The organism is Micromonospora sp. NPDC053740 (assembly GCF_040677775.1).
Taxonomy (GTDB): Bacteria; Actinomycetota; Actinomycetes; order Mycobacteriales; family Micromonosporaceae; genus Micromonospora; species Micromonospora alfalfae.
Genome location: NZ_JBFASO010000006.1, coordinates 286,790 through 341,357 on the forward strand (window position 1 = coordinate 286,790; position 54,568 = coordinate 341,357).

58 protein-coding genes (2 of these 58 cut by a window edge) are annotated in these 54,568 nt (G+C 72.6%); 31 read left to right on the plus strand and 27 right to left on the minus strand.

Annotated features, from left to right (window positions below):
- Window positions 1-584: the beginning of a SpoIIE family protein phosphatase gene (locus AB0K35_RS18430; protein WP_363886447.1), read on the minus strand. Its footprint begins 1,555 nt before the window's first position; 584 of the gene's 2,139 nt are visible here — the first part of the coding sequence; its start codon is at window positions 582-584; its stop codon lies beyond the left edge, outside the window.
- A 198-nt stretch (window positions 585-782) separates the two neighbouring features.
- On the opposite strand from AB0K35_RS18430, the gene AB0K35_RS18435 reads away from it, so the two are divergent.
- Complete coding sequence (locus tag AB0K35_RS18435) at window positions 783-1,592, plus strand: hypothetical protein (RefSeq protein WP_051708712.1); 810 nt, start codon at window positions 783-785, stop codon at window positions 1,590-1,592.
- Window positions 1,593-1,661: 69 nt separating this feature from the next.
- Here the strand turns inward: AB0K35_RS18435 and AB0K35_RS18440 are convergent, their stop codons facing one another.
- Window positions 1,662-2,015: a DUF6401 family natural product biosynthesis protein gene (locus tag AB0K35_RS18440; RefSeq protein WP_363886450.1), complete on the minus strand. Its 354-nt coding sequence runs from the start codon at window positions 2,013-2,015 to the stop codon at window positions 1,662-1,664.
- 162 nt (window positions 2,016-2,177) lie between these two features.
- Between AB0K35_RS18440 and AB0K35_RS18445 the strand changes: the two genes are divergently transcribed.
- The gene (locus AB0K35_RS18445) at window positions 2,178-2,627 is read left to right on the plus strand and encodes a hypothetical protein (protein WP_238669920.1); all 450 of its coding nucleotides are present in this window, start codon (window positions 2,178-2,180) and stop codon (window positions 2,625-2,627) included.
- Here the strand turns inward: AB0K35_RS18445 and AB0K35_RS18450 are convergent.
- Window positions 2,624-2,833: a hypothetical protein gene (locus AB0K35_RS18450; RefSeq protein WP_238669921.1), complete on the minus strand. Its 210-nt coding sequence runs from the start codon at window positions 2,831-2,833 to the stop codon at window positions 2,624-2,626. The two genes, AB0K35_RS18445 and AB0K35_RS18450, sit on opposite strands and share 4 nt — an antisense overlap.
- Before the next feature lie 158 nt (window positions 2,834-2,991).
- On the opposite strand from AB0K35_RS18450, the gene AB0K35_RS18455 reads away from it, so the two are divergent.
- Complete coding sequence (locus tag AB0K35_RS18455; protein ID WP_363886453.1) at window positions 2,992-4,290, plus strand: MFS transporter; 1,299 nt, start codon at window positions 2,992-2,994, stop codon at window positions 4,288-4,290.
- Here AB0K35_RS18455 and AB0K35_RS18460 read toward each other — a convergent pair.
- From AB0K35_RS18460 to AB0K35_RS18475, 4 genes are all read right to left on the minus strand, one after another.
- Window positions 4,248-4,508: a hypothetical protein gene (locus tag AB0K35_RS18460; protein ID WP_363886456.1), complete on the minus strand. Its 261-nt coding sequence runs from the start codon at window positions 4,506-4,508 to the stop codon at window positions 4,248-4,250. The genes AB0K35_RS18455 and AB0K35_RS18460 overlap by 43 nt on opposite strands.
- A gap of 110 nt (window positions 4,509-4,618) precedes the next feature.
- Entirely contained in the window at window positions 4,619-5,080 is a 462-nt protein-coding gene (locus AB0K35_RS18465) for an SRPBCC family protein (protein WP_238669924.1), read from the minus strand.
- Window positions 5,081-5,132: 52 nt separating this feature from the next.
- The gene (locus AB0K35_RS18470) at window positions 5,133-5,549 is read right to left on the minus strand and encodes a DUF2795 domain-containing protein (RefSeq protein WP_088947320.1); all 417 of its coding nucleotides are present in this window, start codon (window positions 5,547-5,549) and stop codon (window positions 5,133-5,135) included.
- 100 nt (window positions 5,550-5,649) lie between these two features.
- Window positions 5,650-6,636: a YihY/virulence factor BrkB family protein gene (locus tag AB0K35_RS18475; RefSeq protein WP_238669925.1), complete on the minus strand. Its 987-nt coding sequence runs from the start codon at window positions 6,634-6,636 to the stop codon at window positions 5,650-5,652.
- Window positions 6,637-6,812: 176 nt separating this feature from the next.
- Between AB0K35_RS18475 and AB0K35_RS18480 the strand changes: the two genes are divergently transcribed.
- Window positions 6,813-7,214, plus strand: a complete 402-nt coding sequence (locus AB0K35_RS18480) for a ChaB family protein (RefSeq protein WP_363886459.1) — start codon at window positions 6,813-6,815, stop codon at window positions 7,212-7,214.
- A gap of 70 nt (window positions 7,215-7,284) precedes the next feature.
- Here the strand turns inward: AB0K35_RS18480 and AB0K35_RS18485 are convergent, their stop codons facing one another.
- Window positions 7,285-8,718, minus strand: a complete 1,434-nt coding sequence (locus AB0K35_RS18485) for an aldehyde dehydrogenase family protein (protein ID WP_363886462.1) — start codon at window positions 8,716-8,718, stop codon at window positions 7,285-7,287.
- Between the two features lie 72 nt (window positions 8,719-8,790).
- Between AB0K35_RS18485 and AB0K35_RS18490 the strand changes: the two genes are divergently transcribed.
- Window positions 8,791-10,413: an NAD(P)/FAD-dependent oxidoreductase gene (locus AB0K35_RS18490; protein WP_363886464.1), complete on the plus strand. Its 1,623-nt coding sequence runs from the start codon at window positions 8,791-8,793 to the stop codon at window positions 10,411-10,413.
- 100 nt (window positions 10,414-10,513) lie between these two features.
- On the opposite strand, the gene AB0K35_RS18495 is transcribed toward AB0K35_RS18490, so the two are convergent.
- The 3 genes from AB0K35_RS18495 to AB0K35_RS18505 all read right to left on the minus strand — a co-directional run bounded on the left by AB0K35_RS18495 (window position 10,514) and on the right by AB0K35_RS18505 (window position 12,866).
- The gene (locus AB0K35_RS18495; RefSeq protein WP_238669929.1) at window positions 10,514-11,281 is read right to left on the minus strand and encodes a polyprenol monophosphomannose synthase; all 768 of its coding nucleotides are present in this window, start codon (window positions 11,279-11,281) and stop codon (window positions 10,514-10,516) included.
- Between the two features lie 149 nt (window positions 11,282-11,430).
- Window positions 11,431-12,438 (minus strand): SDR family oxidoreductase, encoded by a 1,008-nt coding sequence (locus AB0K35_RS18500; RefSeq protein ID WP_238669930.1) that lies wholly within the window; start codon window positions 12,436-12,438, stop codon window positions 11,431-11,433.
- On the minus strand, window positions 12,435-12,866 hold the full coding sequence (locus tag AB0K35_RS18505; RefSeq protein WP_363886466.1) for an SRPBCC family protein: 432 nt from the start codon (window positions 12,864-12,866) through the stop codon (window positions 12,435-12,437). The genes AB0K35_RS18500 and AB0K35_RS18505 overlap by 4 nt, the downstream gene beginning before the upstream one ends.
- 278 nt (window positions 12,867-13,144) lie before the next feature.
- Between AB0K35_RS18505 and AB0K35_RS18510 the strand changes: the two genes are divergently transcribed.
- From AB0K35_RS18510 to AB0K35_RS18545, 8 genes are read left to right on the plus strand one after another with little or no spacing between them, the layout of a single operon-like run.
- Window positions 13,145-14,707 carry an HAD-IIIA family hydrolase gene (locus AB0K35_RS18510; protein WP_238669954.1) on the plus strand — a complete coding sequence of 521 codons (1,563 nt, stop codon included), beginning with the start codon at window positions 13,145-13,147 and terminating at the stop codon, window positions 14,705-14,707.
- Window positions 14,704-15,678, plus strand: a complete 975-nt coding sequence (locus AB0K35_RS18515; protein WP_238669932.1) for a glycosyltransferase — start codon at window positions 14,704-14,706, stop codon at window positions 15,676-15,678. The genes AB0K35_RS18510 and AB0K35_RS18515 overlap by 4 nt, the downstream gene beginning before the upstream one ends.
- Window positions 15,663-16,880: a glycosyltransferase gene (locus tag AB0K35_RS18520; RefSeq protein ID WP_357287357.1), complete on the plus strand. Its 1,218-nt coding sequence runs from the start codon at window positions 15,663-15,665 to the stop codon at window positions 16,878-16,880. Before AB0K35_RS18515 ends, AB0K35_RS18520 begins: the two co-directional genes overlap by 16 nt.
- Window positions 16,877-17,593, plus strand: coding sequence for an SIS domain-containing protein (locus AB0K35_RS18525; protein WP_238669955.1), 717 nt, complete (start codon window positions 16,877-16,879; stop codon window positions 17,591-17,593). Before AB0K35_RS18520 ends, AB0K35_RS18525 begins: the two co-directional genes overlap by 4 nt.
- 40 nt (window positions 17,594-17,633) lie before the next feature.
- A complete protein-coding gene (locus tag AB0K35_RS18530) occupies window positions 17,634-19,094 on the plus strand; it encodes a PfkB family carbohydrate kinase (protein WP_363886470.1) in 1,461 nt (486 codons plus the stop codon).
- A complete protein-coding gene (locus AB0K35_RS18535; RefSeq protein ID WP_363886473.1) occupies window positions 19,091-19,792 on the plus strand; it encodes an SDR family oxidoreductase in 702 nt (233 codons plus the stop codon). Before AB0K35_RS18530 ends, AB0K35_RS18535 begins: the two co-directional genes overlap by 4 nt.
- Window positions 19,789-20,742 (plus strand): glycosyltransferase family 9 protein, encoded by a 954-nt coding sequence (locus AB0K35_RS18540; RefSeq protein ID WP_363886476.1) that lies wholly within the window; start codon window positions 19,789-19,791, stop codon window positions 20,740-20,742. Before AB0K35_RS18535 ends, AB0K35_RS18540 begins: the two co-directional genes overlap by 4 nt.
- On the plus strand, window positions 20,726-21,709 hold the full coding sequence (locus AB0K35_RS18545) for a DNA topoisomerase IB (protein WP_238669937.1): 984 nt from the start codon (window positions 20,726-20,728) through the stop codon (window positions 21,707-21,709). Before AB0K35_RS18540 ends, AB0K35_RS18545 begins: the two co-directional genes overlap by 17 nt.
- Window positions 21,710-21,864: 155 nt before the next feature.
- On the opposite strand, the gene AB0K35_RS18550 is transcribed toward AB0K35_RS18545, so the two are convergent.
- Together AB0K35_RS18550 and AB0K35_RS18555 are read right to left on the minus strand one after the other, a co-directional pair.
- Entirely contained in the window at window positions 21,865-22,899 is a 1,035-nt protein-coding gene (locus tag AB0K35_RS18550; RefSeq protein WP_238669938.1) for a helix-turn-helix domain-containing protein, read from the minus strand.
- Between the two features lie 9 nt (window positions 22,900-22,908).
- Complete coding sequence (locus AB0K35_RS18555; RefSeq protein ID WP_238669939.1) at window positions 22,909-23,670, minus strand: TetR/AcrR family transcriptional regulator; 762 nt, start codon at window positions 23,668-23,670, stop codon at window positions 22,909-22,911.
- 82 nt (window positions 23,671-23,752) lie between these two features.
- On the opposite strand from AB0K35_RS18555, the gene AB0K35_RS18560 reads away from it, so the two are divergent.
- Window positions 23,753-25,342 carry an MFS transporter gene (locus AB0K35_RS18560; protein WP_363886480.1) on the plus strand — a complete coding sequence of 530 codons (1,590 nt, stop codon included), beginning with the start codon at window positions 23,753-23,755 and terminating at the stop codon, window positions 25,340-25,342.
- On the opposite strand, the gene AB0K35_RS18565 is transcribed toward AB0K35_RS18560, so the two are convergent.
- The 4 genes from AB0K35_RS18565 to AB0K35_RS18580 form a co-directional block, all read right to left on the minus strand.
- A complete protein-coding gene (locus tag AB0K35_RS18565; RefSeq protein WP_238669941.1) occupies window positions 25,332-25,835 on the minus strand; it encodes a hypothetical protein in 504 nt (167 codons plus the stop codon). The genes AB0K35_RS18560 and AB0K35_RS18565 overlap by 11 nt on opposite strands.
- 85 nt (window positions 25,836-25,920) lie before the next feature.
- Window positions 25,921-27,552: a RecQ family ATP-dependent DNA helicase gene (locus AB0K35_RS18570; protein WP_363886483.1), complete on the minus strand. Its 1,632-nt coding sequence runs from the start codon at window positions 27,550-27,552 to the stop codon at window positions 25,921-25,923.
- 106 nt (window positions 27,553-27,658) lie between these two features.
- Complete coding sequence (locus tag AB0K35_RS18575; RefSeq protein WP_238669943.1) at window positions 27,659-28,609, minus strand: TIGR03557 family F420-dependent LLM class oxidoreductase; 951 nt, start codon at window positions 28,607-28,609, stop codon at window positions 27,659-27,661.
- A gap of 87 nt (window positions 28,610-28,696) precedes the next feature.
- Window positions 28,697-28,822 (minus strand): hypothetical protein, encoded by a 126-nt coding sequence (locus tag AB0K35_RS18580; RefSeq protein WP_255750123.1) that lies wholly within the window; start codon window positions 28,820-28,822, stop codon window positions 28,697-28,699.
- Window positions 28,823-29,039: 217 nt separating this feature from the next.
- Here AB0K35_RS18580 and AB0K35_RS18585 point away from each other — a divergent pair, with 217 nt between their 5' ends.
- Complete coding sequence (locus AB0K35_RS18585; RefSeq protein WP_238669944.1) at window positions 29,040-30,533, plus strand: glycoside hydrolase family 3 protein; 1,494 nt, start codon at window positions 29,040-29,042, stop codon at window positions 30,531-30,533.
- Here AB0K35_RS18585 and AB0K35_RS18590 read toward each other — a convergent pair.
- Both AB0K35_RS18590 and AB0K35_RS18595 read right to left on the minus strand, forming a co-directional pair.
- A complete protein-coding gene (locus AB0K35_RS18590) occupies window positions 30,530-30,817 on the minus strand; it encodes a GNAT family N-acetyltransferase (protein WP_238669945.1) in 288 nt (95 codons plus the stop codon). The two genes, AB0K35_RS18585 and AB0K35_RS18590, sit on opposite strands and share 4 nt — an antisense overlap.
- Window positions 30,814-32,040 (minus strand): cysteine desulfurase-like protein, encoded by a 1,227-nt coding sequence (locus AB0K35_RS18595; protein WP_363886487.1) that lies wholly within the window; start codon window positions 32,038-32,040, stop codon window positions 30,814-30,816. Before AB0K35_RS18595 ends, AB0K35_RS18590 begins: the two co-directional genes overlap by 4 nt.
- A 96-nt stretch (window positions 32,041-32,136) precedes the next feature.
- On the opposite strand from AB0K35_RS18595, the gene AB0K35_RS18600 reads away from it, so the two are divergent.
- The 7 genes from AB0K35_RS18600 (at window position 32,137) to AB0K35_RS18630 (ending at window position 36,807) form a co-directional block, all read left to right on the plus strand.
- On the plus strand, window positions 32,137-32,502 hold the full coding sequence (locus AB0K35_RS18600; protein WP_357361325.1) for a hypothetical protein: 366 nt from the start codon (window positions 32,137-32,139) through the stop codon (window positions 32,500-32,502).
- 59 nt (window positions 32,503-32,561) lie between these two features.
- Window positions 32,562-33,383, plus strand: a complete 822-nt coding sequence (locus tag AB0K35_RS18605) for a DUF1206 domain-containing protein (protein WP_238669947.1) — start codon at window positions 32,562-32,564, stop codon at window positions 33,381-33,383.
- A gap of 83 nt (window positions 33,384-33,466) precedes the next feature.
- Complete coding sequence (locus AB0K35_RS18610) at window positions 33,467-34,654, plus strand: mechanosensitive ion channel domain-containing protein (RefSeq protein WP_363886490.1); 1,188 nt, start codon at window positions 33,467-33,469, stop codon at window positions 34,652-34,654.
- A 587-nt stretch (window positions 34,655-35,241) separates the two neighbouring features.
- Window positions 35,242-35,676, plus strand: coding sequence for a phage holin family protein (locus tag AB0K35_RS18615; RefSeq protein WP_030338239.1), 435 nt, complete (start codon window positions 35,242-35,244; stop codon window positions 35,674-35,676).
- Window positions 35,673-36,047 carry a DUF3618 domain-containing protein gene (locus AB0K35_RS18620; RefSeq protein WP_196927356.1) on the plus strand — a complete coding sequence of 125 codons (375 nt, stop codon included), beginning with the start codon at window positions 35,673-35,675 and terminating at the stop codon, window positions 36,045-36,047. The genes AB0K35_RS18615 and AB0K35_RS18620 overlap by 4 nt, the downstream gene beginning before the upstream one ends.
- Window positions 36,044-36,316, plus strand: a complete 273-nt coding sequence (locus AB0K35_RS18625) for a DUF4235 domain-containing protein (protein WP_357287398.1) — start codon at window positions 36,044-36,046, stop codon at window positions 36,314-36,316. The genes AB0K35_RS18620 and AB0K35_RS18625 overlap by 4 nt, the downstream gene beginning before the upstream one ends.
- Window positions 36,317-36,603: 287 nt before the next feature.
- Window positions 36,604-36,807 (plus strand): cold-shock protein, encoded by a 204-nt coding sequence (locus AB0K35_RS18630; protein WP_030338233.1) that lies wholly within the window; start codon window positions 36,604-36,606, stop codon window positions 36,805-36,807.
- 121 nt (window positions 36,808-36,928) lie between these two features.
- Here the strand turns inward: AB0K35_RS18630 and AB0K35_RS18635 are convergent, their stop codons facing one another.
- Entirely contained in the window at window positions 36,929-37,120 is a 192-nt protein-coding gene (locus tag AB0K35_RS18635; protein ID WP_238671989.1) for a hypothetical protein, read from the minus strand.
- Between the two features lie 88 nt (window positions 37,121-37,208).
- On the minus strand, window positions 37,209-38,192 hold the full coding sequence (locus AB0K35_RS18640) for an aldo/keto reductase (RefSeq protein WP_363886493.1): 984 nt from the start codon (window positions 38,190-38,192) through the stop codon (window positions 37,209-37,211).
- Between the two features lie 84 nt (window positions 38,193-38,276).
- Between AB0K35_RS18640 and AB0K35_RS18645 the strand changes: the two genes are divergently transcribed.
- Window positions 38,277-39,071, plus strand: a complete 795-nt coding sequence (locus tag AB0K35_RS18645; RefSeq protein WP_363886495.1) for a trans-aconitate 2-methyltransferase — start codon at window positions 38,277-38,279, stop codon at window positions 39,069-39,071.
- Window positions 39,068-40,090, plus strand: a complete 1,023-nt coding sequence (locus tag AB0K35_RS18650) for an adenosine deaminase (RefSeq protein ID WP_210785208.1) — start codon at window positions 39,068-39,070, stop codon at window positions 40,088-40,090. Before AB0K35_RS18645 ends, AB0K35_RS18650 begins: the two co-directional genes overlap by 4 nt.
- Window positions 40,091-40,430: 340 nt before the next feature.
- Here the strand turns inward: AB0K35_RS18650 and AB0K35_RS18655 are convergent, their stop codons facing one another.
- Complete coding sequence (locus tag AB0K35_RS18655; protein ID WP_238671992.1) at window positions 40,431-41,834, minus strand: HAMP domain-containing sensor histidine kinase; 1,404 nt, start codon at window positions 41,832-41,834, stop codon at window positions 40,431-40,433.
- Between the two features lie 29 nt (window positions 41,835-41,863).
- A complete protein-coding gene (locus AB0K35_RS18660) occupies window positions 41,864-42,553 on the minus strand; it encodes a response regulator transcription factor (protein ID WP_091401712.1) in 690 nt (229 codons plus the stop codon).
- Between the two features lie 73 nt (window positions 42,554-42,626).
- Between AB0K35_RS18660 and AB0K35_RS18665 the strand changes: the two genes are divergently transcribed.
- Complete coding sequence (locus AB0K35_RS18665; protein ID WP_238671993.1) at window positions 42,627-43,547, plus strand: ADP-ribosylglycohydrolase family protein; 921 nt, start codon at window positions 42,627-42,629, stop codon at window positions 43,545-43,547.
- Window positions 43,548-43,671: 124 nt separating this feature from the next.
- On the opposite strand, the gene AB0K35_RS18670 is transcribed toward AB0K35_RS18665, so the two are convergent.
- Window positions 43,672-44,631 carry a DUF1775 domain-containing protein gene (locus AB0K35_RS18670; RefSeq protein WP_363886498.1) on the minus strand — a complete coding sequence of 320 codons (960 nt, stop codon included), beginning with the start codon at window positions 44,629-44,631 and terminating at the stop codon, window positions 43,672-43,674.
- Between the two features lie 188 nt (window positions 44,632-44,819).
- Here AB0K35_RS18670 and thrS point away from each other — a divergent pair, with 188 nt between their 5' ends.
- Complete coding sequence (thrS, locus tag AB0K35_RS18675) at window positions 44,820-46,829, plus strand: threonine--tRNA ligase (RefSeq protein WP_238671995.1); 2,010 nt, start codon at window positions 44,820-44,822, stop codon at window positions 46,827-46,829.
- A 356-nt stretch (window positions 46,830-47,185) separates the two neighbouring features.
- Here thrS and AB0K35_RS18680 read toward each other — a convergent pair whose 3' ends face one another.
- A complete protein-coding gene (locus AB0K35_RS18680) occupies window positions 47,186-47,914 on the minus strand; it encodes a D-Ala-D-Ala carboxypeptidase family metallohydrolase (RefSeq protein ID WP_238671996.1) in 729 nt (242 codons plus the stop codon).
- Between the two features lie 177 nt (window positions 47,915-48,091).
- On the opposite strand from AB0K35_RS18680, the gene AB0K35_RS18685 reads away from it, so the two are divergent.
- Window positions 48,092-48,604: an HIT domain-containing protein gene (locus AB0K35_RS18685; protein WP_181518504.1), complete on the plus strand. Its 513-nt coding sequence runs from the start codon at window positions 48,092-48,094 to the stop codon at window positions 48,602-48,604.
- A 49-nt stretch (window positions 48,605-48,653) separates the two neighbouring features.
- Here the strand turns inward: AB0K35_RS18685 and AB0K35_RS18690 are convergent, their stop codons facing one another.
- Window positions 48,654-49,136: a hypothetical protein gene (locus AB0K35_RS18690; RefSeq protein ID WP_238671997.1), complete on the minus strand. Its 483-nt coding sequence runs from the start codon at window positions 49,134-49,136 to the stop codon at window positions 48,654-48,656.
- A 98-nt stretch (window positions 49,137-49,234) separates the two neighbouring features.
- Between AB0K35_RS18690 and AB0K35_RS18695 the strand changes: the two genes are divergently transcribed.
- Window positions 49,235-50,293 carry an aldo/keto reductase gene (locus tag AB0K35_RS18695; protein ID WP_357361333.1) on the plus strand — a complete coding sequence of 353 codons (1,059 nt, stop codon included), beginning with the start codon at window positions 49,235-49,237 and terminating at the stop codon, window positions 50,291-50,293.
- Window positions 50,294-50,485: 192 nt separating this feature from the next.
- Here AB0K35_RS18695 and AB0K35_RS18700 read toward each other — a convergent pair whose 3' ends face one another.
- Complete coding sequence (locus tag AB0K35_RS18700) at window positions 50,486-52,642, minus strand: elongation factor G-like protein EF-G2 (RefSeq protein WP_363886503.1); 2,157 nt, start codon at window positions 52,640-52,642, stop codon at window positions 50,486-50,488.
- 249 nt (window positions 52,643-52,891) lie between these two features.
- Between AB0K35_RS18700 and pgsA the strand changes: the two genes are divergently transcribed.
- The 3 genes in view from pgsA to AB0K35_RS18715 are tightly spaced (at most 46 nt apart) and all read left to right on the plus strand, a layout consistent with a single transcriptional unit that may run on beyond the window.
- Window positions 52,892-53,521 (plus strand): phosphatidylinositol phosphate synthase, encoded by a 630-nt coding sequence (gene pgsA, locus AB0K35_RS18705; RefSeq protein ID WP_238670803.1) that lies wholly within the window; start codon window positions 52,892-52,894, stop codon window positions 53,519-53,521.
- 46 nt (window positions 53,522-53,567) lie between these two features.
- Window positions 53,568-54,500, plus strand: a complete 933-nt coding sequence (locus AB0K35_RS18710; RefSeq protein ID WP_238670802.1) for a phosphatidylinositol mannoside acyltransferase — start codon at window positions 53,568-53,570, stop codon at window positions 54,498-54,500.
- A gap of 16 nt (window positions 54,501-54,516) precedes the next feature.
- Window positions 54,517-54,568: the start of a glycosyltransferase family 4 protein gene (locus AB0K35_RS18715; RefSeq protein ID WP_238670801.1), read on the plus strand. 1,109 nt of this gene lie beyond the right edge of the window; 52 of the gene's 1,161 nt are visible here — the first part of the coding sequence; its start codon is at window positions 54,517-54,519; its stop codon lies beyond the right edge, outside the window.

Here is a 54,568-nt window from a genome sequence, read left to right on the forward strand (position 1 = left end):
CGGGCCACGTCGTCGAGGGTGAGGGTGCCGGCGAGCGCCGCGGCCACCTCGCTGAGGCTCTGCAACTGCTCAGTGACGTGGGTGGTCTCGGCCGCGACCGTCAACACGCCGACGATCTGCCCGGCGCTGTCGCGCACCGGTGAGTAGCCCCTGGTGAAGACCGCCTGCTCCACCGTCGCGGAGTGCCCACGGACCAGCGGCAGGGTGGACTCCTTCTCCAGGAAGGGCTCGCCCTGCCGGTAGCAACGCTCGATCACCGCACCGACGCCGGGCAGCGCCCAGATCTCCGCGAAGACCTCGGCGGCGGGACGGCCGAGGGCGCTGGGATGCTTGGTGCCCAGCAGTTCGGCGTAGCCGGCGTTGTAGAGCAGGACGAGATCGTCGCCGTAGGCCAGGGCCATCGGCATCGGCGAGGCGAGGACCAGCTCCACCACGGCCCGCAGGGCAACGTCCCAGTCGTCGGCTGGGCCCAGCGGGGTGTTGGCCCAGTCGTGGGCGAGCACGCCGACGGCCGGGCCGGACCCGGTGGGTGCGCCCGGGCCCGGAGTTGCTGGCGTGGGGACCCGCCCGACCGTTCCTGGCATGTTCGCAGCCTAGTCGGCCGACCGGAAAAGGCATCCGACCACGGCGGCGGGCCGTCGCCGAGTCCGTCGCGGTGGCCGTTCGGGCAGTTCAAGGCCCCTGTCCGGAGGTCTGTCGGGAAAAACGCCGCGCGCTGCGCGGAGTGCCGGACCGGTTGCCGGGTATGCGCCCGGCGCAGTCCATGCGACAGGAGGGACATCATGCTGAAAACCCTCGCGGTCCGGCAGGCCGATATCGGCGATGCCATCGCCGACACCTGGAGGTCGGTGCTGCTCTTCATCCCGAAGGCAGTGGCCTTCATCGTCATCCTCGTGGTCGGCTGGCTCATCGCCAGAGCCGTCCTCAAGATCGTGGATACGGTGCTGGAACGGGTGCGTTTCGACCAGGCGGTCGAACGCGGTGGCATCAAACGGGCCCTGGAGAGAACGAAGTACGACGCCAGCGACATTCTGGCCAGACTGGCGTACTACGCCGTACTGCTGTTCACGCTGCAGTTCGCCTTCGGAGTCTGGGGGCCCAACGCGATCAGTGACCTGATCAGCGGCGTGGTGGCCTGGCTGCCGCGCGCGTTCATCGCGATCGTCATCGTGGTGGTGGCGGCCGCGATCGCCAACGCTGTCCGGGATCTGGTCACCGGGGCGCTGGGAGGGCTCTCGTACGGCAAGGTCCTGGCCGACCTGACGGCGATCTTCATCATCGCGCTCGGCGTGATCGCCGCCCTGAACCAGGTGGGTATCGCCACCACGGTGACCACTCCGGTGCTGATCGCGGTGCTCGCCACTGTGGCAGGCATCCTGATCGTCGGCGTCGGCGGTGGTCTCGTGAAGCCGATGCAGAACCGCTGGGACGGCTGGCTGCACCGGGCGGCCCAGGAGGCTCGGGCGGTGCAGCAGCAACGTCAGGCCGCGTCGGCCGGGCGTAGCGACGTGGAGCGGCAGATGGCCGACCGCGGGGGTGACCGCACCCAGGCCATGCCTCGGGTGGACGAAGCCCAGCAGTACCGCTCGTAGCGGGACGGAACGGCAGCACGGGTAGGGAGGGTGTTCCGCGTACGACGCGGGGCGCCCTCCCCTCGCGTGTCAGTGCCGCTCGAGCGCGCGGGCCAGCGCGCAGACCGCGACCAGGCGGGTGAGCAGCCACTCCGGCTGGCTCCAGTCCACCGACCCGCTGGGTGGCGTCCACCCGTGCTCCAGGGCGGCGGCGCGCACCCCCTCGGCGTAGCCGGCGAGCGCCGCGGAGGTCAGCGGCGTGCGGTCGCCGTCGAGGCTGTCCCGGACGGCCGCCGCATGCTGGTCGACGAGGGCCAGCAGCCCCGGTCGCGCGGCGGCGGCGGCGAGCCCGACAGTGCCCACGGAGGCGGTGAGGGCGGCCAGGGTGGACCGCGCCGAGTCGACGGCGGTACGGGAGGCGACCCGGTTGAACGGCACACGCATGGTGACCGAGGCTAACCGACCAGTGACCGTGTCGACCTCGTCCGCTCGGCGGATGTCGGCTGCGCCACTGGGGCGGTCGCCGCTGACCTGGGGGATTGATCCGGCACAGACGGGGCAGCAGGAGAACACCCACTGATGACGGCACCCGGCACGGAGGCACGGATGGCACAGCAGGCGGACGGACCCGACGAGCGGCACCGGCGGCCGGACGGCGTCAGCGACGCGACGGTCGCCGCGCTCGGCAAGCTCAGCGAGGCGCTGGAGTGTGTGGAGCGGGCCCGGGGGCACCTCTACTCGATGCACCAGTTGATCGGCCATGCCGACCTGATGCTCGACGACGCGGTGGAGCAGTTTCGCGCCGCCGGACATCCGCACCTCGCCGAGCGGATCGCCACGGAGTTGCGTGGCCGCAACGTCATCGCCGGACGGTGGACGTTTCAGATCGTCGAGGACTTCGACGACGGTTACCACGCGCTCTTCCGCGAGTTGGACCAGCAGGCTCGCGACGAGTTGGTGGGTGGGCGGCGCCACCTCTACGAGGCGGAGATGAAGGAACGCCGCCGTAGCCGGGGCCGGCCGGGCCACGAGGCCCGGCCCGGCGGCGGAGGCTAGTCGCTTGTCGCGTCGGCCGGGCGACGCCGTGCCGCGTCGTCAGCGATGATCACGGTGGCCACCATCAGCGCGACGCAGAGGCTGAACAACCACGACTCGTCGTCGACGAGCCAGGCGGACACTGGCGCCTGGAGCGCGGCGAGCATGAAGCCGAGCCAGGCGAGCCGGCGCTGACGCGTGGAGAGGATTCCGGAGCCTTGATGCATCCCGAAATTCTTACGCGAACCGGCCGGTTTGCCGTCCTCCGATCGGCCGATTCTGGATGAGCTGTCCGCTTTCTCGACCGTACGGACACGACTTCTTTGCGCCGAGGGCGATTGGGCGTCGACAGCGCTAGGGTGCCCCTGCGGCAGGATGGTGCCTCGTGTCCACCCCGCCCGCGCGTCCTCGCGCCGCACTGCTCCTGCTGTCCTACCTCGCGTTCGTCAGCCTCGGCCTGCCCGACGGCCTGCTCGGCGTCAGCTGGCCCTCGATCCGGGGCGACTTCGACGTACCGACCGAGGCGGTCGGGTGGGTGCTCACCGCCGGCACCGTCGGCTATCTCACCTCCAGCGTGCTGGCCGGCTTCACGCTGGCAAGGGTCGGCGTGGGCGCCCTGCTCGCCGGCAGCACCCTGCTGGCCAGCCTGGCGCTGACCGGTTACTCGGTCAGCCCCGCGCTGGCGGTGCTGGTGGGCTGTGCGCTGCTGCTCGGGCTCGGCTCCGGCGCTGTCGACTCCGGGCTCAACGCGTACGCCGCCGGGGCCTTCGGGCCCCGCCACATGAACTGGTTGCACGCCTTCTTCGGCCTCGGCGTGGCCATCGGTCCACTGATCATGACCGCGGTGCTGAGCGCCGGGCTCGCCTGGCGCTGGGGTTACGGCATCGTGGCCGCCGCCCAACTGGTCCTCGCCGCCGCGTTCGCGCTGACCGTGCGGGCCTGGCACCGCGGCGCCCCAGCCGGAACCGAGGCGGGCTCGGCTGTCCACGGTGAGCCCGCCGCCACGGGTGCCGGGCCCGCGTCGACAGTCCAGGTTCCGATCCGGGACACGCTGCGGCTGCCAGCGGTCTGGTCGGGGACGCTCGCCTTCGTGCTGTACGTGGCGATCGAGGTGTCCGCCGGGCTGTGGGCGTTCCTGCTGCTGACCGAGGGGCGCGGGCTCAGCGCGGCGCTGGCCGGTGGCTGCGTCTCCGCGTACTGGGGAAGCCTCTTCGTCGGTCGGGTGGTGCAGGGTCTGGTGGCCGAGCGCCTGGGGTCGGGGTTGGTGTTGCGGGTCAGCCTGGCCGGGATGGCCGCCGGCGCGGCGCTGATCGCCGTTCCCGGGCCGGCCGTCCTGGCGGTCCTCGGCCTGGTCGTTGTCGGTTTCGCCGCCGCACCGGTGTTTCCGCTGCTCACCCTCACCACCGCCGAACGGGTCGGCGCGGCGCACGCGGACCGGGCCATCGGCCTCCAGATCGGCGCCGCGGGCATCGGCGCGGCGCTCGTCCCGGCCGGGCTGGGCGTGCTGATCGGCAACACCTCGGTGGAGGTGCTGGGCTCGGCCCTGCTGGTGCTCGCGCTCGCGCTGATCGCGCTCTACGAGTCTGGCGCGCGCCGACCGGCTGCTGGGCCGCCAGTACCCGCCCGGCCCGGCAGCGACCGTCAGACGTCCGGCCCGGTACGGCCGGTGGTCGACGGGCGGTAGGCGCGCTGCGAGTCGGTGGCCTCCCGGCTGTTGCCCTGGGCCTGCCCGTCGCGGTCCGACGCGGCCGGCCCGTGCCCGAACGCGGCCTCCTCGCCGGCGTCGTTGCCCGTCACGTCGTCGGCCTGCCCGTCGAGGCTGGAACCCGACACCGCGCGCTCCAACTCCTCCAACGGAAGCCGCTCCTCGTCCCGCCACACCCTGATCTTGTCGTCGGTCATACCTTCAGCGGTACCCGGGCACGATGATCGCAAACGGTGCCCGGCGAGCAGGCTCGGACACGGCGATGGCCGCCGGGATTCCGGCGGCCATCTCAGCTCACTGCTCAGCGTCACGGCTGCGGACGGTCCACCTGTCCGCGCCAGGCGCCGGTCTCCTGACCACGCCGCTCGATGTAGGTCTTGAACCGTTCCAGGTCGCCCTTGGCCCGTCGGTCGACGATGCCGAGCTTGTCGCCGGCCTGCTCGACCACGCCGTGCGGCTCGAACTCGAGCTGCAGGGTGACCCGGGTCTTGTCCTGGTCCAGTCGGTGGAAGGTCACCACGCCGGCCTGCTGCGCGCCGTCGGTCGAACGCCAGGCGACCCGCTCGTCGGGGAGCTGTTCGGTGATCTCCGCGTCGAACTCGCGCTTCACCCCGGCGATGTCCACCGTCCAGTGGGTCATCGTGTCGGAGAGCTGCCGAACCTCCTGCACACCCTCCATGAACTCGGGGAACTCCTCGAACTGCGTCCACTGGTCGTACGCGGTGCGTACGGGCACTGACACGTCCACATGTTCGGTAACGCCACTCATCGGGGAACCTCCTTCAGTCGCCGGTGGGTTGCGGATCGGGGGGCGATCCCGGTCACCAGCGAGTTGTCTCGTTCTTGTTGCCCAGCGCGGCCCACACCTCGGAGACCGTCTGGTAGACGGTGCCCTCGGGCAGCCGTTCCAGCGCCGCCACGATGTCGTCCGGCGCCTCGTTCTCACGGGCGCTGGCAATGAGCACCAGACGGTCGCCCGGCAGCGCGCTCATCGAGATGAACCGGCCGAGCCGGCTGCGCTGCTCGACGTCCGTAGAGCTCATGCCCTGCGGGGTGCCGGTGCGCAGGTCGCCGGCCGGGGCGGTGGTCGTCTCCGGCTGGTCCTCGCCAGCCGGTTCCGGCACCCGCGACTCGTCGACCCGAGAGCCACCGGTCCCCGGCCCCTGTACGAGGCCGCTGACCTCCTGGCTCATCTGTTCGTCGATCCTCGGTCCGTGCTTGCTGTTGCCACGCTCCATGCCTTCTGCGCTACCCGGCACCCCGCCCGGTAAACCGGCACCGGGCCACGAACCGGCCCTCGGCCCGGCGGCGATCCGGACACCACTGCCGAACGGGGGCTCACTCGTCGGCGGGCTTGCGGGGTGGCAGCACCGGCTCGTCCGGGTCCGGGTCGCCGGCCTGCAACTGCCGCCCGCGCTGCACCTCGGAGTTGATCTGCACACCGAGCATCAGCGCCGAGTTGGACAGGTAGAGCCAGACCAGGAACGCGATCGCCGCTCCGAGACTGCCGTAGGTGGTGTTGTACGAACCGAAGTTGGCCACGTAGAGGCCGAAGCCGAAGGAGGCCACCGCCCAGGAGATCAGGGCCACCGCGCCGCCCGGGGTGAGCCAGCGGAACCGGGGCTGGCGCACGTTGGGCGCGATCCAGAACAGCAGGGACAGCAGCACCATCATGATCATGGCGAGGACCGGCCACTTCGCCACGCTCCACGTCGTGCGGGCCAGGCCGCCGGCATTGACCAGGTCGCCGACCGCATCGGTGACCGGCCCACTGACGATCAGGCCGAGGGCGACAACAGCGAGCAGCACCAGCGTGATCGCCGCCAGACCGATCTGTAGCGGCCGAAGCTTCCAGACCGGGCGGCCCTCGGTCACCCCGTAGACAGCGTTCGAGGCGCGGGTGAACGCGCCGATGAAACCCGACGCGGACCAGAGCGCGCCGAGCAGGCCGAAGCTCAGCAGCAGCTTGGGGTTGCTCTGGTCGAGCACCACGGTCCGGATCACCCCGACCACGCCGCCCTCGTCGTTGGTCAGCACCGACCCGGCACCCACCTGGTTGGCCAGGTCGACCACCGTGTCCAGGGTCCGCTCCCCATCGGAGACCAGGCCGACCAACGCCACCACCACGATGGCGGACGGAAAGAGCGCCAGCACCCCGTAGTAGGTCAGGGCGGCGGCCCAGTCGGAGCAGTTGTCGTTGACGAAGTTCTGCACGCTGCGGACCAGCACCCCGCGCCAGGTCCGCCAGCTCAACTGCCGCATCCGTCGGGGCACCCGGGTGCCCGGTGTGCCGTCGAGCGTCGTACCGGGCTCCGTGGTCGTCATGCCCGCTCCCTGCGCCCCGGCCACCGGATGACCGGTCGTCCGGTCTGGCCTGGCCCGCCGGTACCCGGATGGTGAAATCGACAAACCCACCCGGTTACCGGCCGGCGTCGCTAGGGTTTGCCGCCCGGTCACCGGGGAACGGTCACAGTGACCGTGTCGACACGGAGGAGGACGAGATGCCCCGGCGCGAAGACCTGCCCAGCACGCTGCGACGCTCCCCGGAGAAGGCGCAGCGCACCTGGGAGAAGACGCACGACTCGGCGGTCGAGACCTACGGCGAGGGGGAGCGGTCGCACCGCACCGCCTTCGCCGCAGTGAAGCATCAGTTCGAGAAGGTGGGCGACCACTGGGAGCCGAAGGGTCGCAAGGGCCCCAGCGACCAGCAGGCCGCCGGCGGCGGGCCGGAACGACGGGCCGCCACCGCGGGCGGCGTGGACGCCAACGCCACAAAGGACCACCTGATGTCGGTGGCCCGCAAACTCGACGTGCCCGGGCGATCCAGCATGACCAAACCGGAGCTGGTCACCGCCATCGAGAAGGCAAACGACCGCGCCACCCGCAAGGCCCGCGGCGACTGACCCCAGCCACACCGGAGCACAACCGACGCGGTACGGGCGGACGCGCCACCCCTGCGTCCGCCCGCACCGTTCACCAGTGCCCGCCCCCGGGCGCCTCGATGTGTACCGCCTTCGTGGCGGTGAACTCGTCCAGCAGCTCCGGGCCGTACCCGAAGCCCTGCCCGCTGGCCCGACGCGGATGCGCGGCACTCCCCGGCGCGCCCCCGAACACCGCGTTGACCTTGACCGTGCCCACCGGGAGCTCCCGCCAGGCCCGCTGCGCGTGACTCATCGACGCTGTCAGCACCGTGGCGGCCAGCCCGTACGGTGAGTCCGCAGCGCAACGCAGCGCCTCGTCGAACGAGTCGACGACCACCACCGGGGCGACCGGCCCGAAGGTCTCCTCCCGGACCAGCGGCATGTCGTGGCGGCAGTCGGTGACGACGGTGGCCGGGTAGAACGCCCCCGGCCCGTCCGGCACCTCGCCGCCGACCCGCACCCGCGCGCCGTCGGCCACAGCGGCCGCCACCTGCCCGTGCACGTGGTCCCGGTGCCGCCGGTCGACCAGCGGGCCCAGCTCGGTGCCCGGGTCCCGCCCCGGCCCGACCCGCAGCGCTCCCGCGCGTCGTACCAGCGCGGCCACGAAGTCGTCGGCCACCTCCCGGTGCACGTAGAGCCGCTCCACCGCCACGCAGATCTGCCCGGCGTTGGCGAACGCGCCGAGCGCTGCCTGCTCCGCCGCCCACTCCGGGTCGATGCCCGCGTCCACTATCAACGGGTCACTGCCGCCGTTCTCCAGGAGCACCTTCGCCCCGGTGCGGGCCGCCGCTGCGGCGATCGCCCGCCCGGTCGCTGTGGAACCCACGTGGGCCACCACGTCGACGTCCTGCGCCGCCAGTGCCGCACCCACCTCCGGGCCGCCGGTGAGCAGTGACAACACACCGGCCGGCAGCGCCTGGTCCAGTGCTCGGGCCAGCAGCCACCCCGTCGCCGGTGCCCGTTCGCTCGGCTTGTAGAGCACCACGTTCCCGGTCACCACTGCCGCGCCGAGCAGTCCACAGGAGACCGCCACCGGGTCGTTCCAGGGGGTGATCGCCGCGACCACCCCGCGTGGCTGCGGGGTCAGGAAGTCCAGCGCGTCGGGTTCGCCGTTCAGCGTGCGCCCGCCGCGCAGCGGTGCCAGCTCCGCATACTGTCGCAGGGTGCCGATCCCCGCCTCGACGCCGCCGCGCGCGTCCGCCAACGGCTTGCCCATCTCCGCGGTGACCGCCGCCGCCAACTCGTCGATGACCGCCTCCACCGCGTCCGCGGCCCGGTGCACCGCCGCCGCCCGTTCCGCCGGGGCGGTCGCCGCCCACTGGGCCGCCACGTTGCGGGCCGCCTGGGTCGCCTTGCCCACCTCGTCGGCCGTGGCCACCGGAACCGTGCTCACCGGCGCGTCGTCCGCCGGATCACGCACGACCAGTTCGCCGCCGTCGCCGCCCGCACCCCACACCCCGCCCACCAACTGCGCAACCGTGTACATGCGGCGCTGGATGCCCCGGCCTCGACGAGGCAAACGCGTTTCGCCCGGTTGCGTGCCGGGTAGGCGGATCCGATGACAACCACCACCGCGCAGAGCGCGGACGCCGTCGTCGTCGGGGCCGGGCACAACGGCCTCGTGGCGGCCAACCTGCTGGCCGACGCCGGCTGGGACGTGGTGGTGCTGGAAGCGACAGCGGTGCCCGGCGGCGCGGTCCGCTCCGCGGAGGTCACCGCGCCCGGCTACCTCAGCGACCTCTACAGCTCGTTCTACCCCCTCGGGTACGCCTCACCGGTGCTGGGCGGCCTGGACCTGGGTCGACACGGACTGTCCTGGCGGCACTCGCCGGACGTGCTGGCGCACCTGCTGCCCGACGGTCGGGCCGCGGTGATCAATCGGGATCCGGACGTCACTGCGGCGTCGCTGGAGCAGTTCGCCCCCGGCGACGGTAAGCGCTGGCTCAACGCGTACACCGACTGGCTCGACGTGGCCGAGCCGATGCTGGAGGCGATCACCTCGCCCTTCCCGCCCGTACGCGGCGGGTTGGGCCTGCTGCGTCGATTGCGCGTCGCGGGCGCGCTGCGACTCGCGCGCCGGCTCGTCGTGCCGGTCCGCAAACTTGGCGACGAACTCTTCGACGGTCCCGGCGGGCCGGCCCTGCTGGCCGGCTGTGCCCTGCACACCGACCTCTCCCCGGAGGAGGCCGGCTCCGGGGTGTACGGCTGGCTGCTGGCCATGCTCGGCCAGCAGGTCGGCTGGCCGGTGCCGAACGGCGGCGCGCAGCAGATCACCAACGCGCTGGTGGATCGGCTACAGGCGCGCGGCGGGACGATCATCTACGGTGCCCGGGCCGATCGGGTGCTCACCGCCCGGGGTCGGGCGATGGGGGTCCGGACCGTCGGCGGCGCGCTGTGGCGGGCCCGGCGGGCCGTGCTCGCCGACGTACCCGCGCCGGCGCTCTATCTCGACCTGGTCGGCGCCGCGGCACTGCCGTCCCGGCTGGTGGAGGACCTGGCGCACTTCCGGTGGGACGGCTCCACGCTGAAGGTGGACTGGGCGCTCTCCGCGCCGGTGCCCTGGACGAACCGGCAGTTGGCCGGCGCCGGCACCGTGCACCTCGGCGCGGACCTGAACGGGCTCACCCACTACGCCAGCGAGCTGGCCCGAGGTGAGCTGCCCCGCGACCCGTTCCTGCTGGTCGGGCAGATGTCGGTGGCGGACCCGAGCCACTCCCCGCCGGGCACCGAGTCGCTCTGGTCGTACACCCATCTGCCGTTCCGGCGGAACTGGCGGGCCGAGGAGGTCGCCGGACACGTGCAGCGGATGGAGGACGTGCTGGAGGCTGCGGCCCCGGGTTTCCGGCGCCTGATCGTGGGCCGACACGTGGCCGGACCGGCCGACCTGGAGAAGGGCAACCCGAGCCTGGTCGGTGGCACGCTCGGCGGCGGGACCGCCGCCGCGTACCAGCAGCTCTTCCTACGCCCGATCCCTGGCCTGGGCCGGGCGGACACCCCGGTGGACCGGCTCTTCCTGGCCAGCGCGTCGGCGCACCCCGGCGGCGGTGTGCACGGCGCACCGGGCGCGAACGCCGCCCGGGCGGCCCTGGCCCGCGACCGAGCACTCACCGGCCGCGCCTACGCCGTAGCCGTCTCCACCGCCCACCGCGCCATCTACCCCAACCAACCGCCCACCCCCTGAGCTCTCGGTGATCAAGAGGTTTGCGTCGCCAGCGTCGGCGGATCTGACGCAAAGCTCTTGATCACCCAGGCGGGGTGGGAGGGGGAGGCGTGGGGTGGGGTTAGCGGGTGATGTTGCGGTGTTTGCTGCGCAGGCGGAAGGGCATGAGTGCGCTCTCCACCTTCGTCGCTGTGGTCATCTTGGAGACGCCGTCGCGCCGCTCCTCGAAACGGATCGGCACCTCCAGGATGGTGTGCCCCAGCTTGGTGGCGAGGTAGTGCATCTCCACCTGGAAGCTGTAGCCGTTGGACTGCACCCGCTCCAGGTCGATGTCGCGCAGGGCTTCGGCCTGCCAGATCTTGAAGCCGGCGGTGAGGTCCCGGATGCGTACCCGCAGCAGGGTGTGCACGTAGAGGTTGGCCCAGCCGCTGAGCGCCCGGCGGTAGAGCGGCCAGTTCTCGTCAAGCTCGCCGCCGGGCACGTACCGGGAACCGATCACCACGCTGGCCTGGGTGGAGAGCAGCGCGCCGAGCATCCCCGGCAGCGCCTCGGGCGGGTGCGAGAGGTCGGCGTCCATCTGCGCCACGTACTCGGCGCCGCCCTCGATCGCCCGGGTCATCCCGTCCACGTACGCCCGGCCGAGGCCTTCCTTGCCGGCGCGGTGCACGACCTCGACCCGGTCGGGGTGCTCGATGGCCAACTTGTCGGCCACCTCCCCGGTGCCGTCGGGGGAGTTGTCGTCGGCGACGAGGATGCGCAGCCCCGGCAGCGGCAGCTCGAGCAGTCGCTCGACCAGCGTCGGGAGGTTGCCCGCCTCGTTGTAGGTGGGCACGACGACGGTCAGGCGTGCGTCCCGCCACGGCGACGGCAACTGCACCGGCTTGATCATGTCGGTCATCCTCGGTTTGCGGACAAGGGTCATGCAAAGGGTATCTAGTTCCCGGATTCGGTCCGAGGGAGGCACCCCTTCCGGGCGTTGCGGACTTTCGCCGCCTACCGTGCGCGGGCGTCGAAGCCCTGGTCAGGGGCTCGTTCTGGTCAGCGCCGACGGCGAGCGACGGCGCTGAGGGCGAGCGCCGCGACGGCGAGCGCGACACCGGAGAGCGCCGGTTTGTGCGTGCCGACCCAGAGCGCCGCGGAACGGTCGCGTGCCTGTTCGCGGAAAACACCCGCCGTGCCCCGGTCCGTGTCCGCATCACCGGGGTGATCCAGATTGTCCCGCCACGCCGCCGGATCGATCTTCTCACCGGTCTGCTGGCTGTCGTAGCCGTCGCGGGCCAACTTCCGGTCCAACAGGCCGGGGAACAGGGCGTCGCCCACCCGGGCCTGCCAGGTCGGGCCACCCACGTTCAACTCTCTGGTGCCGCGGTCGGCGGCCCAGACGATGGCCCGGGCGGCCAACTCCGGAGTGAAGATCGGCGGCACCGGCTGCGGATGCCGGGGGAGCCGGGTGCGGACCCAGGAGAACTGCGGCGTGTTGACCGCCGGTAGCTGCACCATTGACAACTTCACCCCCGGGCAGTCGTGCAGCAGTTCGGCGCGCAGCGAGTCGTTGAAGCCCTGGACGGCGTGCTTGCTGGCGCAGTACGCCGACTGGAGCGGGATCCCCCGGTAGGCCAACGCGGAGCCCACCTGCACGATCGTGCCCCGCCCGTGCGCCCGCATGTGCCGCAGCGCGGCGAGGGTGCCGTGCACGGTGCCCAGGTAGGTGACCTCGGTTACCCGACGGAACTCGCGCGCCGGAATCTCCCAGGCCGGCGCGAACACCGACGCCATCGCGTTGTTGACCCACACGTCGATGCCGCCCCAGCGGTGCACCACGTCGTCGGCGGCCTGCTGCACCGCGCCCGCGTCGGCCACGTCCACCCGGTACACCCGCACGTCCGTCGCGCCGCGCAGTCGGCACTCCCGCTCGGCGGCGACCAGCCCCGCCTCGCCCCGAGCCAGCAGCGCCAGCCGGGCGCCGCGCGCCGCGTACGTGTGGGCGACGGCTCGGCCCACGCCGGCGCTCGCGCCGGTCACCACCACGGTCCGGGTCACAGTCATCCCTTCTGCCGGGTGGCGATGTCGGAGAGCCGGGCCAGCGTCTCCCGGTTACGCCGGTGCAGCACCAGATCGTTGACTTTGTTGTGGACCCAGCGAAGCGGGCCGGCCGCGAAGTCCTCCCCGAGGCGCACCCGGGTGGCGCCGTCGCCGACCGGCTCCAGGGTGAAGGCCACTATCGCCTCACCCGCCGGCCAGAGTCCGGCCTTGAGCACGAGCCGGTGCGGCGGTTCGCAGACCAGCACCGTCGAGGCGTCCTGCAACGAGAACGGCCACGGCCCGGCACGGTGGTGCAGTTGGCTGCCCACCCGGGGCCAGGCGTCGTCCACGTCCCGCATGTGCGCCGTGCCGACCACCCAGTCGCTGTACGTCCATCCGTCCGCGAGCACGTCGAACACCTGCTCAGGGGAAGCATCGATCACTTTCTCCACAATCGCCACCGGGATCCCATACCCGAGCACGGCACTGGCTAACAGCCGAGCGGGTTAGCTTCTCTCGAACGGCGGGTAAGGCCGACCCGGGGCATCGCCGGCGGCGCTGGCCCACCCCCTCGACGACGACGTTTACTCCTCGGGGCGCAGGGAACCCGCCGGCTGTGCGACAGGACCAGGAGGATCCGTATCAGCGCAGGTCAGCCCCGGTTTACGCCGCTGCTGACCGCGCCGGTTCCAGGTCTGTCGCAAGCCCCCGAGCGGTGCTCTACGACGCCGTGCTGCTGGACCGCGACGGCACCCTGATCGAGGACGTGCCGTACAACGGCGACCCGGAGAAGGTGCGGCCGGTGCCGGGCGCGCGGGCGGCGCTGGACCGGCTGCGCGCGGCCGGGCTGCGGCTGGCCGTCGTCACGAACCAGTCGGGCCTGGCCCGGGGCTACTTCACCGGTGCGCAGATGCGGGCGGTGCACGCCCGCGTCGAGGAGCTGCTGGGCCGGTTCGACGCGTGGCTGGTCTGCCCGCACGATGACGCCGACGGCTGTGACTGCCGCAAGCCGGCGCCGGGCCTGGTGTACGACGCCGCCCGCGAGCTGGGAACGACGCCGTCCCGTTGCGTGCTCGTTGGCGACATCGGCCGGGACGTCGCCGCCGCCATGGCCGCCGGGGCGGCGGGGGTGCTGGTGCCCACACCGGTGACCCGGCCGGAGGAGGTCGCCGCCGCCGGATGGGTGGCCACCGATCTGCCGGCGGCGGTGGCGGAGATCCTGCGCCGCCAACGGGCGGTGCAGCCCTCGACCCCGCCCACCGAACCGGTACGGACGGCGCTCGTGGTCCGCTCGGACTCGGCGGGTGACGTGCTGGTCACCGGCCCGGCGATCCGCGCCGTCGCGGCCGGAGCGGAGCGGGTGGTGCTGCTGTGCGGGCCGCGCGGCCGGGCCGCCGCCAACCTGTTGCCCGGCATCGACGAGATCATCGAGCATCCGCTGCCGTGGATCGACCCCGCGCCGGGTCCGGTCGACCCGGAGGCCATGCGGAGCCTGTCCGTGCGGCTGGGCGCTGTCGGCGCGGACCAGGCGGTGGTGTTCACCTCGTTCCACCAGTCCGCCCTGCCGCTGGCGCTGCTGCTGCGGATGGCGGGGATCGGCCGGATCGCGGCGATCAGCGACGACTATCCGGGCTCGCTGCTGGACATCCGGCACCGGGTGCCGGTGGGCGTCCCCGAACCCGAACGCGCGCTCTCCCTTGCCGCCGCCGCCGGCCACCGGCTGCCCGACGGCGACGAACCGGTTCTGCGGCTGCGCCGGGACGCCGTGCCGCAGCGCCCGGCCGACCTCGGCGACCCGGGATACGTGGTACTGCACCCCGGGTCGGCCGCGTCGAGCCGGGCCTGCCCGCCGGAGGTGGCCACCCGGATCGTCGGGGCGCTGACCGACGCCGGGCACCGGGTGCTGGTCACCGGCGGCCCGGACGAGTGCGCTGTCACCGCCCGGGTCGCCGCTGCCGGCGGCACCGACCTGGGCGGCCGCACCGACCTGGCCGGGCTGGCCGCGATCGTCGCGGACGCCAGCGCGGTAGTGGTCGGCAACACCGGACCCGCGCACCTGGCGGCCGCCGCCGGTGTGCCCGTGGTGAGTCTCTTCGCGCCGACCGTCCCGTTCGGCCAGTGGGGGCCCTACCGGGTGCCCACCGTCCGGCTCGGCGACGCCGCCGCTGCCTGCCGGGATACTCGGGCGGCCAGTTGCCCGGTCCCCGGGCACCCCTGCCTCAGTGGCGTCGACCCGGGCGACGTGGTCGACGCGCTCCGGACCCTCGCCGTCAGCGGTGGTGGCGGCCGATGAACATCCTGCTCTGGCACGTGCACGGCTCCTGGACCACGTCGTTCGTGCACGGCAGCCATCGTTACCTGATTCCCACCACACCCGACCGCGGCCCGTACGGCCTCGGCCGGGCCCGCACCTACCCGTGGCCCGACAGCGCTGTCGAGGTCAGCCCGGAGGAGCTGCCGAGCGCGGACGTCGACGTGGTCATCCTGCAACGCCCCGAGGAGATCGACAGGGCCGAGCAGTGGCTTCGTCGCCGCCCCGGCCGCGACCTTCCCGCGATCTACGTCGAGCACAACACCCCCAAGGGCGACGTGCCCAACACCCGGCACCCGATGGCCGACCGCGACGACCTGCTCATCGCCCACGTCACCGGGTTCAATCAGATCTTCTGGGACACCGGCGCCACTCGCACCACAGTGGTCGACCACGGCATCGTCGCCCCCTCCGCGTCGTACACGGGGGAGCTGGACCGGCTCGCCGTGGTGATCAACGAGCCGGTACGGCGAGGTCGGGTCACCGGCACCGACCTGCTGCCCCAGTTCGCCGAGATCGCGCCGCTTGACGTCTTCGGCATGGGCGTCGCCGGCCTGGCCGACCACCTCGGGCTGCCCGCCGACCGGCTGATCAGCCACGACGACGTGCCCCAGGAGCGGATGCACACCGAACTGGCCCGGCGGCGGGCGTACCTGCACCTGTGCCGGTGGACCTCCCTCGGTCTCAGCCTCATCGAGGCGATGTCGATCGGCATGCCGGTCGTCGCGCTCGCCACCACCGAGGCGGTGATGGCAGTGCCCCCGGAGGCGGGGGCGCTCGCCACCCGGACCGACACCCTGCTCGACGCCGCCCGCCGGTTCATCGCCGAACCGGCCACCGCGCGGCAGGCCGGAGCGGCGGCGCGAACCGCCGCGCGCGACAGGTACGGCCTCGACCGTTTCCTCGCTGACTGGGACCGGCTGCTGGAGGAGGAAGTATGCGGATCGCGATGATCTCGGAGCACGCCAGCCCGCTCGCCGTCCTCGGAGGGGAGGATGCCGGCGGCCAGAACACGCACGTCGCGGAGCTGTCCGCCGCGCTCGCCGCCGCCGGGCACGAGGTGCGGGTCTACACCCGCCGCGACGCGCCCGACCTGCCGGTGACCGTCCGCAGCCCGGACGGGTACGACGTGGTGCACGTGCCGGCCGGCCCGGCCGAGCCGGTGGCCAAGGACGCGCTGCTGCCGCACATGCGGGAGTTCAGCAACTGGCTGATCGAGCGGTGGCGCGGCGGCGACTGGGTGCCCGAGGTGATCCACGCGCACTTCTGGATGAGCGGCCTGGCCGGGCTGACCGCCGGCCGGCAGACCGGGGTGCCGGTGGTGCAGACGTACCACGCGCTGGGCACCGTGAAGCGCCGCTACCAGGGTGTGCAGGACACCAGCCCGGCCCGACGGGTCGCCTACGAGCGGGAGCTGGGCCGCTCGGTGGACCGAATCGTCGCGCAGTGCCGCGACGAGGTGGGCGAGCTGGTCCGGATGGGTGTGCCCCGGTCCCGGATGACAGTGGTGCCCTCCGGGGTCAACCTCACCACCTTCGCCCCGCTCGGGCCGGCCGCCGACCGGGAACCGGGACGGGCCCGCATCCTCACAGTGGGTCGGCTGGTCGAGCGCAAGGGCTTCCAGACCGTGGTCCGCGCGATGGCGCTGGTCCCGGACGCCGAGTGCGTGGTCGTCGGCGGCCCACCCGAGGGGCTGTTGGAGACCGACCCGTACGCCCGCCGGCTGCGTGCCCTCGCGGAGTCGTGCGGGGTGGCCGATCGGGTGCACCTGGTCGGCGCGGTGCCCCGGGAGGAGATGGGCCGCTGGTACCGCTCGGCGGACCTGCTGGTCGCCGCACCCTGGTACGAGCCGTTCGGGTTGACCCCGCTGGAGGCGATGGCCTGTGGGGTGCCGGTCGTCGGCACGGCAGTGGGCGGCATCCGGGACACAGTGGTCGACGGGACGACCGGCGACCTCGTGCCGGCCCGGGACCCGCGCGCGCTGGCCACCGCGATCCAGGGGTTGCTCGACGACCGGATCAGGCGTTTCGCGTACGCGACCGCGGCGCGTGAGCGGGCCCGGGAGCGGTACTCGTGGGCTGCCACCGCCGAGCGGCTGGTGGAGGTCTACAGCGAGGTGGCCGCCGTGCGCCGGCCGACCCGGGTGGTGGCCTGATGCCGACGGGCAGCCTGCTCGACACCCACCTGACGAATCTCGCCGCGGCGCTGGTGCCGTACCGACTGTGCGAGCGACAGCTGGCGGGTTGGGGCGCGGACCTGGCCCACCGACTGGCCGCCGGGGGCCGTCTGCTGGTGGCCGGCAACGGAGGCAGCGCCGCCGAAGCCCAGCACCTCACCGCCGAGCTGGTCGGCAAGCTGCACGACGACCGTCAGCCGCTGTCCGCTATCGCGCTGCACGCCGAGACGAGCGCGCTCACCGCCATCGCCAACGACTACGGCTACACCGACGTGTACGCCCGCCAGGTGCGCGCCCACGGCCGCCCCGGCGACATCCTGCTGTTGCTGAGCACCAGCGGAACCAGCGCCAACCTGGTCGCCGCCGCGCAGGCGGCCCGCGACGTCGGGGTGACCACCTGGGCGCTCACCGGCGCCGCCCCCAATCCGCTCGCCGACGCCTGCGACGACGTGCTGGCCGTCGCGTCCCCGGACACCCAGGTCGTCCAGGAGCTGCACCTGGTGACCAGTCACCTGCTCTGCGAGTACCTCGAACAGGAGTTGCCCGCCGCGCTGGCGGCGGTCGCCGATCCGGCGGTCGTCCGCCCAGTGCCCGGAAAGCCCGCACCGGACGGTCGGCTGAGCGCCGCGCCGGTACGCACCGGGGTCGAGGTGGTGCTCGACGGCGGGCCGGGACAGCAGGTCGACGCGTGAGCCGGACAGCAGGTCGACCCGTGAGGATGAGGAGGCAAGCGTGAGGGGACCGGTGGTGGTGCTCGGGGACACCCTGCTCGACCGGGATGTGGAAGGTGTGGTGAACCGGCTCTGCCCGGATTCCCCGGTGCCGGTGCTCGACGAGACAGTGGCCACCGACCGGCCGGGGGGCGCCGGTCTGGCGGCGGTGTTCGCCGCCGCGCAGGGCGCCGAGGTGGTGCTGGTGACCGCGCTCGCCGACGACGCCGGTGGGGCCCGACTGAGCGCTCTGCTCGCCGCCGCCGGCGTGCAGGTGTACCCACTGGCCCTCTCCGGCGCGACACCGGAGAAGATCCGGCTGCGGGCCCGGGGGCGGGTGCTGCTGCGCCACGACCGGGGCGGCACGTCCGGGGAGCCGGGCCAGCCCTCCGACGAGGTGCTCCGGGTGATCGCCGGGGCGTCGGCGGTGCTGGTCAGCGACTACGGCCGGGGGGTGGCCCGGCAGCCCGCGCTGCGCGACGCGTTGGCCGCCACCCGCGCGCCGGTGGTGTGGGACCCGCACCCGCGCGGCCCGGCGGCAGTGCCCGGTGTGCACCTGGCCACCCCGAACGAGTCGGAGGTGCGCGAGCTGGTCCCCGCGCTGCCCGGCGCCTCCCGACTGGCCACAGCGTCCCGGGGCGCCCAGGGGCTACGACGGCGCTGGCGGGCCGGCGCTGTCGCTGTGACGCTGGGCGGCGACGGCGCGCTGCTCTGCCACGCCGGGTCGACGCCGCTCGTGGTGCCGACTCCGGGTAGCGCAGAGGGGGACACCTGCGGTGCCGGCGACCGGTTCGCTGCGGCGGCCAGCCTCGCACTGGCCCAGGGCGCGCTGGTCTCCGAGGCGGTACAGGTGGCGGTCGCCGAGGCGTCCGCCTACGTGGCCGGTGGGGGAGTGGCCACGGCGCTGCCTTCGTCGGCGCCTACGGTGCGGGCCAGGAGTGCGCCGGGGCCGCGAGCCCTCCAGCCGGGACCACGAGGTGCTGCGGTGGCCGACCGGGTGGGAGTGCCGGCTGTCGCCACGCTCCTGTCTGAGGTACGCGCCGCGGGCGGCACTGTGGTGGCGACCGGCGGTTGCTTCGACCTGCTGCACGCCGGGCACGTGGCCACCCTGGAGGCGGCCCGGCAACTCGGCGACTGCCTGATCGTCTGCCTGAACTCCGACGCCAGCGTGGCGTTGTTGAAGGGGCCGGACCGGCCGGTGCAGTCCGAAGGCGACCGCAGCCGACTGCTGGCCGCCCTGAGCTGCGTCGACGCGGTCCTCATCTTCGACGAGCCGACCCCGGAGACGGCGCTGTCCTGGGTACGCCCCGACGTCTGGGTCAAGGGCGGCGACTACGCCACCGGCGGTGGCGACGCGAGCGCCAGCCTGCCGGAGGCGGAGGTCCTGCGCCGCTGGGGTGGCAACACCGTTGTGGTGCCCTATCTGGACGGTCGTTCCACCACCGACCTGATCGTCCGCACGCTCGCGGAGCGGACCCGATGACCGCCACGCGGCCCGGTGCCGGGCCCACAGTCCTGGTCACCGGCGGCGCCAGCGGCCTCGGCGCCGCTGTGGTCGCCGCGGTGACCGCCTCCGGTGGCCGACCGCTCGTGCTGGACCGGCAGCCGCCGGCCGACGGGGTGTCCTGGACCGAGTGCGACCTGGCCGACACGCGGGCCGCCGAGGTGGCCACCCAGCATCTCGCCGAGCAGGCCGGTGGCCTGGACGCGGTGGTGACCGCCGCCGGCACCGACGTGCCGGGCCGACTCGCCGACCTGCCGGGGGAGACCTGGGACCGGATCGTCGCCGTCGACCTGCTGGCCACCGCGGCGGTGATCCGGGCCGCGCTGCCGTTCCTGCTGACCTCCCGGGGCCGCATCGTCACCGTCGCGTCGACCCTTGGCGTCAAGGCGGTCAGCGACGCCACCGCGTACTGCGCGGCGAAGTTCGGCGTGGTGGGGTTCACCCGAGCCCTCGCCGCCGAGCTGGCCGGTCAGGTCGGCGTCACACTGCTCATTCCGGGTGGGATGCGCACCGCGTTCTTCGACGAACGTGACCCGCAGTACAAGCCGGGGCCGGACGCGAACCTCAACGAGCCCGCCGACACCGCCGCCGCGATCATGTTCGCGCTCAACCAGCCGCCCGGTTGCGCGGTGCGCGAGATGGTGGTCTGCGCCGAGCAGGAGACCTCGTACCCGTGATCCTCGTGCTGCGCGCCCTCGGCGTCGGCGATCTGGTGACGGCGGTGCCCGCGCTGCGGGCGCTGCGGGCCGCGTACCCGTCGCGGGAGCTGGCGCTCGCCGCGCCCGGCTGGCTGGCCCCGCTCGTCGACCTGGTCGGTGGCGTTGACCGGCTGGTGGACACCGCGGGGCTGGATTGTCCTCTCCGGGTGGGGTCGGCGCCGTGGACGGCTGTCAACCTGCACGGGCGGGGCCCGCAGTCGCACCGGCTGCTCGCGGCCACCAGGCCCGGTCGGCTTCTCGCCTTCGCCAGCCCGGACGCCGGCTGCGACGACGGCCCGCGTTGGGCCGTCGACGAGCACGAGGTGGACCGGTGGTGCCGGCTGCTGTCCTGGTACGACATCCCGGCCGACCGTGCCGACCTCAGCCTGCGTCGGCCCGCTGCGGCGGGGCTGCCCAGCGGTGTCACACTGCTGCACCCGGGCAGCAAGATCCCGGCCAAGCGGTGGCCCGCCGAGCGGTTCGCCGCGCTGGCACGGGCACTGACCGACCAGGGGCACCGGGTGCTGCTCACCGGTTCGGCCGACGAACGGGGGTTGGCGGCCCGGGTGGCCGAGGCGGCGGCCTTGGGTTCGGACGCCGTGCTGGCCGGCCGGACCGACCTCGGCGCGCTCGCCGCGCTGGTGGCCGACGCCCGGCTGGTGGTCAGCGGGGACACCGGGGTCGCCCACCTGGCCACCGGGTACGGCACCCCGTCGGTGGTCCTCTTCGGGCCTGTTGCACCGGCGCACTGGGGGCCTCCACCGGACCGGCCACGGCACCGGGTGCTCTGGGCCGGCGAGGCGGATTGGCCCAGGTGGGACGGGGTAGGAAGCCACCCGACGATGGCGGCGCTGCGCCTCGACGAGGTGCTGGCCGCCGTGGCCGAGGTGGAGAGGGTGGTGCGGGTCTCCGGTGCGGTTGCGGCGTAGCGACCCGGGTCGACCGGGGTACGGACGGCGTCGGCGCGGACGGGGTTGGCTCTTCGTCGACCCGTCCGGCGCTCCGGTGCGGGATCCGGATGTCCTGGCCCGGCTGCGGGAGTTGGTCATCCCGCCGGCCTGGCAGGACGTGTGGATCGCGCCGCACCCGAACGGGCACATCCAGGCGATCGGGATCGACGCGGCCGGACGCAAGCAGTACGTCTACCACCAGCGGTGGCGGGAGAAGCAGGACGAGGCGAAGTTCGACCGGGTGCTGGAGGTGGCGCGCCGGCTGCCGGCGCTGCGTGAGCGGGTGGGGCGGGACCTGGACGGACGTGGACTGGGTCGGGACCGGGTGCTGGCGACGGTGACCCGACTGCTGGACATGGGGATGTTCCGGGTCGGCAGCGACCAGTACGCGGCCGGCGACGACCCGACGTACGGGGTGGCCACCCTGCGCCCCGAGCATGCCCGGTCCCGGCGCGGCTGTGTGGTGCTCGTGTTTCCCGCGAAGGGAGGCATCGAGCAGGTACGCCGGATCGAGGACCCGGAGCTGTGCCAGGTGCTGGTGAATCTGCGCCGTCGTCGGCGACGGGCGGAGCGGCTGTTCGGCTACTGGGACGGCCGGGAGTGGCGCGACGTGCGCAGCGACGAGGTCAACGGCTACCTGCGCGACGCCAGCGGTGGGGAGATGACAGCGAAGGACTTCCGTACCTGGCACGCCACGGTGCTCGCGGCCACCGAGTTGGCCACGGCCGGTCCGGCCCGTTCGGTGACCGCCCGGCGTAAGGCGGTGGTCGCCGTGATGCGTGCCGTGGCGGAGCTGCTGGGCAACACGCCGACGGTGGCTCGCGCGTCGTACGTGGACCCCCGGGTGGTCGACCTCTACCACGACGGGGTGGTGGCGTCGGTGGATCCGCGGGCGCCTCGCGAGGAGGCGGAGCAGATCGTCCTGAAGCTGCTGGAGGGGGCCTGACCGGCCCCGTCGGCGATTCTGGGGGGAAGCGCGACGGAGCCGGAGCCTCGGGCGTCAGCGGGATGCCACCGGGCGGCCGCCCGCCGCTCGCGCGGCGGGCGCCTCGCCACGGCCCCCGTTGGCGGCCCACCAGGTGATGGCCGGCCGCGTTGGTGTCAGTCTGCCGGCAGCGAGTTGACAGTGGACGCCTGGCTGTTGACGATCCGCGCCAGATCCGAGCCACTGTCGCGGTGTTCCTGTGGGGTGGTGCCGTACGCGCCCCGAAATGCCCGGCTGAAGTGGGCCTTGTCGGAGAAACCCCACCGCGCCGCGACGGTCTGCACTGGCTGGTTGCGTAGCGCCGGGTCGGTCAGGTCGCGCCGGCACCGGGCCAGCCGCAGATCCCGGATGTACGACGCCACTGTGGTGTCCTCGGCCTCGAACAACCTGTGCAGGGACCGCACCGAGATGTGGTGGGCGTCAGCGACCACCTGGGGGCCGAGTGTCGCGTCGCCGAGGTGGCGGTGGATGTACGACTGCACCTGGGTGAGCAGCGCCCGGCGGCGGACCTCGGTGGGCACGGCGTCCTCGGCGACGAGGTGCCGGCCGAGCATTGTGGTGGCCAGGTCCAGTCCCACCGCGCCGAGCCGGCTGGCGTCTGCGGCATGGTACTGCTCGGGGTGCCCGGTCACCTGGAGCAGGAACTGCGCCAACAGCGCCCCGACCCCCTCGCTGCCGGACATCCGGCCGCCGTAGAGCGCTGCCATCCGCTGCGGCGGTAGGGGCAGGGCGGCGTGCGGGATCATCGTGACTATCGAGGTGGCCTGGTCCCGGTCGGGCTCGGTGGCGTGGTGGCAGACGTCGTGCGGCCGGGACCCGTCGTAGAAGGTGAACTCGCCGGCCAGGATCTCACTGCGGCGACCATCCTGACTGGACGTGCCCACGCCGCCGGTGGTGAGGGCGAGGATGTAGAGCTCAGGGTCGGACTGCCGGACCAGCTTCCGGGTCCGGGTGGCGTCCAGCGACGGGTATTCGTACTGCGCCAGTTGGATCGGGCCGAGCGCGATGAAGTCGGCGCGGGCGGCGAAGTCGCCGCTGTGCGCGGACTGGATGCGCAGCGGCACCGAGGTGCGTGCGACAAGGTCCAGCCACATGCCGAACCGTTCGCCCGGTGGCAGGACCGTGGTGTCGATGGAGTCTCTCGGCAGCATGGGGCTCCCTCAGCCCGCCCGGCGTTGGATCAGCGCCTCGACGCCGTCGAGGATCCGGTCCAGGCCGAAGACGAACTCGTCGTCCGGGTCGTCGTCCTGGTAGAGCACACCGGCGCGGAGCACCCGGTGCAGCGCGGGGAAGCGGGCCGGGTCGATGAGCCGGGCCACCAGCCGACCGTACGCCGGCATCATCTCGCTGGGCTCGACGCCGGCCGCCCGGCTGCCCTCGGCGATCTGCGAGGTGAGGGTGGCCTCGTTGCGGACGTACCCGGTGATCAGCAGGAGCACCGACATCTTCTCGCCCTCGCCGAGCACTGTGCCGTCGAGGCAGCGCAGCCCGTCCTCCATCCAGCCGAGCTGCTGCGGGGTGATCGGTGGGCCGCTGATCGGCACGTGCAGCAGCCAGGACCGCTGCCGCAGCACCTTGTGCTCGGCCCAGGCCCACCGGGTGAGGCCGGCGCGCCAGTCGTCCTCCGGCGCGGGTGGGCCGGGGGACGGGCCGTACCCGGTGTCCACCATGAGCATCAGCAGCTCGTCCTTCGAGCCGACGTACCGGTAGAGGGCCATGGTCGCGGCGCCCAACTCCTTGGCCACCCGGCTCATCGAGACGGCCGCCAGGCCGTCGGCGTCGGCCACGCGTACGGCGGCGTCCACGATGGCGGGCACGCTCATTCCCGGCCGGGGGCCCTTGGGTGGCCGCTCCCGCAGCCCCCACGCGCTCTCGATGGCCGCCGGGAGTACGGGCCCGCTGTCGTCTGTCTTCGCCGCCACATTTCCTCCTTGCCCCGTCATCCTAGTTCTGCGTATGGTCTACGCATAACAGCGTACGCCATACGCATAAGGAGAACTCGTCATGACGATCACCACCACACCGGCACCGCGAGCGGGCCGGCGGGAGTGGATCGGGCTCACGGTGCTGATGCTGCCGCTGCTCCTGGTCTCGATGGACGTGTCGGTGCTCTACTTCGCCGTCCCGTTCATCAGCGCGGAGCTGCGCCCCACCGCCACCGAGCAACTATGGATCTTCGACATCTACGGCTTCGTGCTGGCCGGCCTGCTCATCACCATGGGCGCCCTGGGTGACCGGATCGGCCGACGTCGACTCCTGTTGATCGGCGCCACCGCGTTCGGTGCGGCGTCGCTGCTGGCCGCGTACGCCGACAGCACCGCGACGCTGATCGCCGCCCGGGCCGTGCTCGGCGTCGGTGGGGCCACCCTGATGCCCTCGACGCTCGCTCTGGTGCGCAACATGTTCCCCGACGCCAAGCAGCGCGGCACCGCCATCGGCATCTGGACCGCCACCCTCACCGGCGGCATCGCGATCGGCCCGGTGCTCAGCGGCATCCTGCTCGAGCACTTCTGGTGGGGCTCGATCTTCCTGATCAACATCCCGGCGATGCTGATGCTGCTGTTGCTCGTCCCGCTCCTGGTACCCGAGTTCCGCAACCCGGCGACCGGGCGGTTCGACCTGGTCAGCGCGGCACTGTCGCTCGGCGCGCTGCTGCCGGTGATCTACGGCATCAAGGAGATGGCCCGCGACGGCCTCAGCCCGGTGCGGGTCCTCGCCATCGTCGGCGGTCTGCTGGTGGGGGCGCTCTTCCTGCACCGGCAGCGGACCCGGGCGTACCCGATGGTCGACCTCGCGCTGTTCCGCCGTCGCGGCTTCGCCGGGTCGCTCGCGGTGAACCTGCTGGCCATGTTCGCCATCGTCGGCTTCGCCATCTTCACCACCCAGCACCTCCAACTGGTGCTCGGCCTGAGCCCGCTGCGGGCGGCGCTGTGGAGCCTCGTGCCGTCCCTCGCCGTGGGCGGAGTCGCGCCGGCCGCCGCCGTCCTGGCCCAGCGCGTCGAACGGGCGTACCTGATCGGTGCGGGGTTCGGCATCGCCGTGGTCGGCTTCGTGGTGTTGACCCGGGTCACCCCGGAGACGTCGCTGTGGCTGCTGCTCGTCGGCGCCAGTGTCTACGCGGGTGGCCTGGTGATGGTGATGTCCCTCGTCACCGAGCTGGTTCTCGGCGCGGCGCCGCCCGAGCAGGCCGGTGTCGCGTCGGCGCTGACCGAGTCCAGCAGTGAGCTGGGCGGTGCGCTGGGTATGGCGATCCTGGGCAGCGTCGGCGCGGCGGTCTACCGCCGTGAGGTCGTCGACGGCCTGCCGGCCGGGCTGCCCGCCGACGCCGCCGCCTCCGCCCAGGAGACCCTGGGCGGCGCGCTAGCGGTCGCCCGGGGGCTACCGGCGGAGCTGGCCGACGCGGTGCGGCACGCCGCCGCTGTCGCGTTCACCGACGGGCTGCACCTGGCCGCGTACGCCGCCATGGCGGTGATGCTGCTGGGCGCGGTCACCGCGCTGGTAGCGCTGCGCGGCGTCCGGCCGGCCGACTCCACGGCGCTGGCCGCCGAGCCGACCGGTCCGGCCGACACGTCGTTGTCGTCGGTCAGTCGGTGAGCACGTGCGCGAGCCGGTCGCGGAAACGCCGCTCGGAGTCGCTGACCGACTCGCCGCCGATGCCCAGCAGCCCACCGCTGGACGCGGCGCCCACCACCTGCTCGGCGATCTTCACGAGCCAGTGCTTGTACGCGCCGGCCTCACCCTCGTCGACCCGCGCGGCCAGCAACGCCGCCGCCTCGCCGGCCCGCAGCAACACGTCGTCGATGTACGCCACGGGGTCGGCGGGCGCGATGACCGGCAGCTCCTCGCCGGTCTCCGGGTCACCGACCCGGGTGACGATCTCGCCGGCCACGGCGGTGACCAGCGGGCTGGCCGACTCCCGGCCGGCGGCGATGGTCTCCAGCCCGGCCGCGGTCTCCGCCATGGTCCGGCGGGTGCCGTCGGACTCGGCGGCGCTCGCCGCGGTCAGCACCGACTGCGGCAGGCCGACCAGCAGCCCCCACTCCTCGTCGGAGAAACCGAACCCGGTGTACGCCGGCTGCTCGATCACGACAACGCCCCTTCCGCCCTGCTCTGCTTGGTCAATCGGTGCTCTTGGTCGTTCCACCGGGCCCGAAAGCGGCACCCGGGTCAGGCTAGTCCAGGGTCAGCAGGCCCTGTTCGGACACCACGCGCACCGACAACGTCTTGTACCCGACCTCATCGAAGAGGACCGTCATCTTGTCCTCCTCGTAGGAGAGCACCATGCCGGACCCCCACTCCGGGTGCCGCACCTGGCTGTGCACCGGGAACGGCCCGACCGCACCCTGGTCGGCCACGCTGGTGCCGTTGTGGCAGTTGTCGCAGTGGCCGCAGACCTGCGTCATCTGCTCGCCGAAGTAGGCAAGCAGGGTCTGCCCCCGGCAGGCCCGGGTCTCGGCGAAGGCCCGCATCATGTCGGTGCGCGACCGGGTCACTGTCTGCTGGCGCTCCGACTCGGCCAGCGCCGCCGCTGCGGCGTCGGTCGGGGTGGGGGAGTAACGGGGCGCGCCGATGCGCTGCCGGGCGCGTGGTTCGGCCGCCCCGACCTGCTCCAACAGGGAGAGGTACTGGCCCAGCTTGCGCGGCCCGAGACCGGTGGTCTCGCGCAGTTCGGTCTTGGTGGCCGGCTTCCTGCGCAGCAGCGCGGCCAGGTCGCGCAGCTCCTCGAGGTCGGGCAGGCCACCGCTGAAGAACCGTTGCAGGCCGACGTCCTCGGCCTGCCAGAGCAGCAGCACCCGGGCCGGTTGCCCGTCGCGTCCGGCCCTGCCGATCTCCTGGAAGTAGCTGTCCGGCGAGTCGGGCAGCGCCATGTGCACCACCCAGGCGATGTTGGGCTTGTCGATGCCCATGCCGAACGCCGAGGTCGCCACCATGATGGGGACCTCGTCGGCGAGGAACGCCTCGTGCAGATCGTGGCGTGCGCCGGCCGCCATCCCACCGTGGTAGAACTGCGCCGGGTAACCGGCGTCGGTCAGCCGGGTGGCCAGCTCCTCGGCGGCGCGACGGGTCGGCACGTAGATGATCCCGGGCCGCTCGTCGTCGCTCAGCAGCGCGATCAGTCGCCGCCACCGGTAGTCCTCGGTGGGGCAGTGCGCGACCTCGACGAACAGGTTCGGCCGGTCCAGTCCGGAGACCACCACCTCCGGGTCGGTCAGCCGCAGCCGGGCGATGATGTCGTCGCGTACCGGAGGGGAGGCGGTGGCGGTCAGCGCGACCACCGGCGGCCGGCCGATACCGTCGATGAGGTGCCCGAGCGCCAGGTAGTCGGGGCGGAAGTCGTGCCCCCACGCGGAGATGCAGTGCGCCTCGTCGATCGCCACCAGGGCCGGCTTCAGGGCGGCGACCTCGGCCATCCGCTCGGGATTGCTGAGCTGTTCCGGGGTGATGAAGAGGAATTCAGCCCTGCCCTCGCGGATCTCGGTGATCGCCTCGGCCTGCTGCGTCGGCGACTCGTTCGAGCTGATCCGCACCGCCCGCAGCTCCGGGCGTTGCCGCTCGTTGAGGGAGGCGATCTGATCCTGCTGGAGGGCCAGCAGTGGTGAGATCACCACTGTGGGGCCGGGGATCAGGCTGGCCGGAATCTGGTAGATCGCCGACTTGCCGGCTCCGGTGGGCAGCACCACCAGGGCGTCTCGCCGCTTCATCACGGCGCGCATGGCGGCCAGTTGGTTGGGCCGTAGCGCCTTCCAGCCGAAAAGGCTGCGGGCCGCGCGGCGCAACGTCATCGAGTGCGTGGACAGTTTCATCGAGGGCCGGAGGTACCCGGGCCCATGACCGCCGAAACGCGTTCGGACGATCATGGGCCCGGGCTGTCGCCCATACCCCCCGATGGCCGGCTCGTTGATCGCCGGCTCAGTGCAGCCGGGGCAGGACCTCACGCTGGTAGAGGTCGAACAGACCCTGGTAGTGCGGTCCGGTGTTGGCCACGTAGACCTCGTCGAAGCCGGCCTTGGCGTACTTGTCGATCATCTCCAGGTGCGCGTCGACGCTGTTGCCGCAGACGAACGCCTCCTTCAGCATCTCCGGCCTGACCAACTCGGCGGCCTGCTCGAAGTGCCGCGGTGAGGGCAGCACCTGGGACAGCTCACCCGGCACCCCCGCGTTGGGCCAGCGCTCGTACGCGATGCGCAGCCCCGCCTCCTCGCTGTCCGCGTACGCCGCCTTGAAGCCGGCCTGGCACGGCTTGTCGCCGCCGCCGTTCTCGCGGAAGCGCCGGACCATCTCGCCGTCGGGCATGGTGCTCACGTAGCCGTCGCCGATCCGGGCGGCCAGGTCGATGGCCTTCGGCCCGAAGCCCGAGACGTAGATCGGCGGGGGAGCGTCGGGCAGCGTGTAGATCCGGGCGTGCTCCACTGTGTAGTGCTTGCCGTGGTGGTTGACGAAACCGCCGCCCCACAGCGCGCGCAGCACCTCGACGGCCTCCTCCAACATCTCCAGCCGGACGTCGGCCTGCGGCCAGGCGTCACCGAAGATGTGTTCGTTGAGCGCCTCGCCGGTGCCGACGCCGAGCACGAACCGCCCACCGTGCAGCACCGCGCTGGTCGCCGCCGCCTGCGCGATCACGGCCGGGTGGATCCGCACTGTCGGGCAGGTCACCGCCGTGGTCACCGGTAACGAACAGACCTGGCTGAGCGCGCCGATCATCGACCAGACGAACGGGCTCTGGCCCTGTGCGTCCACCCAGGGGTGGAAGTGGTCGGAGATCCACAGCGCCTCGAAGCCGGCCCGTTCGGCACCGCGCGCCTGCTCCAGCAACTCGGCTGGCGTGAACTCCTCACTGGATAGAAAGTATCCGATCTTCATGGCTTACCCCTTCGGCGCGCGGACCTGCTGATGGGGAGAGCCGTACCCCGGCGGCGCCCGGTCACACCGGTTCTCGCCGTGGGCGGGTCAGCGTCGTCCGAACATCGCCCGGATCGCGGCGAGCAGCAGCAGGGCGCCGACCACCAGGCCGAGCAGGCGTACGCCGGGGATGTCGGCCGGGCTCGTCGCGTCGGCCAGCAGGACGGGATCCATCCCCGCACTCTCCCCGGAGAGCCGGCCGCCAGGCAACTGTAAGGTTTATTGACTATTGATTCGCTCAGTGTGACCATGGCAGGACCGCCTGCCGGTGGCGGTGCGCCGAGGGCGCGCGAGAGATGGGGTACGGGGGCCGCATGAGCGAGCGCAACCAGCGGATCGACGGGGGCGCACCGTCGCCGGTGATCGACATCGATCACTGCGAGGGGGCGGAGTGACAACTACCAACGGGCACCTCCCGGTGCTCGCCGCCGCCGTTCTGCAACCCGGCTTCGTCGGCACCACCCCACCCCCGTGGGTGTGCCGCTGGCTCGGCGAGGGTCTCGGCTCGGTGGTGCTCTTCGCCCGCAACGTGGTCGACACCGAGCAGGTGACAGCCCTCACCGCGACGCTGCGCGCGGAACGGCCGGACGTCATCGTGGCGATCGACGAGGAGGCCGGCGACGTCACCCGGCTGGAGTCGGTGCACGGCAGCTCCCGACCCGGCAACTTCGCCCTCGGCGCTGTCGACGACCCGGAGCTGACCGAGGCCGTCGCCCGGGACCTCGGCGCCGAACTGGCAGCGGCGGGGGTCACCCTCAACTACGCCCCGGACGCCGACGTCAACTCCAATCCGGCGAACCCGGTGATCGGCGTCCGCTCCTTCGGCGCCGACCCGGCGCTGGTCGCGCGGCACACCGCCGCCTGGGTCCGCGGGCTCCAGGCCGGCGGCGTCGGGGCCTGCGCCAAACACTTCCCCGGGCACGGCGACACCCGGGTCGACTCACACCACGACCTGCCCCGGATCACCGCCGACCGGGCCCGGCTGGACGCCTGCGAACTGGCCCCGTTCCGCGCCGCCGTGGCCGCCGGGGTGCAGGCGGTGATGACCGGTCACCTGCTGGTGCCCGCGCTCGACCCGCACCTGCCGGCGACGCTGAGTCAGCGCATCCTGGGCGGGTTGCTCCGCGACGAGCTGGGCTTCTCCGGCGTGGTGGTCACCGACGCGGTGGAGATGCGCGCGGTCGCCGACCGGTACGGCTTCGCCGGTGCGACGGTCCGCGCCCTCGCCGCCGGGGCCGACGCCATCTGCATCGGCGGCGAACGGGCCGACGAGCAGTCCGCCCGCGAGCTGCGCGACGCCATCGTGGCCGCCGTCGTCTCCGGTGAGCTGCCCGAGGAACGTCTCGCCGAGGCCGCCAAGCGCGTCGGTCAACTCGCCGCCTGGACGGTGGCCGCCCGCAGCGCCGGCTCGGCCGCAGGACGCGCCGCCCACGTCGGGCTGGTCGCCGCCCGCCGGGCCGTCCGGGTCACCGCCGCCCCGGGCGCGACTGTCGCGCTGCCACTGACCCGCGCGGCACACGTCGTCGAGTTCGAGCCGCTGCGCAACATCGCCATCGGGGCCGAGACCCCGTGGGGCATCGGCGGACCACTGACCGAGCTGCTGCCCGGCACCAGCACCGTCCGCTACGCCGAACCCGACGTGCCGGCGGACCCGGGCGCCGGGGCGGGCGGTCGCCCCCTGGTCCTGGTCGTCCGCGACCAGCACCGGCACGACTGGATGCGCGACGCCGTGCACCGCGCGTTGGCCGCCCGGCCGGACGCCGTGGTGGTCGAGTTGGGCGTGCCCGAACTGGTCACCGGGGCGGTGCACCTGGCCACCCACGGCGCCACCCGGGCCAGTGGGCAGGCTGCCGCCGAGGTGCTCACCGGCGCCGGCCTTCCCTAGGGAAGATCGGCCACCAGGTTGGCGTACTCGGGGTGCTTGTCGATGAACGCGGCCATGAAGGGGCACTGCGGCACCACTGTCGTGCCGCGTGCCCGGAGCTGGTCCAGGGTGCCGCGGATCAGCGCGCCGCCCACCCCCTTGCCCTGAAAGCTCTTGTCCACCTCGGTGTGGGTGAAGACCAGGACCTCCCCGCGCGGCAGGTACGCGGTGAAGCCGGCCAGCGCGTCGTCGACCAGGATCTCGAAGCGGTGCTTCGCCGGGTTGTCCTCGACCAGGGTGCTCATCCGGCCATTCTCCCCGCCGGATCGGCCAGCGCGTCGAGTTCGCCGAGCAAGCGGTCCACCTCGTCGGCGGTGTTGTAGTGGTAGATGCTGGCCCGCACCGCGCCGCCGCTGTCACGCAGACCCATCAGTTGGAAGTACTCGTAGGCGTAGTAGTCGCCGACGGAGAGGCAGAACCCGGCGGCGCCCAACGCCTCCTGGGTGGCCGCCGGCGACATCCCGGCGACCCGGAACGAGACCGTCGGGCAGCGCCGCGCCGGCGAGCCGTAGACGGTGATCGCCGGCCGCTGGGCGAACCCGGCGAGCAGCCGGTCCAGCAGGGCCTCCTCGTGCGCCTGGGCGGCAGTCAGCCCGGCCCGCAGCCGCGTCCGCCGGTCGCCGACCGCGTCCGGGTCCAGCCTGGCCAGGTGATCCACGGCGGCGGCCACACCGGCCAGCAGTGGGAAGCTCGGCGTGCCGTACTCGAACCGGTCCGGCACCGCGTCGGATGACGGCACCAGCTTCGCCGGGCGCAGCGCCGCCCAGCGGGCCGGGTCCGCCACCATCGCCGCCAGGTGCGGACCGGACCACTTGTACGCGCTGGTGACCAGCACGTCCGCGCCGAGCGACGTCAGGTCGGTCGGCCCGTGCGGAACCGAGTGCACCCCGTCGACGCAGACCAGCGCGCCGACCGCGTGCGCGGTCTTGGCGATCGCCGGCACGTCCGGCATGGTGCCGATGGCGTTGCTGCCGGCAGTCACAGCGACCAGCCGGGTCCGCTCGCCCACCAGGTCGGCGTACTGGGCCGTGGGCAGCTCACCGGTGTGCCTGTCGACCTCGGCCCAGCGCACCGTCGCGCCGGCCGCCTCGGCGGCCTGCACCCACGGCCGGACGTTCGCGTCGTGGTCGAGCCGGGAGACCACCACCTCGTCGCCGGGCCGCCAGGCCGCGCCGAGCGTGCGGGCCAGGGTGTACGTCAGCGCTGTCGCGCTCGGGCCGAGCACCACCCCGGCCGGGTCGGCGCCGAGCAGGTCGGCCACCGCCGAACGGGCCTCGGCCACCAACTCCAACGACCGGCGGCCCGGTACGAAGGCGGCACTGCGGTTGCCGATCGCCGATCGCATGGCGTCGGTGACCGCGTCGATCACACCGGCCGCGGTCTGGGTGCCCCCGGCACCGTCGAAATGGACGAAGCCCTCGGTCAGGGCGGGGTACGCGGCCCGGGTGCGGGCGATGTCGAACGGCATGTCCCGGACCCTAGCCGGTGCTCCCCGTGCCCTGGTCGGCCACCAGGTGATCACCGTTCAACGGCGGCGTCGCGGATGTCTCGTACTCTTGGCGAGGTGACGAACCGACCCGCCACCATGCCCATTCCCCCCATTCGCCGCGCCGCCGGTCTCTTCGCCGGTCTGGCGCTCGGCCTCGCCGTGCTCGCCGGGTGCAGCTCCCAGGGCGCGTCCACCGACTGCGCCGTGGACGCGTGCACCGTCACCTTCGAGCGAGGTGTCGACGCGCGGACCACCATCCTGGGCATCGAGGCCAAGTTGGTCGGCGCCGAGGGTGACCAGGTGACAGTCGAGGTCGCCGGTGAGCAGCTCACCCTCACCACCGGCCAGCAGGCCGCCGAGGCCGGGGGCTTCGCCGTCACCCTGGACAGCGTGACCGACCAGCAGGTCAAGATTCGCGTATCGCGCAACCCGGGCAGCTGACCTGGGCGGGCGGCGGTGGCCGACGTTTGGGAATCTTCAGAATCGGAGATTGTGACGCCATGTCACTCACCCGTAGCGCCGAAGCCACCGCCTCCCGTACGGCGGACAGCCGGTGGCTGGAACTCCTCGCCCGGGCCGGCTTCATCGGCTACGGCATCGTCCACCTGCTCTTCGCCTGGTTGGCGTTGCAGATCGCGTTCGGCACGTCGTCCGACGACGGCGACCAGTCCGGCGCGCTGCGTACCCTCTCCGCACAGCCCCTCGGCAAGTTCCTGGTCATCGCCGTCGCGGTCGGCCTGCTCGCGATGGCGATCTGGCAGGCGCTGGAGGCGGCGGTCGGGCACCGCGCCGAGCGCGGCAAGGAGCGGGTCCTGGAACGGCTCGCCTCGGCCGGCCGGACGATCGTCTACCTCTACTTCGCCTGGACCGCCTTCAAGGTCTTCAAGGACGCCGGGTCGAACAGCGCCGACCAGCAGGAGGCGTTGAGCGGCAAGCTGATGACCTCCAGCGGTGGCCGCTGGCTGGTCGGCCTGGCCGGGCTGGTGGTCGCCGCGATCGGCATCGGCCTGGTGATCTACGGTGCCCGCAAGAAGTTCGAGAAGCACCTCAAGACCGGCGAGATGAGCCCGAAGACCCGCCAGCTCTCCCGCCGGCTGGGCATGGCCGGATACATCGCCAAGGGCGTCGCGTACGGCATCTCCGGTCTGCTGGTCATCGTGGCGGCGGTGAACTACGACCCGGAGAAGGCCCGTGGTCTGGACGCCGCCCTGCACACCCTGCAGGAGCAGTCCTACGGCACGTTCCTGCTGGCCCTGGTCGCCCTCGGCATCGCCGCCTTCGGCGTCTACTGCTTCCTCCAGTCCCGGTACCGCAAGGTCTGAGCTGGTCGATACCACGGACATCGGGCACTCTTGGGCTTTTGCCCGGAGTGCCCGACGTCTGGTCGAAGGGGAGCACCGAAGCCGTGCAGAACTATCTCGAAACGGCCGTCGCCGCGCTCGTTGCGGCGGCGGTCGCCCTGTTCCTGGTCGAAGTCGTCCACCGGTTGACCCGGCGGTTCGGCCGCCGGTCACTGCTGTTGACCGAGTTGACCGACCACGCGCACCGCCCGTTCCAGGTCGCCGCAACGGTCCTTGCCGTGCAGTTCGCCGTCCGCTTCACCACCGGCTACGGTGTCGGCGAGAGCTGGCGGCGACTGCTGCTGCACCTGCTCATCCTCGGCGTCATCGCCACGGTGGCCTGGCTGGTCGCCTGCCTGCTGGTCGTCGTGGAGGACACCGCGCTGGCCCGGTTCCGGGTGGACGTACCTGACAACCGGCACGCCCGGCGGGTACGGACCCAGGTGGTGATGCTGCGCCGACTGACCATCGCGGTGATCGTCATCCTGACCGTGGGCGTGATGCTGATGACGTTCCCCAGCGTGCGGGGCATCGGTGCCGGTGTGCTGACCTCGGCCGGTGTGGTCGGTGTGGTGGCCGCGCTCGCCGCACAGAGCCTGCTCGGCAACGTCTTCGCCGGCCTCCAACTCGCCTTCAGCGACGCCGTCCGGCTCGACGACGTCGTCGTTGTCGAGGGGGAGTGGGGTCGCATCGAGGAGCTGACACTCAGCTACGTCGTGGTGCAGATCTGGGACGACCGCCGGCTGATCCTGCCCACCTCGTACTTCACCAGCAAACCGTTCCAGAACTGGACCCGGACGGAGGCGGCGGTGCTCGGCACCGCCGAATTCGACGTCGACTGGGCGGTGCCCGTGCAGACCATGCGCGAGGAACTGCGCCGCCTCGTCGAGGGCACCGAACTGTGGGACGGGCGGGTCTGCGTCCTCCAGGTCACCGACGCCACCGGCGGGACGGTCCGGTTGCGCGCGCTGGTCAGCGCCGCCGACGCGGGCAGCCTGTGGGACCTGCGCTGCCTCGTCCGGGAGCACCTGGTCGCCTGGATCCGGGACAACCGCCCGACCGCGATGCCCCGGCTCCGCACCGAGCTGGGCGACTCCACCAGCAACCTGTCCTGGCAGTGGGTGCAGCCGAGGCGGCCGGCCCGCCGCCCGTCCGACACCGAGGCGCCCGACGACGCCCGTGTCTTCGGCGGCAGCGACGACGGCGACGCCCGCAGCGAAGCCTTCGTAGGCCCCGAAGAAACCCGCCCCTAACCCGTCCCGCCCCCGCCCGCACTAGGCCGCGCCGGCCCGCACTAGGCCGCGCCGGCCCGCACTAGGCCGCGCCGGCCCGCACTAGGCCGCGCCGGCACGCACTAGGCCGCGCCGGCCCGCCCCGCCCCCGCAAGATCGTGCAATTTCCTGGTTGTAGTGGCCTCCATCCCCGCCGAGGCCACTACAACCAGGATCAAGCGCGATCTTGCGCGCGCGGCCCGCCCCGGCGGTCATGCACCGGCCGGCCAGCCCCACCCGGCATCGCCTGCCCCACACCTCCCCCAGCGGGGTTGATCAAGAGGTTTCGGTCACCCACCCCGGCGTTTCCTGACCGAATTATCTTGATCACGCGCGGAGAGGGCGTGAGAACGATGCGGGAGGGCGGGGGAGGGGGTCCCTTGGGGGAGGTTTGGTCGGGCTTGGGTGGGGGATGTGCTGCCGGACGTCTCTGGCGTGATCGCGGCGGCTGGCCGCGGATCGGCGGCGCGGCGTCCGGACAACGGGGACGGTGAGCTGCTTGGCGCGCTTTAGGATTGACGAGCGGCGACTTCGGGCATACAGCGCGGTGATGAGGAAAGGAGGACAGCATGGCTGACGTGGCGAAAGCCCGCACATCCCAGAACGGGAGCGAGCCCTCCACCGCCGAGTTGGTGCAGCGGGCCACCGAGCAGATCTCCCGCCTCGTACGGGACGAACTGACGCTGGCCCGAGCGGAGTTGACCCAGAAGGGTAAGCACGCGGGCATCGGGATCGGCCTGTTCGGCGGCGGTGGCGCGCTCGCGTTCTTTGGTCTGGGTGCGCTGGTCGCCACGGCGATCCTGCTGCTCGACCTGGTGTTGCCCGCCTGGGCCGCGGCGCTGATCGTGGCGGTGGCCTGCTTCCTGGTGGCCGGCATCCTCGCCCTGGTGGGCAAGAAGCAGGTCAGCCGTGCCGTCCCGCCGGTGCCGGCGGCCACGGTCCGTAGCCTCCGGGCAGACATGGACACTGTCACCGCCGCGGTGAAGGACAGGGGGCGGCAATGACCGGTAACGGGACCGGCGACACTGAGGCCCTCCGCGAGGAGATCCGTCGCACCCGGGTCGAGTTGGGCGAGACGATGGAGGCGTTGGCCGCCAAGGCCGACGTCAAGGCGCGTTTGAAGGAGTCCGCCGAGCAGGCCAAGGAGCGGATGCGGGAGCAGGCGGCGCAGACCGTCGCTCGGGTCCGCGGCCAGGCCGCGCGTGGCGCCGGGATGGCGCGGGCGCAGGCGTACGAGAAGGGCGAGTTGGTACGCGCACAGGCGTACGACAAGGGCGAGTTGGTGCGCCGCAACCCGGTGCCGTGGGCGGCCATCGCGGCCGGCGCGGTGGCCACAGTGGTGGTGCTGATGATCGTGCGGGGGAGGCGTAGGTGAGTAAGAGCATCGGCAGGGCCGCGTACCGGCCGGTCGGCGTGTTGATGGGTTTCGCCGCCGGGGCGGTGGCCGGGGCGATCTTCCGGCAGGTCTGGAAGGTCACCGCGGGCGACGGTGAGGCGCCCAACGCGACCGACGAGGATCGCGGCTGGGGCGAGATCCTGGCCGCGGCGGCGTTGCAGGGCGCCATCTTCGCTGTCGTCCGGGCCGCCGTGGACCGGGGCGGCGCGGTCGGCGTACGCCGGATGACCGGCAGCTGGCCGGATTGACCAGCAGCGACTTCAGCCCCCTTTCCGCATCGATGGGAAGGGGGCTTTCGCATGGCATCGCACGCCGCCCAGCGCACCTGAGGCATCCGTCAGGTCACATGTCGGAGAAATTCGTCGGAGAGGTCGTGACAGACTTTTTACCTCCGTGATTTGCTGGTCCCCGCTGTTGCGAGATGGCGTGGGTTGAGAGAAGTCTCCTTCGTGGGGCCGCCTCAGGCGCCGCTGCTCAAAAACGGCCAATCGGCCGGACGGCGTGCACGGCCGCCAGTTTTTAGAGGGAGAAACACATGGCTCAGGGAACCGTGAAGTGGTTCAACGCTGACAAGGGCTTCGGCTTCATCACCGTCGATGGTGGGGGTGCTGACGTGTTCGTCCACTTCTCGGCCATCCAGACCAGCGGCTACCGCTCGCTGGAGGAGAACCAGCGGGTGGAGTTCGAGATCGCTCAGGGTCAGAAGGGCCCGCAGGCTGAGCAGGTCCGTCCCATCTGAGCAGGACGGCCGGCCCCCGCCGGCCAGTGGGACGATCCGGTTCAAGGGTCACGGTAAAGCCCCGCATCCCGGTTGGGATGCGGGGCTTTCGCCTGCTCAGGATCGCCGGTGCGGCGAGCGGTCAGCGTCGACGCGAGCGCAGGCCGAGCCAGAGCACCACCAGCCCGGCCGCCGTCACGAGCGGGCCGATCACCGCCCAGATCTTCTCGTCGGTCATCACGCTGCCGCTGACGTAGCCGAGGCCCTGGACCGTCCACACCGCACCGATCACCACGGCCAGCAGGCCGAGGGTGAGCGGAAGCCAACCTCTCATCGCGTCCCCTCTCCGCCGCCCGGGGCGGCGCGCCGCCGTCCAGCATCGCCGGCCGGGTGGTGCGACGCGAGCACCCCGGGCGCGCGGGTCACCACCGGTCGTGCACCTGCGGGCGGATCAGCTCGTCGTAGGTCTCGCGGACGGCTGCCAACTGCTCGTCGGTGAGCGGGGACAGGGTCGCCGCGGCGGCGTTGCGTCGGGCCTGGTCGGCGTCGCGGGCACCGGGGATGACCACTGTGACGCCCGCCTGATCCAACACCCAGCGCAGTGCGAACTGCGCCATGGTGCGGTCCGCGTCGACGAGCGGGGCGAGCCGGCGTACGGCGGCCAGACCTCGGTCGAAGTCGACTCCGGAGAACGTCTCCCCGACGTCGAAGGCCGCGCCGTGCCTGTTGTAGTTGCGGTGGTCGTCGGCGGGGAACTCGGTGTGCTCGTCGTAGCGGCCGGAGAGCAGGCCGCTGGCGAGCGGCACGCGGGCGATGATGCCGACACCGGCCGCCGCCGCGGCCGGCAGCACCCGCTCCAGGGGCTTGTGGCGGACCGCGTTGAGGATGATCTGGACGCTCGCCACCCCCGGTCGGGCGATCGCGGTGAGGGCCTGGTCGCAGGTCTCGACGCTGACCCCGTACCCGGCGATGGCCTTCTCGGCGACGAGGGTGTCCAGGCCGTCGAAGACCTCGTCGGAGGAGAAGACGGCGGTGGGCGGGCAGTGCAACTGGACCAGGTCCAGGGTGTCCATCCCCAGGTTGGCCCGGGAGCGGTCGGTCCACTGCCGGAAGTTGGCCAGGGTGTACGCCTCCGGCTGCTGCTCGACGCGGCGGCCCATCTTGGTGGCGACGGTCAGCCCGGCGTCGGGTCGGCTGCGCAGGAAACGGCCGATCAGCTGCTCGCTGCGGCCGTCGCCGTACACGTCGGCGGTGTCGAGGAAGGTGACCCCGGCGTCCACGGCGGCGGCGAGCACCGCCATCGCGTCGTCTTCGCTGACGGTGCCCCAGTCGGCGCCGAGTTGCCACGCGCCCAGGCCGACCGCGCCAACGGTCCGGCCGAGCCGGTTGAAGCTGCGCTGTTCCATGCCCACGAGCCTAGTGATCGGGTTGCCGCAGTGCCACGCGAGCCGTACCGTCAGCAGTACGGCCGTACGGTTTAGGAGGCGACCATGTGGGACCCGACGACCTATCTGCGCTTCGGCGACGAGCGATCCCGGCCGTTCCACGACCTCCTGGCCCGGATCCCGGCCGAGCGACCCCGGGCGGTGGTCGACCTCGGCTGCGGCCCCGGCCAGCTCACCGCCGTCCTCGCCGAACGGTGGCCGACCAGCCGGGTGCGCGCCCTCGACTCCTCACCCGAGATGATCGAGCGGGCCGAGGCCCTCGGCGCGCCTGTCGACTTCGCGGTCGCCGACCTGCGTGACTGGGTTCCGGCCGACGACGAGGACGTGGTGGTCAGCAACGCGGCGCTGCAATGGGTGCCCGGCCACCAGGAGCTGCTGCGCCGCTGGGCCGCCGAGCTGCCCGCCGGGGCGTGGCTCGCCATGCAGGTCCCCGGCAACTTCGACGCCGACTCGCACCGCGCCCTGCGGGAGGTCGCCAACCGGCCGACCTGGCGGGCCGACATCGCCCCGCTGCTGCGCGCGGACCCGGTGGACGACCCGGTCGACTACGCGGCCCTGCTGACCGCCGCCGGCTGCGCGGTGGACGCCTGGGAGACTACCTACGTGCACCTGCTGCCGGCTCGACCCGCCGCCGAGCACCCGGTGCTGGCCTGGATGGAGGGCACCGCGCTGCGCCCGGTCCGGGCCGCACTGGACGCCGCCGGCTGGTCCGCCTTCCGGGCCGAGCTGGGAGTACGGCTCACCGCGGCGTACCCGGTGCGGCAGGGTCAGGTGTACTTCCCGTTCCGCCGCGTCTTCGTCGTCGCCCGCACCGGCGACCATGCCCAGGAGAACCAGTGACCGACCTGTCCACCTTCATCGCCGGCCTGCCCAAGGTGGAGCTGCACGTGCACCACGTCGGCTCGGCCCTGCCCCGGATCGTCGCCGAGTTGGCGGCGCGCCACGAGGGGCGCACCCCCGTGCCGGCCGACCCGGACGCGCTCGCCAACTACTTCGAGTTCCGCGACTTCGCGCACTTCATCGAGGTCTACCTGAGCGTCGTGGATCTCATCCGCGACCCGGAGGACGTCTGGATCCTCACCCACGAGGTGGCCCGCGAGCTGGCCCGCCAACAGGTCCGGTACGCGGAGCTGACCATCACCCCGTACTCGCACGTCCGACGGGGCATTCCCGCGCCGGCGTTCTGTGAGGCGATCGAGGACGCTCGCAAGCGTGCCCTGGCCGACTTCGGCATCGAGCTGCGCTGGTGCTTCGACATCCCCGGTGAGGCCGGCCTGCCGGCAGCCGAGGAGACGCTGCGCATCGCGCTCGACGAGCGCCCGGACGGGCTGGTCAGTTTCGGCCTGGGCGGCCCGGAGATCGGCGTACCCCGACCGCAGTTCCGGCCCTACTTCGATCAGGCCCGCGCCGCCGGGCTGCGCTCGGTGCCGCACGCCGGGGAGACCACCGGGCCGCAGACCGTCTGGGACGCGTTGAACGAGTTGGGTGCCGAGCGGATCGGGCACGGCATCTCCGCCGCGCAGGACCCGCAGCTGCTCGCGTACCTGGCCGAGCGGCAGATCGGAATGGAGATCTGCCCGACGTCCAACGTCCGTACCCGGGCGGTGGCCACCCTCGACGAGCACCCGCTGCCCCGGCTGGTCGAGGCCGGGCTGCTGGTCACCATCAACTCCGACGACCCGCCGATGTTCGGCACCACCCTCAACGACGAGTACGCGGTGGCCGCCCGCCTGCTCGGCGTCGGCGCCGAAGGGCTGGCCGGGCTGGCCCGCAACGCGGTGACCGCGTCCTTCCTGGACGCCGCCGGCCAGCAGCGGATCCTCGCCGAGATCGACGCGTACCTCGCCACCGCCGGCTGAGCCGATCGGCCGCTCGGGTGCCGGCCGGGCCGGTTGGCCGAGCCGGGCCTGTTGGTTGAGCCGGGCCTGTTGGTTGAGCCGGGCCGGTTGGTTGAGCCGGGCCGGTTGGTTGAGCCGGGCCGGTTGGTTGAGCAGGGCGCGCGGCGGGAGCGTGGGTGTGGGGGGACCTGTGGCTCCCGCCGCGCGCGCGGCTCCACCGGCCGGGGGTGCGTGGTGCGCTCGGCCGGTGGAACTGGTGGGTTCGTGCTGTGATCCTGTCAGCCCGCAGCCGATCCGACGCGGTCGTTAACCGCGATCTAAGGAAGACTTGCGCCGGCGCACAGCCCCGGGTCCGGTCGGGTCAGTCGTCGGTGGGGCGCTGGCGGGGCCAGCGACGTCCGGTGGCCTTCGTGTCCCGGGCGTCGCGCGCCATCCGACCGACCAGACCGAAGCGGCTGACCTGCCGGGGCGTCGCCTCCGGGTCGGCGAGCAGCATCACCACACTGGCCCCGCCCAGCCGGGCGCGGTCGATGCTCACCGAGCCGTTGGCCTGCAACGCGACCCGCTTGGCGATGTCCAGCCCGAGCCCGGTCGAGCCCTGGTCACTGGCGCCCCGGCGCAGCGCCCGGTCCGGGTTGGCGATGCCGGGGCCGGCGTCGTCGATCCGGATCGCCACGTAACCGTCGCGCCGGGACACCGCCACCTCGAACGCGGTGCCCTGCGGGGTGTAGCGGAAAACGTTGCCGATCACCGCGTCCAGCGCGGCGGCCAGTTCGGCCCGCGGCACCGGCGCCGGGATACGCAGCTGGGCGCCGTTGACCCGGTGCGGCCGGTTCTGGTCGCCGGCCAACGCCGCCCAGAACACCATCCGGTCCCGGACCACCTCGCTGACGTCGCACATCGCCGGCCCGGCCTCGAGCGCCACCGTCTTACGGGTCGTCTTGATCAGCACGTCGATCTCACCCTCCAGGGTGACGATCGCCTGCCGGATCCGCCGGATCCCGCGCAGCCGGTCCAACTCCGCCGGGCTGAACGAACCCACGCTGGTGTCGTCGGACTCCAATGCCTCCGCGTCCAACCGCAGCACCGTCAACGGGGTACGCAGACGATGAGACAGGTCGGCGACCAACTCCCGCTCGTCGGTGCGGGCCGCGTCCAGGCGGTCCGCCATCCGGTTGAAGGCGTACCCGGCCTCGGCCAGCTCGCGCGGACCGGTCGGCTCGACGCGTACGCCGAGGTCGCCGTCGCCGATGGAGAGCGCGGCCTTGACCAGACCGCGGGTGGAGTCCACCGCGCGGGCAGCGACCCGGTCGACCACCAGCACCGCCGCGCCGGCCATCGCCGCGCCGACGGCGAACAGCAGCAACCAGGTGCCGCCGGCGCCCTCGCCCAGCGTCGACTCCGGTAGGAACACCTCGACCACGGCTGTGCGGTCACCGAGGACGACCGGATCGAGCCGGGCCGCACCCCCGTCGACGTCGACTACCAACGACTGGCGCTCGGAGCGGGCCCGGTCCAGGTCGCTGCCGCTGGCCCGACCAGCGGTTTCGTCCAACCCTAACCCGTGCACAACGGGCCGGGTGGGGGCGCCTTCGGCGCTGGCCACCACGGCACGCTCGACGACCGCCGGGTCGGTGCTCACCGCCAGCGCGCCCGTCACCAGCGCGCTGCGCCGCGCCGCGTCGGCGATCGCCTCGTCCCGACTCTGCTCGCGCAGGCTGAGCCCGAGCGGGATCAGGAACGCGAGCGCCACGAGACTGCACATGCCGGCCGTGAGCAGGGCCAGCGCCGTCCTCAGTCCGGTGCCACCAGCCGGAATCCGACCCCCCGCACGGTGCGCAGGTAGCGCGGCTTCGCCGCGGACTCGCCCATCTTTCTGCGGAGCCAGTACAGGTGAACGTCGATGGTCTGATCCTCGCCGACCGATGGCTGCCGCCATACCTCCTCCAAGAGTTCCCGGCGGGACACTACCCGCCCAGGTCGTGCGGCGAGATACGCCAACAGGTCGAATTCCTTGCGGGTCAGCGCCAGCGGCTCCCCGTCGAGCTGGGCGCTGCGCTCGCCCACGTCCACCCGCAGCCCGCCGACACTGTGCACAGCCGGCTGCACGGACCGACTGGCCCGGCCGGCCCGGCGCAGCACTGTGGTGATCCGGGCGTCCAGGTGCGCCCCGGTGAACGGCTTGACCATGTAGTCGTCGGCGCCGGCCCGCAGCAGCTTGACGACCGACTGCTCGTCGTCGCGGGCGGTGGCGATGATGATCGGAACGTCGGTGATGCCGCGCAACATCCGCAGCGCGTCCGAGCCGTCCAGGTCGGGTAGGCCGAGGTCGAGCACCACCAGGTCGGGTGTCTCCGCGGCGACCCGACGCAGGGCGTCCAACGCCGTACCCACGGCGTGCACGGCGTGCCCCCGGTCGGTGAGGGACCGCAGCATCGCGCCGCGTACGACGTGATCGTCTTCGACCAGGAGCACGGAGGCCACGACAAGACCGTACTTGGCCTGGCAAGTTGATCGCGTTGCGGCGTGCCTGGCGACCGGGCAAGCTGGTACGACGATGTCGTTCACCCTGTTCGCCGATGCCCGCCTGGCGCTCGCCCGGGACAGCCTCGCCGGTCTCTCCACCGGCGACGCGCTCGGCGCGCAGTACTTCCTGCCGGGGCCGGCGCCAGTGGATCTCGCCGCCGACGCGCTGCCGCCAGCGCCCTGGGAATGGACCGACGACACCGAAATGGCCTGCTCGGTCTTCGCTGAGTTGGCCGACTCCGGCGGCATCGACCGGGACCGGCTGGCCCTCTCCTTCGCCGGGCGATGCACTGAGCGCCGAGGCTACGGCGCGGGCGCGATGCTCATCCTGGGGCTGATCCGCGCCGGCACCCCGTGGCCGCTGGCCGCCGCCTCCGCCTTCGACGGGCAGGGTTCCTGCGGCAACGGCGCGGCGATGCGGGTCGGCCCGCTGGGCGCGTACTTCGCCGACTCGACAGCGCGCGCCGCGGCACAGGCGCGCGCGTCCGCCGAGGTGACGCACGCGCACCCGGAGGGGGTCGCCGGCGCTGTCGCTGTCGCCGTCGCCGCCGCGCTGGCCGCCCGAGCCCGCCTCGACGGGCACCGGCCGTCCCCGGAGCGGCTGCTCGCCGGGATCGCCGCCGCGCTCGACCCGGGCACCGAGGTGCATCGGGGCGTGTCCCGGGCTGCCGGGCTGCTCGGCCGGCCATTGCCCCGGGTGGTGGCGGCGCTCGGCAACGGCTCCCGGGTGACCGCCCAGGACACCGTCGGGTTCACCCTCTGGGTGGCCGCCACGCACCTGGACGACTACCCGGCGGCCATCCAGACGTGCGTACGGGCCGGCGGGGACGTGGACACCACTGCCGCCATCGTCGGCGCTGTGGTGGCGGCGCACACCGGCGTCGGCACCCCGGGCGGGGTGCCCGAGAAGTGGCTGGCCTCCCGCGAGCCGCTACCTACCTGGCTCCCCTGACCCCGAGGGCTGTCTGGTCCACCGGGCTGCCGTGGGCGGGCGCTGCCCCACGATCAACTCGGCTTTCTGCAAATCGGGTCGTCCGGGTGGCGGGGATGCCGCGGTTTCCTGAAAGCCGAGTGGATCACCGCGATGCTGCGGGAACAGCCGGCTGCGGGTCGGCGGATTGCGGGTCGGCGGGCGTCGGGTCGGCGGGCTGCGGTTCGGCGGGCTGCGGGTTGGCGGGCGTCGGGTCTGGCGTTGCGGAGCTGTCTGCGCGGCCGGTTATCTCGGCCAGCGTCGCGGCCTCGTCCGGGTCGCCGGTCACCTCGGCGAGCGCGGTGGCCTCGTTAGGGTCGCGTCGGCGCCACCGGCTGACCAGCCAGCCGATCGCCGCGCCGCCGCCCAGCCCGGCCAGCAGGCCGGCGGCCAGCATCCCGTCGGCGCTGCCCTCGTCGGCACCGTCCGCCCGGGCCGGCGGTGCGGCGTCCACACCGTCGTCCGCTGCGGCCGGTGCGCCGGCCGCCGGGCCGGCGTGCCCGCCGTGTGCGGCCGGACCCGCGGCGTCGGGCGCCGCCGGCAGCAGGGCGAGCGTCGGGGCCCGGTGCGGGCCGGTGGCGTCCGCCCACCGGACCACAGTGCCATCGGCGTACGTCTGGACGACCTCGAAGGTGAGCCGCTCGGCCTGTGGCATCGGCCCCATGGAGAGCGCCAGCCGAGCCGGCCCGGGGTCACTCGCACCGACCCGTACCCAGGTCACCGCGGTCGTCACAGTGCTCACCCCGGAGGAGTGGATACCGGCCACCGGCTTGTCCAGGGTGCGGGAGCTGATCCGGGGCGCCCAGCCGTTCACCGACATGGGGTAGACCTCGGCGATCGGCGCGTCGGCCGGCAGCCGTACCTCGATCTGGTTGGTCTTCGTGCCGGCCCGTTCCTCCGGAACGCTGAACTCCAGCCGTACCGCCTCGCCCTGCCGGGCCTCGCTCGGGGTGGTCGTCACGTCCGCCGCGTACGCCGTGCCAGGCCAGAGCAGCAGCCCAGCGGCGGTCACCGCGGTCGCCGCCATGATCCGCCGCCGACGGCCACCGCCGTACGTGCTCGCCATCTCGTGCCCCCATCCGTGTCGACGCGGCCGGCACCGGTTTCCGGCCACACCTTCTAGTTCGGCTGCGAGGCGCGAAAGGTTCAACGCCGGCGGTAGGGAGGTGCCCTTCCCGGTCGGGGGCGGGGCGACCGATAGCATCGGCAGGAGCCGAGGATCGGCACCGTTTCGTACCACTTGGAGGAGTCACCGTGTCCGCACCCCGTACCCCCGCCGTGGCCGACCCCGTCGTCGTCGCCGCCGGGACCACGGCGGCCGACGCGGTGGCCGCGGCCGGACTGCCCGCGAACGGCCCCAAGGCGATCGTCGTGGTCCGCGACCCGCAGGGCCAGCTGCGCGACCTGGACTGGACGCCGGCCGAGGAGACCGTCGTCGAGCCGGTCAGCCTGGATTCGCCCGACGGGCTCACCGTGCTGCGTCACTCCACCGCGCACGTCCTCGCCCAGGCCGTACAGGACATCTTCCCCGAGGCCAAGCTGGGTATCGGCCCGCCCATCGAGAACGGCTTCTACTACGACTTCGACGTCGCCAAGCCGTTCCAGCCAGATGACCTCAGCAAGCTCGAGAAGCGCATGCAGGAGATCATCAAGTCCGGGCAGCGGTTCCGCCGCCGCCGTTTCGGCAGCCTGGACGAGGCGCGCTCCGAGCTGGCCGACGAGCCGTTCAAGCTGGAGCTGATCGAGGTCAAGGGCGAGGGTCTGGACACCGACGAGGTGATGGAGGTGGGCGGCGGCGAGCTGACCATCTACGACAACCTCGACGCCAAGGAGGACAAGGTCTGCTGGTCGGACCTGTGCCGGGGCCCGCACCTGCCGACCACCCGCCTGATCGGCGCGTTCAAGCTCATGCGCTCCGCCGCCGCGTACTGGCGGGGGTCGGAGAAGAACCCGCAGTTGCAGCGGGTGTACGGCACCGCGTGGCCGACCCGCGACGAGCTCAAGGCGTACCTGAAGCTGTTGGAGGAGGCCGCCCGGCGCGACCACCGCAAGCTCGGCGCGGACCTCGACCTGTTCAGCTTCCCCGACGAGATCGGCTCCGGCCTGGCGGTCTTCCACCCCAAGGGCGGCATCATCCGCCGCGAGATGGAGCACTACTCGCGGCGGCGGCACGAGGAGGCGGGGTACGAGTTCGTCAACACCCCGCACATCACCAAGGCGCAGCTGTTCCAGACCTCCGGTCACCTGCCGTACTACGCGGACACCATGTTCCCGCCCATGCAGCTTGAGGGCGCGGACTACTACCTCAAGGCGATGAACTGCCCGATGCACAACCTGATCTTCAGGTCGCGCGGGCGGTCGTACCGGGAGCTGCCGCTGCGGATGTTCGAATTCGGCACCGTCTACCGGTACGAGAAGTCCGGCGTCGTGCACGGCCTGACCCGGGTCCGTGGCCTGACCCAGGACGACTCGCACATCTACTGCACCCGTGAGCAGATGGCCGGCGAGCTGTCCACGCTGCTCAGCTTCGTGCTCGACCTGCTGCGCGACTACGGCCTGGACGACTTCTACCTGGAGCTGTCGACCCGGGACGACTCGCCCAAGTTCATCGGCGCCGACGAGGACTGGGCCGAGGCCACCGAGGCGCTGCGGACCGCCGCCGCGACCTCCGGCCTGGACCTGGTTCCCGACCCGGGCGGCGCGGCGTTCTACGGGCCGAAGATCTCCGTGCAGGCCCGTGACGCCATCGGCCGGACCTGGCAGATGTCCACCATCCAGGTCGACTTCAACCAGCCGGAGCGGTTCGCGTTGGAGTACCAGGCCGCCGACGGCAGTCGCCAGCGGCCCGTGATGATCCACCGTGCGCTGTTCGGGTCGATCGAGCGGTTCTTCGGAGTGCTCACCGAGCACTACGCGGGCGCCTTCCCGGCCTGGCTGGCGCCGGTGCAGGTGGTGGGTATCCCGATCCGCGAGGACCACACCGACTACCTGCACGGCTTCGTCGCGGCACTGCGCGCCGAGGGCATCCGCGCCCAGGTGGACGCTGGTGACGACCGGATGCAGAAGAAGATCCGGACGGCGCAGCAGCAGAAGATCCCGTTCATGGTGATCGCCGGTGACGACGACGTGGCCGCCGGCACCGTCTCGTTCCGCTACCGCGACGGCTCCCAGCGCAACGGGGTACCGGTCGCCGAGGCGGTGACCCACGTGCTGGACGTGGTCAGCTCACGGACCAACATCGGCCCGTCCGCCGCCGCGGAGTAAACGGCACCACTGCGCGCCGCCAGCGCGCCGCCCGCAACCCGCCCGCGGCTCGCCCGCAACCCGCTCGACGGGGCCCGCTCGACGGGGCCCGCTCGCGGCCCGCGCGGCGCTCGCGCCCTGCATGATCGCGCTCGATCCAGGAAGTAGTGGCCTCCCCGGTGGGGGAAGCCACTACTTCCATGTTCGAGCGCGATCTTCGCCAGGAAGGAGGTGGCGCGAGAGCGCGGCGTCCGGAGGCAGCGCCGGGAGCGCGACGTCCGGAGGCAGCGCGGGGAGCGCTGCGCCGGGGGGTAGCGCCGGGAGCGCGGCGCCCGGAGGTGGCGCGAGGGTGCTGCGCCCGGGAGCGGTGGCGGGTGTCAGATGCCGCAGTTCGGCGCTGACCAGCCTCCGACCGCTGCCACGTGGGTGTGGTCGTTGTGATCGGGGTAGCCGGGGCCGAGGATCTGCCCGAAGCCGTGGTTGCGGGCCTGCTGCGCCAGCCGGCAGAACGACGGGGAGCCGACCAGGTCCACCCCGTCGCCGTACAGGTGTCTGCTGTTCGACGCTCCGCCGACGGCGCTGTTGCAGGCGTAGCTGCGGAAGCTGCTGCTGATCGCGATGGTCACGTCGCCGAGGGCGTGGCGCATGGCCTGGAGTTTCCACATCGAGACGAGCGCGTTGAACCGGGCGGTGCTTGCCGAGACCGCGCCGCCGGACCAGTCGCTGTTGCACTTGTTCAGTTCGGGGTAGCTGAAGTTGGCCGGGGTGCAGTCGTCGTCCTGGAGGGCGTAGAGCCGGTTGAACGTCTGTGGGCCGGCGATGCCGTCGGCGGGCAGCCCGTACGCCTGCTGGAAGCGGATCACCGCCGATCGGGTGGCTGGGCCGTACGCGCCGTCGAGGGTGAGCACCGCGCCGTAGCCGGGGTAGCCGGCGACCCGGATCTGGAGTTGCCGGACGTCCTCGCCGGATGCCCCCTGGGACAGGGTGCGTCCCCAGGTGTAGCAGCCGTCCGCCTGGGCCGCGCCGGCGGTGACTGTGACGCCGGCCACTGTAGTGGCGGCGGTCAACGCCAGTGCCGCGAGGAATCTGCCGAGCCGTCGGAACATGGAGCCCTCCATCAATGCATGGAAGTACGTGGATGCATGGAAGTTTCATGCTTCGACTTTGATCCGTCAAGAACTTGCAGTCCCGGGTTACCCGAAAGGCGGGTGTCGCGGCCTGCCCCCGGGGCTCCGTAGGATCGGCTCGTGACAGGGGCGGAACGGCACACGGACAGTGACGGCATGGCGGACGGCCTGGAGCGGCTCTGGACGCCGCACCGGATGACCTACATCTCCGGCGAGGACCGCCCGGCCGAGGGCTACGAGAAGCCCACCGGGTGCCCCTTCTGCCGGGGGCCGCAGCTGCCTCCGGAGGAGAGCCTGGTGGTGGCCCGGGGCGAGCACGTCTTCGTGGTGCTCAACCTCTACCCGTACAACCCGGGGCACCTGCTGGTCTGCCCCTACCGGCACGTCGCCGACTACACCGACCTGGACGTGCCGGAGACCACCGAGCTGGCGTCGTACACCCAGACCGCCATGCGGGTGATCCGCAAGGTCAGCAACGCCCACGGCTTCAACCTGGGCATGAACCAGGGCGGGGTGGCCGGCGCCGGCATCGCCGCGCACCTGCACCAGCACGTGGTGCCCCGCTGGGGCGGCGACGCGAACTTCATGCCGGTCATCGGCCGCACCAAGGTCCTGCCGCAGTTGCTCGGCGACACCCGCGACCTGCTCGCCCGCGCCTGGCCGTCCTGACCGCCGCCGGCCGCGCCGCGCCGGTCGCGCGACCCGCGCACCGGTCCGGCTAGTCGGCGCGCAACAACGGCGTCAGCTCCGACCAGCTCTCCACCCGGTGTACGCGGGGCAGCAGCGCGGCGTGCGCGGCGACCTCGGCCTTTCGGGGCCGGAACAGGAAGCGGTGCGGCACCGAGTCGAGATAGCCGAGCACCTCAAGCTTGTCGTCCACGAAGTGGGTCAGGTCGAGGCGGCTGGCGATCGGCGCCTTGTCCGGTCGGGTGCGGCAGAAGTGCACCCGCTCCACCGGGACGCCGGTGCGCGCCGGAAAGTCGTGGTGGGCCAGCCACTCCCGGGTGCGCCGCTCGGTGGCCTCCCCGCACTTGGACACCAGGTGCACCTCGTCGAACGCCGGGCCGAGCGCCGCGAGCGCGTCGAACGCCCCGACGACGGCCGGGGTACGCAGGTAGTGCGCGCCGAAGAACGAGGTGTCCGCGTCGTCGTCGGCCGGCTCGATGATCACTCCGCCGATGTCCACTCCGAGCCGTCGCATGGCGTTGATCATGCCGGACCGTGACCGTCTCCGTGCACCCGAGTGTCCGCCCGCGGATCTGCTACGCCCCGGCCCGTCGAAGGTGGCACGATCGGCCGATGGCAGTCACGACACGGGTGTTGGGGCGCAGCGGCATCGAGGTCAGCGCCCTCGGCATGGGGTGCTGGGCGATCGGCGGACCCTGGGCGGAGGGCACTCAGCCACTGGGCTGGGGCGCTGTCGACGACGACGAGTCGGTGCGGGCGGTACGCCGGGCACTCGATCTGGGGATCACCCTCTTCGACACCGCCGACACGTACGGGGCCGGGCACGGTGAGCGGGTGCTCGGTCGGGCGCTCGCCGGCCGCCGCGACGACGCCGTGATCGCCACCAAGTGGGGTTACACCTTCGACGAGGCGAGCCGGCAGGCCACCGGCGAGGACGCGTCGCCCGGGTACCTGCGCAGTGCCGTGACCGCCTCACTGCGCCGGTTGAACACCGACCGGATCGACCTCTATCAGCTGCACCTGGCCGAGCTGTCGGTGCCGAGGGCGCAGGCGCTGATCGGGACCTGCGAGGACCTGGTGGCCGAGGGCCTGATCCGCGCGTACGGGTGGAGCACCGACCGCACCGACCGGGCTGCCGCGTTCGGGCACGCCGCCGCCGGTGCCACCGCCGTGCAGCACGCCCTGTCGGTGCTGCGCGACGCACCCGAGCTGCTCGCCGTCTGCGACAAGTACGACCTGGCCAGCGTCAACCGGGGTCCGCTCGGGATGGGGCTGCTCACCGGCAAGTACACGGCCGGGTCGACGTTGCCCCGCGACGACGTACGCGGGCTGGCCCCGGGCTGGTTGGAGTGGTTCCGGGGTGGCCGGCCGGCACCGGAGTGGCTGCGTCGGGTCGGCGCGGTTCGTGCCGCGCTCACCGCCGACGGGCGCACCCTCGCCCAGGGCGCGTTGGGCTGGATCTGGGCGCGCAGCGGTCGCACCATTCCGATCCCGGGCTGTCGTACGGTCGCCCAGGTCGAGGAGAACGCCGCCGCGCTGCACCGGGGCCCGCTGCCGGCGGACCAGTTCGTCGAGGTGGAGCGTCAGCTCGCCGCCGTACGCACCGCAGCCCTCCGCGACGCCGATCGCCCCCACTGGCCCCGCCCCACCCACCCCACAGTCCACCCATAGCCCTCCCCGCGTGCCCCCTCCTGCGTCGATCATGGAAGGGCGGGCCAACCCTCGCCGATCTTGCACTTTCTGCGGGGACTTATGCCGTGAGAGCGACATAAGGACGACCGAAAGTGCAAGATCGCCGGGGCGGGGCGGGGCGGGGCGGGGCGGGGCGGGGCGGGGCGGGGCGGGGCGGGGCGGGGTTGGGGGTTAGGGGAGTTGTTCCTTGCGGGTCTGGTCGGCCAGGTGGGCGGGCATGGGGTCGTGGCGGACGAAGTGACGGCGGAAGGTGCCGGTGCCGGCCGTCATGGAGCGCAGCTCGACGGCGTACCGAAGCAGTTCGGTGGCCGGCACTTCGGCGCGGACGAGGGTGCGGCCCTCGGTGTCCTGGTCCGGTTCGGTGCCGAGCACCCGGCCGCGTCGGCCGGACAGGTCGCCCAGCACGGTGCCCACCGAACCGTCCGGAACCCTGATGGTGACCTCGTCGATCGGCTCCAGCAGGGCCGGCTGGCCACGCTCGGCGGCGTCGCGCAGCGCCAGCGCGCCAGCGGTCTGGAAGGCCGCGTCGGAGGAGTCGACGCTGTGCGACTTGCCGTCGACCAGGGTCACCCGCAGGTCCACCACGGGGTGCCCGGCGACCAGCCCGCGCTCCAGTTGGGCGCGGACGCCCTTCTCCACGGAGGGGATGTAGTTGTGCGGCACCGCACCGCCGACCACCCGGTCGACGAACTCGAAGCCACTGCCGCGGGGTAGCGGCTCGACCTCGATGTCGCAGACCGCGTACTGGCCGTGGCCGCCGGATTGCTTGACGTGGCGGCCGTGTCCCTTCGCGGGCACTGTCAGGGTCTCGCGCAGCGACACCTTGACCGGCTCGGTGTCCAGTTCGACACCGCCGGCGCGCAGCCGGTCGAGCACCACGTCAGCGTGCGCCTCACCCATGCACCAGAGCACCAGTTGGTGGGTCTCCTGGTTGCGGTCCAGCCGCAGCGTGGGGTCGCCGGCGACCAGACGGGCGAGGTTGCGGGCCAGGGCATCCTCGTCGGCGCGGCTGCGGGCGGCGATCGCCACCGGCAGCAGCGGCTCCGGCATCTCCCAGGGGGCGATCAGCAGCGGGTCGTCAGTGGTCGAGATGGTGTCGCCGGTCTCGGCGCTGCCCGACTTGGTGATCGCGCAGATGTCACCGGCGACGCAGAGCGACACCTCACGCAGTGTGGCGCCCAGCGGGGTGTAGATGTGCCCGACCCGCTCGTCGGCGTCGTGGTCGGGGTGCCCGCGTTCGGCCATGCCGTGCCCGCAGACGTGCACCGTCTGGTCGGGGCGCAGCGTGCCGGAGAAGACCCGGACCAGCGAGACCCGACCGACGTGGCGGTCGACTGTGGTCTTGACGACCTCGGCGACCAGCGGCCCGGCCGGGTCGCAGTTCAGCGGCGGACGCGGCGAGCCGTCCACGCCGGTCACCGCCGGCAGCTCGTGTTCCAGCGGCGACGGGAACGCGGCGGTCAGCACCTCCAGCAGCACATCCAGCCCGACGCCGGTCTGGGCGCAGACCGGCACCACCGGGTAGAAGTGCCCCCGGGCGACTGCCTTCTCCAGGTCGTCGATGAGCACCTCGGTGCTGATCTCCTCACCGTCGAGGTAGCGGTCCATGAGGGTCTCGTCCTCGCTCTCGGCGATGATCCCCTCGATCAGCTCGTCGCGGGACTCGTCGATGGCCCGCTGGTGCTCCGGGTCCGGGTCGCGGACGTCGGCGGGGAGCCCGGCGCTGTAGTCGAAGACCCGACGGGTGATCAGGCCCAGCAGCCCTTCGGTGGAGACCCCGTCGTCGCCGAGCATCGGCAGGTAGAGGGGCATCACGTTGTCACCGAAGAGGCGCTGGCAGAGCGCCACCGTCTCGTCGACGTCGGCGCGGGGTTGGTCCAGTCGGGCCACCGCGACAGCGCGGGGCATGTCGACAGCTGCGCACTCCTCCCACAGCGCGACGGTGGCCGCGTCCATGCCGCCCGCCGCGGAGACCACGAAGAGCGCGGCGTCGGCGGCTCGCAGCCCGGCGCGCAGCTCGCCGATGAAGTCGGCGTACCCGGGGGTGTCCAGCAGGTTGACCTTGATGCCGTTGTGCAGCAGTGGCGCGCAGGACAGGCTGACCGAGCGCTGCTGGCGTACGGCGGCGGGGTCGTGGTCGCCGACGGTGGTGCCGTCGACGACGGTGCCGGCGCGGCCGATCGTGCCGGTCGCCGCGAGCAGGGCCTCGACCAGTGTGGTCTTGCCCGCCCCGGAATGCCCGACGAGCACCACGTTGCGAACCCGCTCGGGCTCGGTCACCACTGGCGTGCCGCCGGTGGGACCTTTGTCGTGACTCTTCTGCGCCATGGGGCGCACCTCCCTCAGCCGGTGGTGGTGGCGACCGCCGCGCGACGGGTAGCGGCCCGGGGCGAGTGCGCGGCGATATCCTCCGGTGGTCTGCTGCACAGCGGGAACGGGACGGGTGGACGGGTGAGCTGGCTCACCTCCCGACCCGATCTCACACCCGTTGCCGGGTAGGCACAAGCCTCCCCCGGGCGGGTCGGCGGTACCGTCCGTATCGCCGGAGCTGGGCGGACCGTTATCGTGGGGACCGCCATGGCGAAGATCTTCCAAGTGTCGGCCCGCGCGGGGATGACCCGCGTCGTCGAGCCGATTGCCCGCGCCCTGCTGCGCGCGGGCGTCACCCCCAATGCCGTCACTGTCGCGGGCACCGTTGGTGTGCTCGTCGGCGCGCTCGGCTTCGGTGCCCGCGGCCACCTGGTCGCGGGCGCGCTGATTGTCACCCTGTTCGCGCTCACCGACCTGCTCGACGGGACGATGGCCCGGATGAGCGGCGGCTCCACCAGGTTCGGCGCGTTCCTCGACTCAAGCATGGACCGGGTAGCCGACAGCGCCGTCTTCGGCGCTGTCGCGTACTGGCTGGCCACGCAGGGCGACCACTCCGGGGTGGCCGCCGCGTTGGTCTGCCTGGCCGTCGGAGGCCTCGTCTCCTACGTCAAGGCCCGCGCCGAAGGGCTCGGCATGACCTGCAACGTGGGCATCGCCGAGCGCACCGAACGACTGCTGATCGTCGGGGTCGGCGGCATCCTCACCGGTGTCGGCGTCGATCCGGCCCTGGAGATCGCGCTCTGGCTGCTCGCCGCCGTGTCGATCTTCACGGTGGGGCAGCGGATGGCGCACGTCTACCGTCAGGCCCAGCAGCTCCAGCCGGACGGCCAGGCATGAGTGCCGTGCCGGTGCCCCGGCGTCTGACGACCGGCGGCCGAGTCGCGTGAACCTCACCGAGCTGGGCTACATCGCCGGGTGGCGGGTGGTCCGCGCGCTACCCCGGCCGGTGGTGGCGGCGGCGTTCCAGGCGGGCGCGGACCGCGCCCATCGCCGCCCCAACGGGGGTACGGCCCGACTGCGCGCGAACCTGCGTCGGGTGGTCGGCCCGGAGCTGTCCGAGGCCGAGCTGGACGATCTCGTCAAGCGCGGGTTGCGCTCGTACGCCAGGTACTGGATGGAGGCGTTCCGGCTGCCCGGGTTGAGCCGGTCGCAGATCCTGTCCAATTTCCGGCTCGACGGCGCCGAGCTGCTCGCCGCTGACGTGGCCGCCGGCCGGGGCGCGGTGGTGGCCCTGCCGCACGCCGGCAACTGGGACGCCGCGGGTGCCTGGGTGGCGGCCACCGGTTGGCCGATCACCACTGTCATGGAACGGCTCAAGCCGGAGGGCGTGTACCGGCGTTTCATGGCCTTCCGCGCTGAGCTGGGCATGGAGATCCTGCCGACCCACGGTGGGCCGCGTCCGGCGTTCGACGTGCTGCTGGACCGGCTTCGGGCCGGCGCGGTGGTGCCGTTGCTGGCCGACCGTGATCTCTCCGCCCGGGGGGTGGAGGTGGACTTCTTCGGCGCGAAGACCCGGATGCCCGCCGGGCCGGCGCTGCTCGCGTTGCACACCGGCGCGCCGCTCTACGTGGCCTCGATGTGGTACGAACCGGACGCCGCCTGTGCGTCGCTGGCTGGCCCGCTGCCGGTGCCCGGCCCCGAGGCGGGGCCACTGGACCAGCGGGTCCGGTCGCTGACCCAGCTGATCGCCGACCGTCTGGCCGCGGGTATCGCCCGGCATCCGGAAGACTGGCACATGTTGCAGCGGATGTGGCTGGACCAGGCGAGGTCGGGGGCGGGCGCGGCGCTGCCCTCGTCGGCCTCCGGCCCGGCCTGAGGAGGTGGGCTGACAGATGCGGATCGGCATCGTGTGCCCGTACTCCTTCGACGTGCCCGGCGGGGTGC

Bases quoted from the DNA above. Each gene is read 5' to 3' on its own strand.
- AB0K35_RS18700 (WP_363886503.1), bottom strand. From the start codon at position 52,642: ATGGCGCAGAAGAGTCACGACAAAGGTCCCACCGGCGGCACGCCAGTG.
- AB0K35_RS18470 (WP_088947320.1), bottom strand. From the start codon at position 5,549: ATGGAGCGTGGCAACAGCAAGCACGGACCGAGGATCGACGAACAGATG.
- AB0K35_RS18490 (WP_363886464.1), top strand. From the start codon at position 8,791: ATGACAACCACCACCGCGCAGAGCGCGGACGCCGTCGTCGTCGGGGCC.
- AB0K35_RS18460 (WP_363886456.1), bottom strand. From the start codon at position 4,508: ATGACCGACGACAAGATCAGGGTGTGGCGGGACGAGGAGCGGCTTCCG.
- AB0K35_RS18680 (WP_238671996.1), bottom strand. From the start codon at position 47,914: ATGTTCCGACGGCTCGGCAGATTCCTCGCGGCACTGGCGTTGACCGCC.
- AB0K35_RS18685 (WP_181518504.1), top strand. From the start codon at position 48,092: ATGGCGGACGGCCTGGAGCGGCTCTGGACGCCGCACCGGATGACCTAC.
- AB0K35_RS18440 (WP_363886450.1), bottom strand. From the start codon at position 2,015: ATGCGTGTGCCGTTCAACCGGGTCGCCTCCCGTACCGCCGTCGACTCG.
- pgsA (WP_238670803.1), top strand. From the start codon at position 52,892: ATGGCGAAGATCTTCCAAGTGTCGGCCCGCGCGGGGATGACCCGCGTC.
- AB0K35_RS18645 (WP_363886495.1), top strand. From the start codon at position 38,277: ATGTGGGACCCGACGACCTATCTGCGCTTCGGCGACGAGCGATCCCGG.
- AB0K35_RS18560 (WP_363886480.1), top strand. From the start codon at position 23,753: ATGACGATCACCACCACACCGGCACCGCGAGCGGGCCGGCGGGAGTGG.
- AB0K35_RS18615 (WP_030338239.1), top strand. From the start codon at position 35,242: ATGGCTGACGTGGCGAAAGCCCGCACATCCCAGAACGGGAGCGAGCCC.
- AB0K35_RS18570 (WP_363886483.1), bottom strand. From the start codon at position 27,552: ATGAAACTGTCCACGCACTCGATGACGTTGCGCCGCGCGGCCCGCAGC.
- AB0K35_RS18550 (WP_238669938.1), bottom strand. From the start codon at position 22,899: ATGCTGCCGAGAGACTCCATCGACACCACGGTCCTGCCACCGGGCGAA.
- AB0K35_RS18630 (WP_030338233.1), top strand. From the start codon at position 36,604: ATGGCTCAGGGAACCGTGAAGTGGTTCAACGCTGACAAGGGCTTCGGC.
- AB0K35_RS18575 (WP_238669943.1), bottom strand. From the start codon at position 28,609: ATGAAGATCGGATACTTTCTATCCAGTGAGGAGTTCACGCCAGCCGAG.
- AB0K35_RS18520 (WP_357287357.1), top strand. From the start codon at position 15,663: ATGCGGATCGCGATGATCTCGGAGCACGCCAGCCCGCTCGCCGTCCTC.
- AB0K35_RS18580 (WP_255750123.1), bottom strand. From the start codon at position 28,822: ATGGATCCCGTCCTGCTGGCCGACGCGACGAGCCCGGCCGACATCCCC.
- AB0K35_RS18620 (WP_196927356.1), top strand. From the start codon at position 35,673: ATGACCGGTAACGGGACCGGCGACACTGAGGCCCTCCGCGAGGAGATC.
- AB0K35_RS18595 (WP_363886487.1), bottom strand. From the start codon at position 32,040: ATGCCGTTCGACATCGCCCGCACCCGGGCCGCGTACCCCGCCCTGACC.
- AB0K35_RS18445 (WP_238669920.1), top strand. From the start codon at position 2,178: ATGGCACAGCAGGCGGACGGACCCGACGAGCGGCACCGGCGGCCGGAC.
- AB0K35_RS18655 (WP_238671992.1), bottom strand. From the start codon at position 41,834: ATGTGCAGTCTCGTGGCGCTCGCGTTCCTGATCCCGCTCGGGCTCAGC.
- AB0K35_RS18665 (WP_238671993.1), top strand. From the start codon at position 42,627: ATGTCGTTCACCCTGTTCGCCGATGCCCGCCTGGCGCTCGCCCGGGAC.
- AB0K35_RS18535 (WP_363886473.1), top strand. From the start codon at position 19,091: ATGACCGCCACGCGGCCCGGTGCCGGGCCCACAGTCCTGGTCACCGGC.
- AB0K35_RS18695 (WP_357361333.1), top strand. From the start codon at position 49,235: ATGGCAGTCACGACACGGGTGTTGGGGCGCAGCGGCATCGAGGTCAGC.
- AB0K35_RS18670 (WP_363886498.1), bottom strand. From the start codon at position 44,631: ATGGCGAGCACGTACGGCGGTGGCCGTCGGCGGCGGATCATGGCGGCG.
- AB0K35_RS18475 (WP_238669925.1), bottom strand. From the start codon at position 6,636: ATGACGACCACGGAGCCCGGTACGACGCTCGACGGCACACCGGGCACC.
- AB0K35_RS18690 (WP_238671997.1), bottom strand. From the start codon at position 49,136: ATGCGACGGCTCGGAGTGGACATCGGCGGAGTGATCATCGAGCCGGCC.
- AB0K35_RS18605 (WP_238669947.1), top strand. From the start codon at position 32,562: ATGTCACTCACCCGTAGCGCCGAAGCCACCGCCTCCCGTACGGCGGAC.
- AB0K35_RS18495 (WP_238669929.1), bottom strand. From the start codon at position 11,281: ATGATCAAGCCGGTGCAGTTGCCGTCGCCGTGGCGGGACGCACGCCTG.
- AB0K35_RS18515 (WP_238669932.1), top strand. From the start codon at position 14,704: ATGAACATCCTGCTCTGGCACGTGCACGGCTCCTGGACCACGTCGTTC.
- AB0K35_RS18480 (WP_363886459.1), top strand. From the start codon at position 6,813: ATGCCCCGGCGCGAAGACCTGCCCAGCACGCTGCGACGCTCCCCGGAG.
- AB0K35_RS18590 (WP_238669945.1), bottom strand. From the start codon at position 30,817: ATGAGCACCCTGGTCGAGGACAACCCGGCGAAGCACCGCTTCGAGATC.
- AB0K35_RS18450 (WP_238669921.1), bottom strand. From the start codon at position 2,833: ATGCATCAAGGCTCCGGAATCCTCTCCACGCGTCAGCGCCGGCTCGCC.
- AB0K35_RS18640 (WP_363886493.1), bottom strand. From the start codon at position 38,192: ATGGAACAGCGCAGCTTCAACCGGCTCGGCCGGACCGTTGGCGCGGTC.
- AB0K35_RS18500 (WP_238669930.1), bottom strand. From the start codon at position 12,438: ATGACTGTGACCCGGACCGTGGTGGTGACCGGCGCGAGCGCCGGCGTG.
- AB0K35_RS18465 (WP_238669924.1), bottom strand. From the start codon at position 5,080: ATGAGTGGCGTTACCGAACATGTGGACGTGTCAGTGCCCGTACGCACC.
- AB0K35_RS18435 (WP_051708712.1), top strand. From the start codon at position 783: ATGCTGAAAACCCTCGCGGTCCGGCAGGCCGATATCGGCGATGCCATC.
- AB0K35_RS18485 (WP_363886462.1), bottom strand. From the start codon at position 8,718: ATGTACACGGTTGCGCAGTTGGTGGGCGGGGTGTGGGGTGCGGGCGGC.
- AB0K35_RS18635 (WP_238671989.1), bottom strand. From the start codon at position 37,120: ATGAGAGGTTGGCTTCCGCTCACCCTCGGCCTGCTGGCCGTGGTGATC.